43 protein-coding genes and 1 pseudogene (1 of these 44 running past the window's edge) are annotated in these 57671 nt (G+C 35.7%); 32 read left to right on the forward strand and 12 right to left on the reverse strand.

Going from position 1 to position 57671, the window contains the following annotated elements; translation table 11 throughout:
- Positions 1 to 105, reverse strand: a pseudogene (locus tag ABIQ27_RS05145) (30S ribosomal protein S12); the annotation flags it as partial.
- A gap of 183 nt (positions 106 to 288) precedes the next feature.
- Between ABIQ27_RS05145 and ABIQ27_RS05150 the strand changes: the two are divergent.
- The 4 genes from ABIQ27_RS05150 (at position 289) to rlmB (ending at position 7594) form a co-directional block, all read left to right on the forward strand.
- Positions 289 to 1956, forward strand: coding sequence for a hypothetical protein (locus tag ABIQ27_RS05150; RefSeq protein WP_348032685.1), 1668 nt, complete (start codon positions 289 to 291; stop codon positions 1954 to 1956).
- 95 nt (positions 1957 to 2051) lie between these two features.
- Complete coding sequence (locus ABIQ27_RS05155; RefSeq protein ID WP_348032687.1) at positions 2052 to 5327, forward strand: SusC/RagA family TonB-linked outer membrane protein; 3276 nt, start codon at positions 2052 to 2054, stop codon at positions 5325 to 5327.
- Positions 5328 to 5330: 3 nt separating this feature from the next.
- Entirely contained in the window at positions 5331 to 6788 is a 1458-nt protein-coding gene (locus ABIQ27_RS05160) for a SusD/RagB family nutrient-binding outer membrane lipoprotein (RefSeq protein WP_348032689.1), read from the forward strand.
- A 71-nt stretch (positions 6789 to 6859) separates the two neighbouring features.
- A complete protein-coding gene (gene rlmB / locus ABIQ27_RS05165) occupies positions 6860 to 7594 on the forward strand; it encodes a 23S rRNA (guanosine(2251)-2'-O)-methyltransferase RlmB (RefSeq protein WP_348032691.1) in 735 nt (244 codons plus the stop codon).
- On the opposite strand, the gene ABIQ27_RS05170 is transcribed toward rlmB, so the two are convergent.
- Entirely contained in the window at positions 7595 to 8338 is a 744-nt protein-coding gene (locus tag ABIQ27_RS05170; protein WP_348032693.1) for a rhomboid family intramembrane serine protease, read from the reverse strand.
- A gap of 226 nt (positions 8339 to 8564) precedes the next feature.
- On the opposite strand from ABIQ27_RS05170, the gene ABIQ27_RS05175 reads away from it, so the two are divergent.
- The gene (locus tag ABIQ27_RS05175; protein WP_348032695.1) at positions 8565 to 9842 is read left to right on the forward strand and encodes a replication-associated recombination protein A; all 1278 of its coding nucleotides are present in this window, start codon (positions 8565 to 8567) and stop codon (positions 9840 to 9842) included.
- Here ABIQ27_RS05175 and ABIQ27_RS05180 read toward each other — a convergent pair.
- The 3 genes from ABIQ27_RS05180 to radC are packed head-to-tail and all read right to left on the reverse strand — an operon-like array spanning position 9839 to position 11950.
- A complete protein-coding gene (locus ABIQ27_RS05180) occupies positions 9839 to 10579 on the reverse strand; it encodes a hypothetical protein (protein WP_348032697.1) in 741 nt (246 codons plus the stop codon). The two genes, ABIQ27_RS05175 and ABIQ27_RS05180, sit on opposite strands and share 4 nt — an antisense overlap.
- Positions 10576 to 11259, reverse strand: coding sequence for a YjjG family noncanonical pyrimidine nucleotidase (locus tag ABIQ27_RS05185; RefSeq protein ID WP_348032699.1), 684 nt, complete (start codon positions 11257 to 11259; stop codon positions 10576 to 10578). The genes ABIQ27_RS05180 and ABIQ27_RS05185 overlap by 4 nt, the downstream gene beginning before the upstream one ends.
- A 1-nt stretch (position 11260) precedes the next feature.
- Positions 11261 to 11950: a DNA repair protein RadC gene (gene radC, locus ABIQ27_RS05190; RefSeq protein ID WP_348032701.1), complete on the reverse strand. Its 690-nt coding sequence runs from the start codon at positions 11948 to 11950 to the stop codon at positions 11261 to 11263.
- Between the two features lie 52 nt (positions 11951 to 12002).
- Here radC and ABIQ27_RS05195 point away from each other — a divergent pair, with 52 nt between their 5' ends.
- Entirely contained in the window at positions 12003 to 12617 is a 615-nt protein-coding gene (locus ABIQ27_RS05195) for a DUF1287 domain-containing protein (RefSeq protein WP_348032703.1), read from the forward strand.
- Here ABIQ27_RS05195 and ABIQ27_RS05200 read toward each other — a convergent pair.
- Both ABIQ27_RS05200 and ABIQ27_RS05205 read right to left on the reverse strand, forming a co-directional pair.
- Entirely contained in the window at positions 12610 to 13965 is a 1356-nt protein-coding gene (locus ABIQ27_RS05200; RefSeq protein ID WP_348032705.1) for a Mur ligase family protein, read from the reverse strand. The genes ABIQ27_RS05195 and ABIQ27_RS05200 overlap by 8 nt on opposite strands.
- Before the next feature lie 2 nt (positions 13966 to 13967).
- Positions 13968 to 14666: a tetratricopeptide repeat protein gene (locus ABIQ27_RS05205; RefSeq protein ID WP_348032707.1), complete on the reverse strand. Its 699-nt coding sequence runs from the start codon at positions 14664 to 14666 to the stop codon at positions 13968 to 13970.
- 321 nt (positions 14667 to 14987) lie between these two features.
- Between ABIQ27_RS05205 and ABIQ27_RS05210 the strand changes: the two genes are divergently transcribed.
- The 9 genes from ABIQ27_RS05210 (at position 14988) to ABIQ27_RS05250 (ending at position 36209) form a co-directional block, all read left to right on the forward strand.
- On the forward strand, positions 14988 to 23294 hold the full coding sequence (locus tag ABIQ27_RS05210) for a PKD-like domain-containing protein (RefSeq protein WP_348032709.1): 8307 nt from the start codon (positions 14988 to 14990) through the stop codon (positions 23292 to 23294).
- A gap of 222 nt (positions 23295 to 23516) precedes the next feature.
- Complete coding sequence (locus tag ABIQ27_RS05215) at positions 23517 to 30011, forward strand: alpha-2-macroglobulin family protein (protein ID WP_348032711.1); 6495 nt, start codon at positions 23517 to 23519, stop codon at positions 30009 to 30011.
- A 71-nt stretch (positions 30012 to 30082) separates the two neighbouring features.
- Positions 30083 to 31627 (forward strand): FAD-dependent monooxygenase, encoded by a 1545-nt coding sequence (locus ABIQ27_RS05220; RefSeq protein ID WP_348032713.1) that lies wholly within the window; start codon positions 30083 to 30085, stop codon positions 31625 to 31627.
- 92 nt (positions 31628 to 31719) lie between these two features.
- A complete protein-coding gene (locus tag ABIQ27_RS05225) occupies positions 31720 to 32076 on the forward strand; it encodes a hypothetical protein (RefSeq protein WP_348032715.1) in 357 nt (118 codons plus the stop codon).
- 1 nt (position 32077) lies between these two features.
- On the forward strand, positions 32078 to 32479 hold the full coding sequence (locus tag ABIQ27_RS05230) for a hypothetical protein (RefSeq protein ID WP_348032716.1): 402 nt from the start codon (positions 32078 to 32080) through the stop codon (positions 32477 to 32479).
- Positions 32480 to 32511: 32 nt separating this feature from the next.
- Positions 32512 to 33009 carry a hypothetical protein gene (locus tag ABIQ27_RS05235; RefSeq protein WP_348032718.1) on the forward strand — a complete coding sequence of 166 codons (498 nt, stop codon included), beginning with the start codon at positions 32512 to 32514 and terminating at the stop codon, positions 33007 to 33009.
- A 161-nt stretch (positions 33010 to 33170) separates the two neighbouring features.
- Positions 33171 to 34760 carry an ATP-binding protein gene (locus tag ABIQ27_RS05240; RefSeq protein ID WP_348032720.1) on the forward strand — a complete coding sequence of 530 codons (1590 nt, stop codon included), beginning with the start codon at positions 33171 to 33173 and terminating at the stop codon, positions 34758 to 34760.
- Between the two features lie 142 nt (positions 34761 to 34902).
- Positions 34903 to 35223: a metalloregulator ArsR/SmtB family transcription factor gene (locus tag ABIQ27_RS05245; RefSeq protein ID WP_348032721.1), complete on the forward strand. Its 321-nt coding sequence runs from the start codon at positions 34903 to 34905 to the stop codon at positions 35221 to 35223.
- Positions 35220 to 36209: an SRPBCC domain-containing protein gene (locus ABIQ27_RS05250; protein WP_348032722.1), complete on the forward strand. Its 990-nt coding sequence runs from the start codon at positions 35220 to 35222 to the stop codon at positions 36207 to 36209. The genes ABIQ27_RS05245 and ABIQ27_RS05250 overlap by 4 nt, the downstream gene beginning before the upstream one ends.
- A gap of 62 nt (positions 36210 to 36271) precedes the next feature.
- On the opposite strand, the gene obgE is transcribed toward ABIQ27_RS05250, so the two are convergent.
- The 4 genes from obgE to hpt form a co-directional block, all read right to left on the reverse strand.
- The gene (gene obgE / locus ABIQ27_RS05255; protein ID WP_348032724.1) at positions 36272 to 37306 is read right to left on the reverse strand and encodes a GTPase ObgE; all 1035 of its coding nucleotides are present in this window, start codon (positions 37304 to 37306) and stop codon (positions 36272 to 36274) included.
- Positions 37307 to 37391: 85 nt separating this feature from the next.
- The gene (locus ABIQ27_RS05260) at positions 37392 to 38666 is read right to left on the reverse strand and encodes a hemolysin family protein (protein WP_348032726.1); all 1275 of its coding nucleotides are present in this window, start codon (positions 38664 to 38666) and stop codon (positions 37392 to 37394) included.
- Between the two features lie 58 nt (positions 38667 to 38724).
- Positions 38725 to 39297, reverse strand: coding sequence for an adenylate kinase (locus ABIQ27_RS05265; RefSeq protein WP_348032728.1), 573 nt, complete (start codon positions 39295 to 39297; stop codon positions 38725 to 38727).
- 88 nt (positions 39298 to 39385) lie between these two features.
- The gene (gene hpt / locus ABIQ27_RS05270; protein ID WP_348032730.1) at positions 39386 to 39916 is read right to left on the reverse strand and encodes a hypoxanthine phosphoribosyltransferase; all 531 of its coding nucleotides are present in this window, start codon (positions 39914 to 39916) and stop codon (positions 39386 to 39388) included.
- Between the two features lie 111 nt (positions 39917 to 40027).
- On the opposite strand from hpt, the gene ABIQ27_RS05275 reads away from it, so the two are divergent.
- From ABIQ27_RS05275 to ABIQ27_RS05300, 6 genes are all read left to right on the forward strand, one after another.
- A complete protein-coding gene (locus ABIQ27_RS05275; RefSeq protein ID WP_348032732.1) occupies positions 40028 to 40558 on the forward strand; it encodes a hypothetical protein in 531 nt (176 codons plus the stop codon).
- Between the two features lie 72 nt (positions 40559 to 40630).
- Positions 40631 to 41782 carry a 5-(carboxyamino)imidazole ribonucleotide synthase gene (locus ABIQ27_RS05280; RefSeq protein ID WP_348032752.1) on the forward strand — a complete coding sequence of 384 codons (1152 nt, stop codon included), beginning with the start codon at positions 40631 to 40633 and terminating at the stop codon, positions 41780 to 41782.
- 79 nt (positions 41783 to 41861) lie between these two features.
- The gene (gene purE / locus ABIQ27_RS05285) at positions 41862 to 42347 is read left to right on the forward strand and encodes a 5-(carboxyamino)imidazole ribonucleotide mutase (protein WP_348032734.1); all 486 of its coding nucleotides are present in this window, start codon (positions 41862 to 41864) and stop codon (positions 42345 to 42347) included.
- Positions 42348 to 42443: 96 nt separating this feature from the next.
- Positions 42444 to 44486, forward strand: coding sequence for a M3 family metallopeptidase (locus ABIQ27_RS05290; RefSeq protein WP_348032736.1), 2043 nt, complete (start codon positions 42444 to 42446; stop codon positions 44484 to 44486).
- Positions 44487 to 44490: 4 nt separating this feature from the next.
- Complete coding sequence (locus tag ABIQ27_RS05295) at positions 44491 to 44949, forward strand: SRPBCC family protein (RefSeq protein ID WP_348032738.1); 459 nt, start codon at positions 44491 to 44493, stop codon at positions 44947 to 44949.
- Positions 44950 to 44966: 17 nt separating this feature from the next.
- Complete coding sequence (locus ABIQ27_RS05300) at positions 44967 to 45347, forward strand: hypothetical protein (RefSeq protein ID WP_348032739.1); 381 nt, start codon at positions 44967 to 44969, stop codon at positions 45345 to 45347.
- Here ABIQ27_RS05300 and ABIQ27_RS05305 read toward each other — a convergent pair.
- A complete protein-coding gene (locus ABIQ27_RS05305; RefSeq protein WP_348032740.1) occupies positions 45344 to 46159 on the reverse strand; it encodes a hypothetical protein in 816 nt (271 codons plus the stop codon). The genes ABIQ27_RS05300 and ABIQ27_RS05305 overlap by 4 nt on opposite strands.
- Before the next feature lie 177 nt (positions 46160 to 46336).
- Between ABIQ27_RS05305 and gcvP the strand changes: the two genes are divergently transcribed.
- The 11 genes from gcvP to ABIQ27_RS05360 form a co-directional block, all read left to right on the forward strand.
- A complete protein-coding gene (gene gcvP / locus ABIQ27_RS05310) occupies positions 46337 to 49180 on the forward strand; it encodes an aminomethyl-transferring glycine dehydrogenase (protein WP_348032741.1) in 2844 nt (947 codons plus the stop codon).
- A 136-nt stretch (positions 49181 to 49316) separates the two neighbouring features.
- Entirely contained in the window at positions 49317 to 50234 is a 918-nt protein-coding gene (gene lepB / locus ABIQ27_RS05315) for a signal peptidase I (RefSeq protein WP_348032742.1), read from the forward strand.
- A 71-nt stretch (positions 50235 to 50305) separates the two neighbouring features.
- Positions 50306 to 50905: a hypothetical protein gene (locus ABIQ27_RS05320; RefSeq protein WP_348032743.1), complete on the forward strand. Its 600-nt coding sequence runs from the start codon at positions 50306 to 50308 to the stop codon at positions 50903 to 50905.
- A gap of 94 nt (positions 50906 to 50999) precedes the next feature.
- Positions 51000 to 51785, forward strand: a complete 786-nt coding sequence (locus ABIQ27_RS05325; RefSeq protein ID WP_348032744.1) for an SseB family protein — start codon at positions 51000 to 51002, stop codon at positions 51783 to 51785.
- Between the two features lie 74 nt (positions 51786 to 51859).
- Complete coding sequence (locus tag ABIQ27_RS05330) at positions 51860 to 53404, forward strand: glycosyltransferase family 39 protein (RefSeq protein WP_348032745.1); 1545 nt, start codon at positions 51860 to 51862, stop codon at positions 53402 to 53404.
- 1 nt (position 53405) lies between these two features.
- Positions 53406 to 53792, forward strand: coding sequence for a group III truncated hemoglobin (locus tag ABIQ27_RS05335; protein ID WP_348032746.1), 387 nt, complete (start codon positions 53406 to 53408; stop codon positions 53790 to 53792).
- 116 nt (positions 53793 to 53908) lie between these two features.
- Positions 53909 to 54967 carry a ketoacyl-ACP synthase III gene (locus ABIQ27_RS05340; RefSeq protein WP_348032747.1) on the forward strand — a complete coding sequence of 353 codons (1059 nt, stop codon included), beginning with the start codon at positions 53909 to 53911 and terminating at the stop codon, positions 54965 to 54967.
- Between the two features lie 67 nt (positions 54968 to 55034).
- Positions 55035 to 55565 (forward strand): methyltransferase, encoded by a 531-nt coding sequence (locus ABIQ27_RS05345; RefSeq protein WP_348032748.1) that lies wholly within the window; start codon positions 55035 to 55037, stop codon positions 55563 to 55565.
- Positions 55566 to 55582: 17 nt separating this feature from the next.
- Positions 55583 to 56431, forward strand: coding sequence for a glycosyltransferase family 2 protein (locus tag ABIQ27_RS05350; RefSeq protein WP_348032749.1), 849 nt, complete (start codon positions 55583 to 55585; stop codon positions 56429 to 56431).
- Between the two features lie 264 nt (positions 56432 to 56695).
- Positions 56696 to 57442 carry an ABC transporter permease gene (locus ABIQ27_RS05355; RefSeq protein WP_348032750.1) on the forward strand — a complete coding sequence of 249 codons (747 nt, stop codon included), beginning with the start codon at positions 56696 to 56698 and terminating at the stop codon, positions 57440 to 57442.
- The coding region annotated (locus ABIQ27_RS05360; protein WP_348032751.1) for an ATP-binding cassette domain-containing protein crosses the window boundary (this coding region is incomplete at its 3' end): on the forward strand, positions 57442 to 57671 show 230 of its 760 nt. 530 nt of the annotated region lie beyond the right edge of the window. The genes ABIQ27_RS05355 and ABIQ27_RS05360, both read left to right, overlap by 1 nt.

A 57671-nucleotide genomic window follows, 5' to 3' on the forward strand; every position in this document is an offset into this window, starting at 1 on the left:
CGTACAAACACCTCTTCTTTGAGGACAAGAATCTAAAGCAACCGATTTACTCTTCTTAGTGATCTGAGTTCTTCCTGTTCTTACTAATTGTTGAATTGTTGGCATAATTAAATACTAATTTTTCTTTTATTTATTAAATTCCCGCTTTTTTAGGGGTTGCAAATGTAGTAATTATTTTCAATGAAACAAATCGTAATTAATTAATTTTCAAACAAATTGTTATTCGCTAAGATTAACAACAATAAAAACAGATTTTTTGCGTTATTTTGAAGCAAACATTTAAAGCTTTTGAAAAAGATTTTTCTCTTTTTTTTGATAATTATCGTCAGCGGAAACATTTCTGCTCAACAATTCTATCTTAAAATTATCGGGCAAACCGAAAAAGAAACGAAAATTATCGACAGTATTGGCTATGTTATGAAACACAAAAATGCCAAATCAATCATGGACGAAAATAATTTGTTTTATGAAAGGCTTATCAAAAAAGGATATTTGGAAAATCAGCTTGCGGAAAATTTCAAGCAAAATGATTCTGCTTTTTTCTTCAAATACAGCCTTGGAAAAAAAATAAATTATGCGCGCATATATATAGGTGTAAAATCACAGGAAAATATCGCTGGAAATTACAATGTGAAAAACGATACACTAACGCTTCCTTACGAAGAAACTGAAAGCTTTTTAAATGCCACTTTAAAGAAATTGGAAACTAATGGTTTTTCGATGGCAAAAGTAAAGCTTGTCAATATTCAAAAATCAAAAGACTTTCTGACTGCAGAACTGTCAATTACAACCGAAATAAAAAGACAGGTAAACGATATTGTCATCAACGGTTATGATAAATTTCCAGAAGGGCATAAAAAAAATATCATCCGTTTATATCGGAACAAAGTTTTTAATCAAAAAAATCTAGACAAGCTTTACAATGATTTTGAAAAGTTCCGGTTTGTTAAGCAAAGCAAATATCCCGAAATTCTCTTTACAAAAGATTCCACAAAAATTTATGTTTATTTAGAAAAAACAAAACCAAACACTTTTGATGGTTATGTTGGCTTCACCAATGACGAAACCAAGAAAGTTGTTTTTAGTGGTTATCTTGATTTGGTTTTAAACAATGTTTTAAATTCAGGAGAAAAATTATCCCTATACTGGAAAAGCGACGGTCAGGACCAAAAAACATTTAATCTTGGTGTTGAGCTGCCCTACATTTTTAAAAGCCCATTGGGCCTAAAAGCAGAATTAAACATTTTCAAACAAGACAGCACTTTTCAAAATACAAAAACAGCTATAAACCTTGGTTACTATTTTAATTACAACACCCGACTGTATCTTGGCTATCAATCGACCGAATCGAGCGATATACAGAATGTGAATTCTTCAAGCCTGAGCGATTTTGAAAATTCTTATTTCACAACGGCATTAGAATATGTCGATTTCAAAAATGACGATTTTCTTTTTCCTGAGAAAACTTCTTTTGATTTAAAATTCGGCACCGGTAAAAGAGACACCAAACTGATTTCTGACACTCAGTTTTTTGGAAGTTTGTTTGTAAAACACAATATCTATCTGAATCAGAAAAACGTTGTAAACATCAAATCTCAAAATTTTTATCTTCAAAGCGGCAGCTATATCGTAAATGAGTTACAGCGATTTGGCGGAATAAATTCCATTCGGGGTTTTAATGAAAATAGTTTACAGGGAAATTTGTTTAGCTCCATACTGTCGGAATACCGATATATACTTACTTCGAACCTTTATGTTCATTCGATTATCGACTATGGATATCTTCAGGACAAAACTTCAGAAAGCAATCAAAATCTTTTCGGTTTTGGATTCGGTTTTGGGATATTATCAAAAAATGGACTTTTCAATCTCGTTTACGCCAATGGAAGCACCAATAATCAACCCATAAAACTATCCAATTCCATTGTGCACATAAGCTTTAAAGCTGTTTTTTAATTAATTGAAACTTTAACACTAAAAAACCACTTTTAATTAGGTTTTTTAAGAATTTTTTAAGAATTTTGAAACACTAATTATAACCAAATTATAAAATGAAAACAAAGTTAAATGGATTCTTGACGCTTTTCATAGCGTTGTTGGTGCAAATCTCTTTTGCACAAGAAAGGATTGTTACCGGTGTTGTCTCTGATAACAGTGGTTTACCAGTCCCTGGAGTAAATGTTCTTGTAAAAGGAACTACGTTGGGTACTCAAACCGACATTGATGGAAAATATTCCGTTAATGCAACCCCAACACAAACACTTGTCTTTAATTTTGTTGGAATGAAATCCCAAGAAATTGTGGCTTCATCAACAACAATTAATGTAAAGATGGCAGAAGATGCTGTCGAACTTGAAGGTGTAGTTGTAACTGCATTGGGTATTAAAAGAGAAAAAAAATCTCTTGGATATGCCACTCAGGAAGTTAAAGGCGCTGATTTAAAATCCGGCACAGCTGGAGGAAACTTTTTAAACGATCTGTCCGGTAAAGTTGCCGGTGTTCAGGTTAGAAGAAACAACAACTTTGGTGGTTCTACTAACCTTGTATCAAGAGGGGTTAAAAGTTTGACTGGTAACAATCAAATGCTGGTAGTAATTGATGGTGTTCCTGTAAACAACTCAAATACCAATTCAAGAGCGCAGGCTACAGGTCGAGGAACCACTTTCGACTATGGTAACACTGCTACTGACGTTAACCCAGAAGATATAGAATCTGTAAACATACTTAAAGGTGCTGCTGCGAGTGCTTTATACGGATATCAGGCTGGTAATGGTGTTTTGTTGATTACTACTAAAAAAGGCAAAGCTGGTAAAAAAGGTTTAGGAGTTACTTTCTCTACTGAAGCAGTAGTAGGAAGTATTGACAAAAGTACTTTTATCAAATACCAAAATAAATATGGTGCTGGATACGGATTGTATTACGGGCCAAACGCAGATGCTTATTTCAACGAAGATGACATTGATGGTGATGGAAATATTGATTATTTAGTTCCATTTACTGAAGATGCTTCTTTTGGAGCACCATTTGAAGGACAATTAGTTTATCAATGGGATGCTTTCACTCCGTATTCACCAAATTTTGGTCAGAAAACAGAATGGAGAGCGGCAAAAAATGGTCCAATTACATTTTTTGAAACTCCTCTTTCTTTAAACAACAGTATCTCTTTAGAAGATGGTAATGAAAAATCTAATTTTGTATTTAACTACAGTAATTTAAAACAAACTGGACTTTTACCAAATAGTGAAATCAACAAAAATAATTTTAGCATCAAATTAAACCACAACCTAACGGACAGGTTTACAATTTCTACTTTTGCTAATTATACCACTCAAAAGGCTGTTGGTAGAAACTCAACGGGTTATAATGATAACATTATGTCTAACTTCCGTCAATGGTGGCAGACAAATGTTGACATTAAAGACTTACATGATGTTTATAATGCATCAGGTGGACAAAACGTTACCTGGAATATCAAGTCTCCAACAGATTTATCACCGGCATATTGGGATAACCCATATTACCAACGATATAAAAACTATCAAAATGATAGCAGAGACAGATTCTTAGGTTATGCTAAGTTTGATTATAAAGTAAACAATTGGTTATCAGCAACAGCTAGAGTTTCGACTGATACTTACTTTGAAACACAGGAAGAAAGAAGATCTATTGGATCTATTTCAGCAGAATTTGGTGTTCCAAATGCTGACCTTGTAAGACAGGATGAAACTTCTGGATACCAAAGATTTGAAAAAAACTACCGTGAAAACAATTATGACTTAATGTTCAATTTCAAAAAAAATTGGGACAAAGTTAGTTTCACAGGTTTATTAGGTGGTACTATTAACAGAATAAACCAAAACATCTTATTTGCTTCAACAAATGGAGGACTTATTGTACCTGGTGTGTATAGTTTATTAAACTCACAACAGCCAATTAATGACCCGTATGAATTACGTCCAAAAAGCGGAATTAACAGTTACTATGGTCAGGTTTCTTTTGGCTTTGATGACTTTTTATTCATAGATGGTACAGTTAGACGTGATGCTTATTCTTCATTACCTGAAAATGATAATGTTGTAACTTATCCTTCAATTTCAGGAAGTTTAGTATTCTCAAACTTGATTAAACAAAAATGGTTGTCTTTTGGTAAAGTTAGATTAAACTGGGCTGAAGTAGGTAACGGTGCGCCTGATCAGGCTTTGGCTGACACTTATGCTAAATTCCCTGCCTTTAACGGAAATGGTTTATTCTCTGTGAATTCAATCAAAAACAATCCAAATTTGAGACCAACTGTAACATCAAGTTATGAGGCTGGTTTAGAAATGCAGATGTTTGACAGAAGATTAGGATTTGATTTTAGTTACTATCGTTCTTTGAGTGAGGATCAAATCTACCGTGTTCCATATTCTGAAGCAACAGGTATTACTTCAAGATATGTTAATGCAGGTTCTATCGAAAATAAAGGTATTGAATTGCAATTAAACGCTACACCTATTAAAACAGCAAACTTCCAATGGGATATTAATGTTAACTGGGCAAGAAACAGAAACGAAGTTGTTTCATTAGCTGACGGTATTGATAACTTACAATTAGGTAGCTTCCAGGGTGGTGTTTCTATTAATGCAACTGTTGGTCAACCTTACGGAATTATTAAAGGTTCTGATTTTACTTATCTAAATGGTCAACGTATCGTTGGAGCAAATGGTAGATATGTATTAAACAACAGCTCTAATAATAACATTGGAGATATCAATCCTGACTGGACTGGTGGTGTTAGAAATAAATTCACTTACAAAGATTTTGCTTTCAGTTTCTTAATTGACATGCAACAAGGTGGAGATATTTTCTCTTTAGACAGATCTTATGGTTTGGCAACTGGTTTACCTGATGAAACTGCGGGACTTAATGACCTTGGAAACCCAATCAGAAATCCTGTTACAGGTGGAGCTGATTCAGGAGGTATAATTCTTCCGGGTGTTCACGCAGATGGTACTCCTAACGAAACCAGAGCTCCGGGACCAGAATATTACGGAAATAGTTTTGGATATAGAAGACAACCTAACAGAGCTTTTGTTTATGATGCATCATACATTAAACTAAGAGAGGTTGCCATTTCATATAATTTACCAAAAAAATGGATAGACAATCTGCACATAGATAACATGAAATTCAGTTTAGTTGGAACTAACTTATGGATAATTAAAAAGAACTTACCAGATGCTGACCCGGAAAGTGGTTTAGGTTCAGGTAATCTATCATCTGGTTATTCAGTTGGATCATTACCAACTACAAGAAACATTGGATGTAATTTAACGCTTAAATTTTAATTTATGAAAAAGATATTTTTATTACTGTTTGTCTTTGCTGGAATATTTTCTTCTTGCACAGACGACATAACAGATCTTAATGAGGATACTGTAAACCCTACAGCGGTTCCTGCCGACTTTTTGTTTACAAACGCTCAGAAAAATATGGTTGACCAAATGGTCAGTACCAGTGTAAATCTTAATGTCTTCAGGTTGTTTATGCAACAATGGACAGAAACGGTATACGTTGATGAAAGTAACTATGATGTTACTACAAGAACAATTCCGGATAACCACTGGCAAGCAATCTACAGAGATGTATTAAGAGATTTGAAAGAAGCGAGACCAGTTTTGGCCGCTGAAGTCTATACAGGTACTGCTGATGAAATCGCAACTAAAGAAGCAGAAAGAGTAAATAAAGGTCATATTATTGATATCATGTCTGCTTATGCCTATTCTGTATTAGTTGACACTTTTGGTGATGTTCCTTATACTGAAGCATTAGATCCAATAGCTCACCCACTTCCTGCTTATGATGATGGAGAAACTATTTATAAAGATCTAATCGCGAAATTAACTACTGCTTCTCATGGATTAGACACTAGTTTTGGAAGTTTCGGATCACAAGATTTGATTTATGGTGGAGACACTGCGCAATGGCAAAAATTTGCTAACTCTTTGCGTTTGAGAATGGCTATCAATTTAGACGACATCGATCACACCTATGCTTCAACTCAGGCTATAGCCGCTGTAACTGATGGTGTAATTTTAAGCAATAGCGATAACGCCAGCCTTACTTACTTATCAGCAAAACCAAACACAAATCCTGTTTATGTTGATGTAATATCTACCGGAAGGGATGACTTTGTTCCAACCAGTACTATTATAGATCAAATGAATGGTTTGAATGACCCAAGAAGAGCTGTATATTTCACTCAGTTTGGTGGTGGTTATGTAGGTGGTACTCCTGGAGATGGTAATACCTTTGCCAATTATTCACATATTGGCACCATGCTAGTGAATCCATCATTTGAAGGTACAATATTTGATGCCGCTGAAACAGAGTTTTTATTAGCGGAAGCTGTTGAAAGAGGTATTGCCGTAGGTGGTACTGCTGCAGGTCATTATACCTCTGCAGTTACTGCATCATTGCAATATTGGGGTGTTTCAGGTGGAGACATTGCAACTTATTTAGCGAACCCATCTGTAACTTATGCAACAGCAACAGGTCCATGGCAACAAAAAATTGGAGAGCAGGCTTATCTTGCTCTTTATAACAGAGGCTTAGAAGCATGGATATCTTGGAGAAGATTGGATTATCCAGTTTTAGTAGCGCCTGCTGATGCTTCCGAAACTGAAGTTCCAACACGTTTAACTTATCCTTCAAGAGAAGAAACTCTAAATGCAACAAATGTAGAAGCTGCTTCTATAGCAATTGGAGGAAATACTCTAACAACAAGACTATTCTGGGACGTTAATTAATCTTAGAATGTTTTATAAATCTAAAACCATCTCGTTCCAAAAACGAGATGGTTTTTTTATATCTTTGCGCCATGGAAAAAGAACATCAAATCTTCGGAATCAGAGCAATTATAGAGGGAATTCAATCGGGTGCAGCTATTGATAAAGTATTTATTCAATCAGACACACAAGGTGATTTAATGAAGGAACTTATGAAAGTGATGAAACAAAAAAGCATCAATTTCTCCTATGTTCCTGTTGAAAAATTAAACCGGTTAACTTCTAATAATCATCAGGGTGCAGTAGCAACCATCTCTCCTATTGCTTTTCATGATTTGGAAACCTTGATTGAAAAAGTCCTGGAATCCGGGAAAACACCATTGTTTTTAATACTTGACCAATTAAGTGATGCCCGAAATTTTGGCGCAATCATCAGAACTGCTGAATGTACAGGTGTTGATGGAATCATTGTTCAAAAGGCAGGTTCTGCACCTGTTAATGGTGATACTGTGAAAACTTCTGCCGGAGCTGTATTTAATGTGCCAATCTGCAAAGTAGAACATATCAAGGATGCTATTTTCCACCTTCAGGGAAGCGGTATAAAAACCGTAGCTGCCACCGAAAAAACAGACCAAAATATTTACGATATTTCGCTAAACGAGCCCGTAGCCATTATCATGGGAAGTGAAGACCGAGGAATTAATCCGTCAGTGCTTAAAATCGTTGATGAAAAAGCAAAACTACCTATGTTTGGAACTATCGGCTCACTAAATGTTTCAGTAGCTTGTGGAGCGTTTCTTTATGAAGCCGTTCGTCAGAGACAGTAATTATTCTTTGGGAGTTTCCCTGAACTCATAAATATATTTCACACTATTCTCTTCCTGAATTTCAGCTTCAGATTCGGGTGTATTGACGAAATTCCCATTTTCATCAAAGTGTTTCATAAACATATCTTCTTCCGGATTGAAATCGGGTTTTTCCCAATTGTATTGTATCGCTTTTTTATAATCGGGTGTTTTAAATCGGACAGCAAAAAAGAAACCTGTCATCAAACCAGCCAAATGTCCTTCCCAGGAAATCTGTTTATCGACTTCTGGGAATACATACCAAATCAATCCGCCATAAATCATCACAACTGTTAACGACAAAGCCATTAATCGATAATATTGTGTCATCATTCCTTTGAAAAAAATAAAGGAAACCAAAACATAAATTAAACTACTGGCACCAATGTGAAAAGAGTCTCTGCCAATTATCCAGGTTATCAATCCGGAAAGTAAAATGCCATACAGCATAACTTTAAGTGAAACATCTCTGTAGAAATAAATCAGGGCTGTCGTAAGTATGAAAAGCGGAATAGAATTATTCGCAATATGATTCAGATTACCATGAAGAAACGGGCTGAAAATTATGCCCTGCAAACCTGAAACTGTTCTTGGTAGAATTCCGTGTGAAGTCAAATCTACATTGAAACTATTTTCCAGAAAAAAAACAAACCACATCAAAATAAGCAGCAATGCAGGCACTAACCAAACGGAAGGTGTAAACTTAAAATGATGGTAATCGTTCATTGCCAGAGCTAAAATTGTTTTTTGCTATTGTCAAAAATACTACCAATTATTTTTTAATGCTATTTTGTCATATCAATTTGAAAATTTGAAAATGAGATAATTTGAAAATTATTATAAAAACATCTTAATATAATTAAATTTGTAGAGTGCTTTTTTTGAATTTAAACTATATCAAAATTCATTAGCGCATTTTAAAATTTCCAAATTACCTCATTTTTAAATTAGAATGGAAGCACCACTTGCCGAACGCATCAGGCCAAAACAATTACAGGATTATATCAGCCAGCTTCACCTTGTTGGTGAAAATGGTTCATTGACCCAGCAAATTGCCCGTGGCATAATTCCGTCAATGATATTTTGGGGCTCACCAGGAACCGGAAAGACAACTTTAGCACAGATTATTGCCAAACAAAGCAATCGTCCGTTTTATGAGCTAAGTGCAATCAATAGCGGTGTAAAAGACATACGCGATGTGATTGAGAAAGCCAAATTAAGTGGCGGATTATTCACTGCAAAAAATCCAATTCTGTTTATTGATGAGATTCACCGCTTTAGCAAATCACAACAGGATTCTCTTTTGGCGGCTGTCGAAAAAGGCTGGATAACGCTGATTGGAGCCACTACCGAAAATCCAAGTTTTGAAGTTATTCCCGCACTTTTGTCACGTTGTCAGGTTTATATATTAAATCCATTTTCTAAAGAAGATTTATTGGCGTTGCTAAACCGTGCCATGACGCAGGATACTTTGATGGCCTCCAAAAAAATAAAGCTAAAAGAAACCGAAGCTTTACTCCGACTTTCGGGAGGCGATGGAAGAAAGCTATTAAATATTTTTGAACTTGTCGTGAACGCTAGCCCTGAAGGTCAAATTGTGATTACAAACGATAAGGTTATGCAGTTGGTGCAAAAAAACACCGTGCTTTATGATAAAACCGGAGAACAGCATTATGATATTGTTTCGGCTTTTATAAAATCCATTCGCGGAAGCGATCCAAATGGTGCTGTGTATTGGTTAGCGCGAATGATTGAAGGCGGCGAAGATGTAAAATTCATTGCACGCAGAATGCTGATTTTATCCAGCGAAGATATTGGCAATGCCAATCCAACTGCTTTTATTATGGCGAACAATACGTTTCAGGCAGTTTCAACAATCGGTTATCCCGAAAGCAGAATTATCCTGAGTCAGTGTGCGGTTTATTTGGCCACTTCTGCTAAAAGCAATGCTAGTTATATGGCTATCGGCGAAGCACAGCAAATGGTAAAGCAAACCGGCGATTTATCGGTGCCAATCCATTTGCGAAATGCGCCTACCAAGTTGATGAAAGAATTGGGTTATGGTGAAGAATATCAATATTCCCACAGCTATGAAAACAATTTTTCGGCGCAGGAATATTTACCTGATGAAATCAAAAACACAGCGTTCTACAAACCAGGAAACAATGCCCGTGAAAACGAATTGCGTAACTTTTTAAAGAATCGCTGGAAAGATAAATATGGATATTAATTTAAATTTACAATAGATATCAATTCGGAAACTAATTTATCTTCTTTATAATATTCCAAATGCCAACCATCAGTTTTTCGAAGCAAAACGCCATTATTGACAAGATAACAATCTGGCGATGATGTTTTATAAATTGTCATAACATACGTTGGTACATTCGTATTATTCGTTAACAATTGATATCCATTTTCCCCGTATGGTTTAGCAAAAAGTGGTTCTAGATACAGTTGAGAAATCTGAGTTGCCTCAACTGATTTTTTAAGATTGGTGTTTTCTGTTTTTGCCTCTATTACTTTAGAAGGAGTCTCACTTTTCGCAACATATTGATAATTTAGTTTATCAAACGATTTTCCGGCTTCGCGTAACGCCTGGTTGTAAGCTGCGGGATATTCTTTCTCGCGACTGCTACCAAATTGAGTTTCGAAAAGCACCTTTTCTCTGCAGTCTTTCAAAACTATTTTTGTTTTAGTAATCAGCATGCCGCTATCATCGATAACATTGGCATATAAAAAACTACATCGTTGACTCTCTAAATTTAATGGAATTTCTTCATTGCTTAAATACGCTTTAAAACCATATTTCTCCAGCAATAATTTGGTTAATGTATTCAGTCTGTATTGGTCATCTTTTTTTAAAAAATCAAACTTTACAGGAACAATCACGTATTGATAGTCATTAACGCTTTGCGAAAATGCATAACCCGAGATTAAAATAAACAACAATGCAATTTTTTTCATAATATTTTTTTTAATTCCAATAAACGATTTATAGTATGTAATCCTTCATCAGCATAAATCCCTTTTTCATCAAACAAGATGGCTTTCATTCCAAAATCAATAGCACCTCGTACATCAGCATCTATACAATCGCCAATCATGAGTGCATTTTCTTTTTTGACATTAGCCAAAGATAGTGCATATTCGAATATTGTAGCATGTGGCTTTTTCATGCCTGCCATTTCCGAATTGGTAATGGTTTTGAAATAATTTGCTAAACCCGAATTATTGATTTTCTTTCCCTGAACCTCAGCAAAACCATTAGTAATGATGTGCAGATTATACTTTGGAGTTAGATATTCCAAAACTTCAATTGCGCCTTCAAATAACTGATTATTATCGGGTAAGAACTCAATATAATCATGTGAAATTTTATTGATTTCGTCATCAGAAATTGTATAGTTCAAAGCATCAAATGATTGTCGCAGGCGATTATAACGCAATTCCTGATGCGTAATTTTATCAACCTGGTACAACTTCCAACACGCCTGATTTATCGGTGCATAAATTTCAATAAACACATTGGTATCAATAGTTGGATAATGTTCTGCAAAGATTTTATCAAATGCCAAAATAGAATTTTTATCAAAATCCCAAAGCGTGTGATCTAAATCGAAGAAAATGTCTGTTATGTTTTTCATTTTAAAAAATGCCTTCGTCCTGAAAACTGAAATAGCCAGTTTCGGTAATTATAATATGGTCGAGAACTTTGATATCTAATTGTTCACCGGCCGCTTTTAGTTTTTTGGTAATATCCTTATCGGCATCACTAGCCTGAAGTTTGCCCGAAGGATGATTGTGCGTCAAAATTATGGAAATTGCGCCTTGTTCCAAAGCAGTTTTGAAAATTAATCTCACATCGACAACCGTTCCTGTGATTCCGCCTTTTGACAATTGTGATTTGTAGATGACTTTATTGGAATTGTTGAGATACAAAACCCAAAATTCTTCATGTGGCAATTCTCCAATTATGGGTTGCATGATTTCGAAAACGGCTTTGCTCGATGTTATTTTTTGCAGTTCGACAGTTTGTTCTGCTCTGCGTCGTCTTCCCAATTCTAAAGCGGCTGCGATGGAAACAGCTTTCGCCTCGCCTATTCCTTTGAATCCCATTAATTGCTTCAGCGATAATTTCCCTAACGCATTCAGATTATTATCGACACTTGATAAAATTCGTTTGCTCAAACCAACTGCGCTTTCATTCCTGCTTCCTGAACTAATGAGAATAGCAACCAATTCGGCATCACTTAAAGAGGCTTTTCCTTTCAGCATTAGCTTTTCGCGTGGCTTATCATCTTCTGCCCAATTCTTTATGGAGAAATTTTGTTCCAAAGCAATATACTAAAATTAAGATTTTTCCGTTATAAATTTAAAACTAATAATTATGAAAATGGTATACTTTTTCCTCACTTTACTTACATTTTTTACTTGTGGTCAAAAAGAAATTGAAACTGTAACTTCGTTAAAACCAAATTCATTTGAAGAAAAACTTTCCAATGCTGCAATTTCTATCATTGACCCAACTATTGATTATGACCCTACTTATTTTGCGATAAAATATCCAAATGGTGATGTTCCAAAAGATAAAGGCGTTTGCACTGATGTTATTATTCGTAGTTATCGAAAATTAGGCATCGATTTGCAAAAAGAAGTCCATGAAGATATGCTCAAGAACTTTTCATTATATCCCAATGTTAAAAAATGGGGATTGCATAAGACCGACACCAATATTGACCACAGAAGAGTTCCGAATCTAGAGGTTTTTTTTGGCAGAAAAGGAAAAAAACTTTCTGTCACTGCTGATGCTGATGATTACAAAACGGGCGAATTGGTCACGTGGATAATTGGCAATAAATATCCGCATATTGGCATTGTCACCAATAAAAAATCACCAGACGGAAAGCGACTGATGATTGTTCATAATGTTGGAAACGGTCAGGTTCTAGAAGACTGTTTATTTGACTGGAAAATTGTTGGGCATTTTAAGTACACTAACTAATCAACTCTTTCACCTCATCAAAATTGAGTCCGCCATAATTGCCTGAACTCATTAAAAGCAAAGCGGAATTATTCAAGTCGTAATTAAAAAGGAAATCCTTAAATTCTGTTGGATTGGTATAAATAATCAAATCGTCGCGCTTGAATGATTGTGCAATCTGGTCATAACTCACTTCTTCCAATTGCTTAATCTTAACAGCATCCGGAGAATAGAAAACAACCGCTACATCTGCGGCATCAAGGGCACCTTCATATTCTTTAAGGAATTCGGCATTCAAACTGCTATATGTATGTAATTCTAAACAAGCTACTAGTTTTCTGTTGGGATATTGTGCTTTTACGGCTTTTGTCGTTGCTGAAACTTTGCTTGGTGAATGTGCAAAATCTTTATACGCCACTTTGCCATTTCCTTCTGCAATTTTTTCCAAACGTTTGGACGCGCCTTTGAAACTGGCAATCGCCTGATAGAAATCGGCTTCATCTACACCCATGCTTTGGCAAATCCATTTGGCACCAGCCAGATTGTTCAGATTGTGTGCACCAAAAACCTCAATTGGCATTGGGCCTTCGGGTGTATCTAATAATGTTGTTCCGTCTTCTACCGAATAGCTTGGTGTTGAATAAGGTAATCTTCTGATCGTATTAGTCGTTTCTTCGGCTACTTTTTTTACGGTTTCATCTTCTTCGTTATACACCAAAATTCCACCTTTAGTGATTTGGTTAACAAAGATTTCAAATTGTTCAACGTAGTTTTCAAACGTCGGAAATACATTGATATGATCCCACGCAATCCCCGAAAGCAAAGCAATGTTAGGTTGGTATAAATGAAACTTTGGTCTTCTGTCAATTGGAGATGATAAATATTCATCGCCTTCCAAAACAATAAAATCGTTTTCATGTGTTAAATGCACCATCGTATCAAAACCTTCCAATTGGGCGCCAACCATATAATCGACTTCAATATTATGGTAATGCATCACATGTAAAATCATTGAAGTTATGGTAGTTTTTCCGTGTGAACCACCAATGACAACGCGGGTTTTGTTTTTAGATTGTTCGTATAGAAATTCGGGATATGAATAAATTTTCAAACCTAATTCCTGCGCTTTCAACAATTCAGGATTATCAGCTTTTGCGTGCATTCCGAGAATGATAGCTTCGATATCGGAAGTTATTTTTTCGGGAAACCAACCAAATTCGACTGGCAATAATCCTTTCTTTTCCAAACGCGATTTGGAAGGTTCAAATATGGCATCGTCGCTTCCGGTAACCTGATATCCTTTATTGTGTAATGCTAAAGCAAGATTGTGCATGGCTGCGCCGCCAATGGCTATGAAATGTGTACGCATGTTTATGATTTGTTTTTTTCCTGATATGCTTGTAAAACCTGTATTGCCTTTTCGGGTTGATTTAATTTTTCTCTATATAATTCGGCTAATCTGTGATAAGTGTTTTTTGAGCCACCAATTCCGATTGCTTTTATATAGTTTTTTTCGGCACTTTTATATCGTTTAAAATATTCATCAATGTGTGCTTTGGAAAGATAACCATCAACAGGTGAAATTTTAAATAATTCATTCGAGTATCGTTGTGCTTTTTTTTCGCTGCCGCCAACAATTGCCGGTAATTGAAGATAATATTCAATCAAAGCCCAACGCGCTTCTATATGATTTGGGTTAAGAATCAGTGCTTTTTCAAACGATTCCCTAATATCTCCAATCAGTCCGATAGCAACCCATTTTCCGCCAGTTTGTGCTTTCATTCCCAAAGCTCCTCCATACTTGAAGTAATAATCGGCTTCATTGGGTTTTAACGTTTTTAGCTTTTCATAATAAAAAGCCGCTTTGTCCCAATCTTTTGCGTTGCTGGCAATATCACCGAGATACTCGATAGTTTTTAACTGATTTGGATTTTCCTTATAAATGCTTTCGAAGATAGGTTTTGCCGTAGTATATTTTTCCTGTTTAAATAGCTTTTCTGCTTTCTCAAAATTAGTTTGAGAGAAGAGCAGCATGGGCAAAAAAAGCAAAAATGTGACAAGAATTTTCATAATTGGAAAAAGAATTCAAGGAAACAAATATAAGTTATTAATCCCTACTTTTTTAAATAGTATTTGTTAAGATTGAACGAAATCTTAATCCGTTTTTAATTTCAAATTATCCATGAAAGTACCATTTCGTTCGTTGAAATGCTTTTTTCCAAAACTCACATAATATTGAAAAACAGAATGTTAGATTCAATATGTTAAAAAATAAATGTTAAAAAATGCATTTTAACGACTTTTAAAGTAGTGTGTCCGAAAAATTATCTGCTAGAGCAAACCTAGCATAATTTAGTATTAATATTAATAGAGTTTAAAATTCATGGCCCTATGAAGAAAAACTACTTATGTAAAAAAACAGAATTTGTACTAGAATTATTTTTTGATAAAAAATATATCCTACTTCTAGCTACGCTCACACTTTTCCTCGGAAATATTTCGATTGCTCAAACCACAATAACAATTACCACAACGGGAGCCAGTACTTGGACAGTTCCTCCAGGTGTATCTGGATCTATAACTGTCGAAGCATGGGGTGCTGGTGGATCTGGCGGCGGTGCAACAGGTAAAGACAAAGGCGGTTCTGGTGGAACTGGTGGTACTTATGTAAGTACTACATTTTCGGGAGTTACATCTGGAACTATATACAACTTATTTATAGCTCCATCAACTTCAGGAACTTCAGCAGCAAATGGTACTAACGGACAAGGAACTTGGTTTAATACTTCGGGAACATTGTTTGCAAATGGAGGATTAGGAGGATTAGTTGGAAATGGAGCTGCAAGAACTGCAGTTACTACCGGAAGTATTGGAACTTCAATAATTGCCGGAGGATCCACATCAGCTGGAACAGCTTCACTTGGTTCTGCTGGAGGTGCTGGTGGAAATGGTGGTGGAGCAGGCGGATTGTCTGTTGGAGCTGCTGGAAGTAATTCAATTATAAATGGAAATCCTGGAACTATAGCTGGCGGAGGAGGAAGCGGATCGACTGTTGGAGGTGGTAGTTGTGGTTGTTCAAGTACTGGTGGTACTGGAGCACAAGGCCAAATTAAAATTACATATACCTGTCCTATAAATGCCGGAACCTTATCTGGTACTCAAACTATTTGCTTAGGTAATACATCAACATTTAGTTCAACTGTTTTAGGAGGCAGTTGGTCAAGCAGTAATACCGGAATCGCTACAATAAATTCTTCAACTGGTGTAATAACAACGGTTACTGCAGGCGGCCCTGTAACGATGACCTACACTCTTGCCAGCGGAAGTTGCACGACAAGAACTGCTACGAGAACTCTGACGGTAAATGCACTTTCTGTTGCTCCAACAAGCATCACAGGAACTCCTTCGATTTGTATCGGTGGATCAACTACCTTGACTTTGAACGGAGGAACTGCTGGAACTGGCGCTATTGCCGAATGGTTTAGCGGCTCTTGTGGAGGAACATCAGCTGGGACAGGCAACAGTATTACTGTATCTCCATCTGGAAATACTACATATTTTGTTAGATATAATGGAACTTGTAATACGACTACTTGCGCTTCAGTTGCTGTTGCAGTTAATCCGTTACCTGTTTTAAGTGCTATTACAGGAACAACCTCCGTTTGTATAGGCTCAACTACAACATTATCAAACTCAACTCCTGGTGGTACTTGGAATAGTGCTTCTACTGGTGTGGCCACAATAAATTCAAGTGGTGTGGTTTCAGGGCTTTCTGCCGGAACTTCGCTTATTACTTATACTTATACAAATGGAAATGGATGTACTAATTCTATAAATACAACTGTTACTGTCAATTCACTTCCTGTTGTTTCATCTCCAGCTAATGTATGCATTGGAAGCACAATACAATTAACACCAAATTCAGGTGGAACATGGACTAGCAGTGATGATAATAAAGCAACAGTCGACAATACTGGTTTAGTAACTGGTATTGCTGTTGGAAGTGTGACATTTACTTATACAGATTCAACTACCACTTGCAGCAAAACAACTAATACTGTGAATGTATTAGCATTACCAGCTATAAGTTCAGATCCAACTGCTACGCAAACTATTTGTTCCGGAAGTTCTGTTAGTTTTTCTGTAAATGCTACTGGTGCAGGATTGACGTATCAATGGTATAATGGCGCTACTTCTTTAGGTAATGGTGGTTCCGTTTCTGGTGCAAATACAGCCACACTTACCATAAATCCTGTTTCTTTAACTGATGCATCAACAAATTATAATTGTGTTGTAAGCGGTACATGTTCTCCTTCAGCAACTTCAGCAAATGCTGCGTTAATCGTAATTGAAAAAATTTCTATTACTTCTCAGCCTATTGCTACACAAACTTTATGTACCGGAGACACTGCAACCTTTACTCTAGCTGCAACAGGTGCCGGAATTACTTATCAATGGTACAAAGGCGCGGGTTCTTTAGCAGATGGTGGTTCAATTTCTGGAGCAACGACAGATACTTTGACTATTTCATCTTTAGTTATTGGCGATGCTGCAGCAAATTACTATTGCGTTGTTAGCGGAACAAGTCCATGTAGTGTTATTGCTTCGACTAATTCTATATTAAATGTAAACCAAAGTGCTTCCATAACCACACAACCTCAAACTTTACAAACTGTTTGTGAAGGTAATTCGGTGAGTATTTCCATAAGTGCTATAGCGACTGGATTAACCTATCAATGGTATAACGGTGCTATTTCTTTAAATAATGGCGGTGCTATTTCTGGTGCAACTAGTGCAACTCTTGTTATAAATCCGGTTTCTTTAACCGATACATCTGCAAATTACTATTGTGTTGTGGGCGGAACCTGCGCCTCAACAGCTACTTCAATAAATGCTGAATTAATTGTAATTCAAAAGATTACCATAACAGCACAACCACTTGCTACACAAACATTATGTACAGGAGATACGGCAACAATTAGTGTTGCTGCTACAGGTGCTGGATTGACATATCAATGGTACAAAGGCGCAACTGTCTTAACTGATGGTGGTGCAATTTCTGGTGCTACAACTGACAGTTTGAGTATTTCTCCACTGGTTAGTGGTGACGCTGCCACCAATTATCATTGTTTAGTGAGCGGCACAAATCCATGTAGTGCAGTTTCTTCTTCTAATTCTAATTTAAATGTAAATCAAAGTCCAACTGTAACCGGACAACCCTTGACAACTCAGACTGTTTGTCCAAATGGAACTGTTAGTTTTTCAATAACTGGTTCTGGAGGAAGTTTAGTTTATCAATGGTATAAAGGAGCAACATTATTAAGCAATGGTGGAAATATTTCTGGTGCAACAAGCCCAACCTTGACTATTAATCCTGCAACAATAAGCGATGCAGCAACTGATTACAATTGTGTTGTAAGCAATGGTTGTGTTGGCACAGACACTTCGAATAATGCTGCTTTGGTTATTAATCCTAAAGCTGTAATTCCGGCACAAAGCCTAAGCACCTGCAGTCAAAGTGGATTTAGCTTGACTCCGGTTGACGGAATTCCAAATGCTGCTACTATAGTTCCGGCAAATACAGTATATTCATGGTCAGCACCAAGTGTAACTGGCGGAATGACTGGTGGTGCAGGTTTGAGTGGACAAACTGCTATAACTGGCACATTAAGCAACCCAACAAATACAAATCAAACAGCTACCTATACTGTTACGCCTACTTCCGGAATTTCTCCATCATGTCCGGGTTCAAGTTTTACTGTTACAGTTACAGTTACTCCAAAACCAAGCATTCAAAACGCTGTAACAACTATTTGTACTGATGGGACTTTTACAATTACTCCAGCAAATGGGAGCGGGAATTTAATTCCTTCAGGAACATTATATTCCTGGGGACTTCCATCGGTTACCGGAGGAATTACAGGCGCAACGATTGGCAGTAATCAAAATTCTATAATTCAAACATTAACAAATCCGACAACTACAGTCCAAACTGCAACCTATACTATTACGCCATTATCAGGAAGTTGTAGTGGTGCTACTTTTACATTAACTGTAACTGTTAATCCTAATCCGGTAACAGCTGTTAATCCAACAACTCAAACAGTATGCTCTGCGATTACATTTTCTCCAATAGCTGTCAGCAATACTAATAACCTCGCAACATCTTACATCTGGAGCAGAGATAATACAACTAACGTTTCAGGAACTACAAGTGGATCATCGGCAGTAATTGCTGTCGGAAATTCGTTTTCGCTTTCGCAAATTTTAACCAACAATACAACTACTTCACAGTCTGTTATCTTTACTTTCACACCTACTTCAAATGGTTGTGTTGGTAACACAATTACCTCAACTGTAGTTGTAAGTCCAAAAGCTGTAATTCCGGTTCAGAGTCTAAGCACTTGCAGTCAAAGTGGATTTAGTTTTACTCCGGTTGACGGAATTCCAAATGCAGCCACTATGGTACCTGCAAATACAGTATATTCATGGTCAGCACCAAGTGTAACCGGTGGAGTGACTGGTGGTGCAGGTTTGAGTGGACAAACTGCAATAACTGGCACATTAAGCAACCCAACAAATACAAATCAAACAGCTACTTATACTGTAACTCCAGCATCCGGAATCTCTCCATCATGTTCAGGTTCTAGTTTCACGCTTACTGTTACAGTTACTCCAAAACCAAGCATTCAAAATGCTGTAACAACTATATGTACCAATGGAACTTTTACTATTACACCAGCAAATGGAAGTGGAAATATAATCCCATCAGGAACATTATACTCATGGGGACTTCCATCGGTTACCGGAGGAATTACAGGTGCTACAATTGGTACTAATCAAAATTCTATAATTCAAACATTAACAAATCCGACAACTACTGTCCAAACTGCAACATATACTATTACGCCATTATCAGGAAGTTGTAGTGGTGCTACTTTTACATTAACTGTAACTGTTAATCCAACCCCTATAACGGCTGTTAATCCAACAACTCAAACAGTATGCTCTGCGATTACATTTTCTCCAATAGTTGTTAGCAATACAAATAATCTTGCTGCAACTTATACCTGGACGAGAGACAATACAACTAATGTTTCGGGAACTGCTAGTGGAACATCAGCAGTAATTGCTGCTGGAAATTCATTTTCGTTTTCGCAAATTTTAATTAACAATACAACCACTGCACAATCCGTTATTTATACTTTCACACCTACTTCAAATGGTTGTGTTGGAAGTCCGATTACTGCAGCTGTTATTGTTAACGTATCTTCTGTTGGAGGCACCGCTTCAAGTTCACTACCTGGAGTAACTCCAGTTGTTAGAACCATTACAGAATGTCATTTCGCTACCGGAACCGTTTATTTAAGTGATCATGTTGGCAATGTGGTTGGTTGGGAATACACTACTGACGGTGGTGTTACATGGCTTCCGATTGCAAATACAACTGCAAGTTATACTTATACCAACATTACGCAATCAACTCTTTTCAGAGCTGTAATACAAAATGGAGCTGCCTGTAGTTTAGCTTATTCGTTAGTAACAAGGGTAAATGTTATTCCTAACATCAAGCCTACACCTGTAACTGCGACACCTCAAACTATTTGTGTTGGCGACTCTTCCAACCTATTCTCTGAAAGTGGATTTGCTACTAGTGCCTATCTTGCAGAAGGTGGAACATTTAGTAATGCTAATCCTGATAACTGGGTAGTTGATGGTTGTGGGAATTGTTTAAATGCCGGAGGAAGTAATACATCCGATGGACCTTTTAGACTGAGTGCAACCAATGGTGGAACTTATGCTGGTATTAATTATACTTCTTCTGGGAAATTTGCTATTGCGAGTGGTAATTTTAACTCAGTAATGCAAACTCCAATATTCAATACTTTTGGATTACCATCAGCTAGTTTAAATTTCAACCATGCGTTTAATCTTCAGGCTGGTGCTTCCGTATCTGTACAATTATCACTTGATGGTGGTGCAACCTACACCATAGTTTTAGCTCAGTATTCTGGTCCAAGCACAAGAACTCCTTACACTGCTTTTCCACTTCAAAGTATAGATTTGAGTAATTATCTTGGACAGGCAAATTTAAGAATTCGATTTGTATATAATGGAAATGCTAATAGTTCCTGGGCTATTGACAATATTTTAATCCCGGATGCCCCATCAAATTTAACAACAGAATGGGTAGATTCTTCAACAGGCTTAATAATAAGCACAACAGCCACTGCCGTAGTATCCCCAATTGTAACAACAACGTATGCTATTACTTCACATTTGAATGGATGTACCAGTTTCGGGCCTGAAGGAACCACTTATATCACGGTTACTGTAAATCAAAGACCAACAGCGAATATCGGTCCGTCACAAACTATTTGTAATGGCGGAACAGCAACCTTTAGTGTGGCTTTGACCGGAGTTGCTCCATGGAGTGTAACCTATAGTAACGGCATAACCACAACAACTGTAAATAATGTTAATACCAATCCTTTCGTTTTCAATGTAACAGGGATGACCGTTAATAGAACCTATACAATCACTGCTTTGAGCGACTCAAAATGTACAGCTAAACCACAAGATTTAACTGGTTCCGCAGTAGTAACAGTTTTAAACGGAACAGTAGGATTATGGACAGGTTTAGTAAGCACCGATTGGTTTGACTGTAAAAACTGGGCAGGTGGATTGCCATCCGCTACTGTAAATGCACAAATTCCTACCGGAGCGGTAAGAATGCCATTAATTGATCCTTCTACATCTGGTTTTGCAGCATTGTATAGCAACATTGCCCGCGCACAAGATGTACTAATTGCAACTGGCGCCACATTGACTATGGCAACCAACTCTAATTTGTATGTGAGCCGGGATTGGAAAAACAGCGGCACTTTTACACCCGGACAAGGAACAGTTACATTCAATAGTTCGACTTTAAACCAGGTTCAAACTGTTAATTTAAGTATTAAAACGAATGAAACTTTTTATAATTTAACCTTAAACAATTCAAATAGTGCTAAAGGTGTTAGTGTTGTTGATGGATTTCAATTAACAGTGGCTAATAGCTTATCATTGTTAAGTGGTGATTTGCGATTAGTCGGAGAAGCGCAGCTTGTTCAAAATGGAACAGCAGCAAATCCTTCTTCCGGAACAGGAAAAATTTTAATTGACCAACAAGGTAACAGAAGTAGTTACCATTACAACTACTGGACTTCACCCGTTACAACAAATGGCACAAGTTATTCTCTAAGTGGTGTTTTAAGAGATGGTACTGACTCGGCTACAAATTCGTTTAGTCCAAGTGCAATAACATTTGGTGACGGAGCTTATTTTGCCGATGGCGCCATAACAACTCCTGTTAAAATTAGTAACAGATGGTTATTTAAATACACAAGTATAAGCACAGTTTACGCAGGATGGCAGGCTGTTTCAAGTACAGGAACCATAAATTCCGCCGAAGGTTTTACTATGAAAGGTGTTACCGGAATTGCTCCATTTACCGCTCCGCAGAATTATGTTTTTGTTGGCAAACCAAATAATGGGATAATACCTTTGTCTATTGCTTTAAATCAAAGCTATTTAGTTGGAAATCCTTATCCATGTGCCTTAGATGCTGACGAATTTATCAAAGACAATATAAAAGATGGTGCCGGAAGAGCTGCTACAAATATTTTTAATGGAGCGTTATATTTTTGGGATCATTTTGGAGGACAAACTCATATTTTAAACGAATATATTGGTGGTTATTCCAGCTATACATTAATGGGTGGTGTTGTAGCTATTTCAAGTGATCCATTGATAAATGCTGATGGTTCTATGGGTACAAAAGTGCCAAAAAGATATATTCCGGTAGCACAAGGATTTTTTGTAGGTACTGGTTCAAATGCAGAATTAACCGGAAACAATCCTGGTTTGAGTACGCCAGTTACCGGTGGAACTATAAACTTTAAAAACAGTCAGCGGGCTTTCAAGATAGAATCGGTTAGTAACTCTGTTTTCTTTAAATCAAATAACCAAAATCAAACAGTAAATGACACTATTGACACCAGACAAAAAATCAGATTGTTGTACCAATCGCCTTCCAATATATATAGACAGATTTTAGTAGGCGTTGATGAAAATACCACCAGTTATTTTGATGTTGGTTATGATGCTCCGATAATTGATGAAAATGCAGCAGATTTGTATTGGAAAACAATCGATGCCAAATTGACTATTCAGGCGGTTTCAAATTTTAACCTGGATCAGATATTACCTCTTGGCTTAAAAACTTCAACTGCAGGTGTATGCACAATCAAAGTAGATACGCTGGAAAATATTTCTGATGATACTCAATTATACATTCATGATGCTGAAACAGGAATTGATTATGATATCAAAAATGGTGATTTTGCCATTTCATTACCAATTGGTATTTATAATGACCGTTTTTCACTTCGCTTCACCGGAAGTAGTTTAGGGACAAATAACCCTAGTGAAATAAACACTTTTGCTACGATATCTAATCATGTAATCAGAATTGAATCAAGTGAACTTATTAAAGAAATCAGGCTTTATGACATCACAGGAAAACTTATAAATAACTATTCTTTGACAGAATTTAAAAAGCAATTTACAGATGCATTCAATTATCCTAATGGCATTTATATTGCAAAAATCACTTTAGACAACGATGTTGTAATCACCAAAAAGTTGATCCATTAATGAGTTTTTAATCCTAAAAACTAAAATAATATAATCCGTTTCGAAATAAATCGAGACGGATTTTTTTGTTTAGAAAACAATAAAACGAATTTTATAAATAGCGTTAATAAACTGAAATCAAAACACTTACAATCAAATCTTAAATTATATATCAGAAATCACACAATGCTTCCCAACTTTTTTATAAATTTCATACTCTATAGATATAGAAACACTCCTATTATGAAGCATCTTTTTACTATTGCCCTGCTAATTTTATTTTCAAGAAGTTTTGCTCAAGATTTCAAACAAGAGTGGAAAGAAGTAATTCAATTTGAATTGGATGGAAAAATAAAATCGGCGCATCAGGCTGTTGACGCAATTTACAAGAAAGCAAAAAAGAAAAAAATTGAGAATCAAATCATCAAGTGCTTTTTCTATCAATCTAAATTCATTCAGGTTAGCGATGAGAATGCTCAGAAAATAATTTTGAATAATCTCAACCATGAAATTAAAAATGCCAAAGGAAGTCAAAAGGCTTTACTGAATTATATCTATGCTACTCTTTTGGAAAAATACTATCAGAATTTCAGATATACCATAAACCAAAAAACCGCCTTGGCAGAAACCGATTCAAGTTCAAAAGATTGGAAAACATGGACTCCAAGAGACTTTGACAGAGAAATAAACAATGCTTATCAAAATTTACTAAAAGACGAAAAACAACTTCGGGCAACAAATATCAATGAATTTGCTTCTGTATTTGAAATTGCTCCTTATACAGATACCAAAAAACTTAGTATTTACGACTTCCTGCTTAAAGCTACGCTAAAGTACCGCCTTTCAAAATGGTATATTTCAGATTCAAAAAAATATGTAAAAACAAGTCGCGAACTGTTTAAAAAATCAACTGAGTTTGCACAATTCAGAACAGATACCATTACCGACGAAGGTCTGAAAGCTATTATCGAACTCTATCAAAACAATGAGAAATACTGCCTGAAAAACAACAATGACGACATTAATATTTTGCAACATAACCGAATGAAGGGATTCGAAACTTATTTTAATGACAGAGAATATTATTTTTCTAAACTTAGTGAACTCGAAGAAATAACAACAAACAATTATTTAATCCAGGATATTCGAATTGAAAAAGCACAATACTACTTTTCTCTAACTTCAAAAGGAAACGCAAAAAACTATGATTCTGAAGTTTTGGCTATTGTAGAAAACATTCTGAATACATCAGAGAATCCGAATGCAAAAGCTGAAGCTGAAACATTAAAAGAAAAAATCCTTGGCAAAAAAATAACATTGAATATCAAAGACAAACTCTATCCAAATCAAAACTTCAGAGCGTTTGTCGAGTCTAAAAATGTAGATTCTTTACAGCTTAGGTATTACAAAATTCCGATTGCTATTTTAAAAAAACTGACGCAATCAAGATACTACGGCTATGGCAGGAATAAGAAAAACAAAGCAATTGACAAAGATTCATTGGTATTTGATTATATCGAAAAACATCAGCCTGCTAAGACTTCTATAAAAGTTATCCCAACAAAAGGAGACCATTATCAATACACCTCAGAAATTCTGATGGATAATCTGGATTTAGGCAGTTATCTGTTGTTTTTTGATTTAAAAAACCCATTTGGCTATCCGGAAAAAAAAGCCTTTGCCTATCAGGTTATTCAGGTTTCTAATATCGATTTTGTTAAAGAAAGAGAAGGTGATTATGATGTTTTCCAACTTTTGAATAGAAAAACAGGACAACCAGTTGAGAATGCAGTTGCGATTAACGATGACAGCACAAGAAAATCCAATAAAAACGGAACGATACACTTCGAATTCAAGCCGAAAGGCAGCGATAACCTTTACAGCGATTTACTATTCGTTACCGAAAACGATACGCTTTATAGTAATTATTACATGTCTACAAAATATGATTTGACTAATGACTATGAAGGTTTTGAAGCCAAATCCATGGTTTTCTTTGACCGTGCCATTTATCGCCCTGGACAAAAAGTATATTTCAAAGGGTTTATGATAAAAAATAAAAAAAAGGTCAAAAGCGTTGTTCCTAATTTAACCGTTCATATAATCATAACAAATGCACAGGATGATGATGTAAAAGAGTTTGATCTTCAAACCAACGAATTTGGAAGCTTTACCGGAGAATATGAAATTCCTAAAAATGTTTTGACCGGAGATTTCAAAATTTCCATCGAAGAGCCTTTAGATAATGAAGTAGATACCAAATATTATGACAAAGAAAAAGACGAACATAGTTTTTGGGACAATGCTAATTATAACGAAAACAGTAGGTTTGGCTTTAAAGTAGAAGAATACAAACGGCCAACCTTTGAAGTTGTATTTGATAAAATCAAGGAAAATTATACGGTTGGAGATACTATTATCGTCAGTGGAAACGCCAAAACACTGGCAGGAAGCAATCTGACCAATGCTAAAGTAAGTTATACTGTTTCAAAAAACATCCTGGGCAAAGAGGCCATATACAGCTACAAACAAAACTATATCAATACCGAAACAACGACAGACGGAAATGGAAATTTCAAAATCGAATTCGAAGCCGTACAGGATAGTCTCTCTCTTGATGATATTGAAACTTTCTATTTTAACATCAAAGCCGAAATCACCGACCTAAATGGCGAAACAAGAACAGCAGTTTCGGATGTAACAGTTGGTCAAAAAATGCTGAAACTGAATTGTACAATTCCCAACTATGTCATTCAGGAAGACGCAAAATCGTTACAGGTAAACGCTACAACACTAAACAATTTTCCAATAAATGCCAAAGGAACTATTACTCTTTTTGAAAGAAATCAAAAAGAGTATCTGATAAAAAAAGAACGCCTTCCAGAACTAAATGCCATTGACCGAAAACAATTTGAAGCGTTGTTTCCGTTTGAAGCCTATGATAAAGAGGATAATGAAATTAAGGAAAACAAAATACTTACAATACCTTTTGACACTCAGAAATCCACCGATGTTGATTTGGCTTTTCTGAAAAAATACAAATTAGGATTGTACAAAATTGTGGTGGAAGCCAAAGATCAAAAAGGAAATCCAATCACATCCGAAAACTACTTTGAACTTGCTTCCAAAAACAAAAAACCATCAAACAAAACGCTTTTTACCTTCAACCAACTTGACAAAGAAAAAGAGTATTTTGTTTATGAAATCAAATCAGTTATTCCCGATTTGTATGTTACTACCCGTTTTTTTGATAATAACCGGAAGAAATCGGAAACTGTCATCCAATTAAAGAATGGTTATGGCGTAGTAAAATTTCCTAAAGCTGCAAATTATGAAAGTGACATTCAGTTTCATTTTTCTTCGGTTTGGGAGAATACATATTACAGCGAATTTACAACCATCAGCAATGAAGATATTGAAACCAAACTCGAATTTGAAATCAGAAGCATGAGAAACAAAATCGAGCCGGGAAGCAATGAAAACTGGTCTTTTATCATCAAAAATTCCAAAATGCAGGCCGAAGTTCTGGCCAGTATGTATGATGTTTCGTTAGACGAATTTGCTATTAAGAATTGGAATGTTGAGCGGTTTTACACCGGCTATTCATTTCCTGAAATATCGCATCAAACCCAAAATTGGTATGGTAACGAAACCCGGTTTAGTGGTTTGTATTTCTATTCCAAATTTTACAAAACCTATATTCGGGAGCCAGAAATCCAGTGGTTCGGATTCGACTTTAACAATAGAAGCAACTATGCAAATACAGAATACCTGAAAAAATACGGGCCGGATGCGAGCATTCCAAAAAATGCAAGAACTGTTTACGGAATAGTTTCAGACAAAACCGGACCAATACCCGGAGTTAATGTAGTTGTAAAAGGAACCAATCGCGGTACACAAACCGATTTTGACGGATATTACCAATTTGACGTAGAAAATGGAGAAGTTCTCGTTATTAGTTTTGTTGGAATGCAAGATGAAAATGTAGTAGTTGGTAAAGAAAAAAACATTGACATCAGACTCAAAGAAGGTGTTTCACTTGAGGAAGTTGTAATTCAGACAAATCTGGGTTATTACAAGAAAGAAAAAAATAGTCTTACCTCAGCCGTAACTACAGTGTCTGGAGAAGAATTTGATAAAGAAGCTCCATCCTTAGCATTTAGAAATGCAATTCAAGGTAAAGCTGCTGGAGTTCAGGTAATAATACGAGGAAATGTAAGCATTACCGGTACTTATACAGGTACTCTTTATGTTGTTGACGGTCTACTCGTTGATGAAGAAACAGCTTCTAAAATAAATCAGGGCGATATTGATAATATTAATGTTTTAAAAGATACAGCAGCCATTGCTATGTATGGTTCAAAAGCCGGAAATGGCGTTATCATAATCAATACCAAAAAAGGGATGAAAGAATTGCAACAGGTAAAAACCAGAACCAATTTTAATGAAACCGCATTTTTCTATCCTAATCTAACTACTGATGCTGAAGGAAAAATCAGTTTCAGTTTTACAACTCCCGAATCACTAACCAAATGGAGAATGCGTCTTTTTGCCCATAACAAAAAAGCTGAAACAGGTTATTTTCAGGCAGATATCGTTTCGCAAAAAGACATAATGGTAATGCCAAATATGCCTCGGTTTGTCAGAGAAAATGATACTATAAACCTGGCCCTGAAAGTGGTTAATCTGACGATGGAAACAAAAACAGGAAATGCCATATTGCTTTTATTCGATGCTGCGACCAATAACCCGATTGATGCCATTACGCTAAATAAAGACAACACAAAACCTTTCATCTGTAAAGCAAAACAAAGTGTTGTAGTAAACTGGTTGATCACAATTCCTGAAGGCGTTCAGGGATTGCGATACAAAGTCATTGCAAAATCTGGAATGCTGAGTGATGGTGAAGAAAACATTTTGCCTGTTTTAACAAACAAAATCCTGATTACTGAAAGCATTCCGATTTGGGTCAGAGGTAATACCAAGCGTGAATTTACGTTTGCCAATTTGAAGAACAATACTTCCACTACACTTCAAAATCACGCGCTGACATTTGAATATACTTCAAATCCGATTTGGATGGCACTGCAATCGCTGCCTTATTTAATGAATTATCCACATGAATGTGCTGAGCAGACTTTTGCCAAATACTACGCAAACTGCATAGCCGAAAAGATTATAACCAGTAATCCAAAAGCGGAATCACTTCTGAAAAAATGGCATGATAAAAAATTACCAGAATCGAGATTGAAACTCAACGATGAACTAAAATCCATTGTCCTGGCAGAAACGCCATGGTTGCTGGATGCTGAAAGTGATGAGCAGGCAAACCAAAGGTTAGCATTGCTGATGGATTTGAATTCACTAAAAGAAAACAATGAAAAAGCATTTAGTAAAATAGAAAACCTCATCTTGCCTTCCGGTGGATTTGCCTGGTTTAGTGGCGGAAATGAGAACAGGTATATTTCACAGCATATCCTTTCCGGAATTGGTCATTTAAACAAACTATTTCCGGCAGACAGTTTAAAATATAAAAACATTGTCTCTAAAGGAATTCCAAATCTGGACAGCAAATTTGTTGGCGATTATTTCGAAAACAAAAAAATAAGATATTATTCGACTGTCAATTTAAATTACCTGTACACCCGAAGTTTCTTTATCAAGGAATATCCGTTATCTAAAAAATGTGATTCTATAATAAAGCTTCAGCTAAATCACTGCAAAGAAGATTGGCTGGGTTATGGTTTGTATGAAAAAGGATTGTTAGCGCTAATCATGAATCGATTCAATGAAAAAGATTTTGCCAAAAAGATAATTGCCAGCCTCAGGGAAACTGTTTCAAATAATGAAGAAATTGGCATGTATTGGATTGAAAACAGAAATGGCTGCAATTGGTATCAATCCAATATCGAAACACATTGTTTGTTGATAGAAGCTTTTGCCGAAATCGACAAAAACAAGGAAACTATTGATGCCATGAAAGTATGGCTTATCAAAAATAAACAGGCAAATAACTGGCCAACAACTAAGTCTACTACCGAAGCAATATATGCTCTGCTATATCAGGGTAATGATTGGACTTCGCTAAAAGAAAACACCAAAATCAAAATTGGTGATGAAAAGATTCTGACACAAAAGTTATTAAAAAAAGACGACGAACTGGATAGCGGTTATCTTAAAATCCGATTTGATGGGAAAGAAATTGATTCCAAAATGGGAACAATCACTGTCGACAATAAAACTAAAGTCCCTGGATTTGGTGGTGTATACTGGCAGTATTTCGAAAACCTGGAAAACATCAAGGTGGATTCGACAAATACTTTGGTGATTGACAAAAAAATGTACAAAAAAGTAAAAACAACCAAAGGTGACGAGCTTGTTGCGTTGAAAAATGAAAGCGTAAAAGTCGGTGATTTGCTTACTGTAAGGCTGATAATTAAAACGGATACCGATCTTGAATTTGTTCATTTAAAAGATTTAAGAGCATCTTGTCTCGAACCCGTTGATGTTATTTCAGGTTATGTTTGGCAAAGCGGATTGGGATATTATAAAAGCACAAAAGATGTCGCTACACATTTCTTTTTTGACAATATACATAAAGGAACTTACGTGCTTGAATATGATTTGAGAGTAACAAACAAAGGAGTTTTCAATAACGGCATTTCGACTTTACAAAGCATGTATGCACCGGAATTTGGAACTCATTCCCTGAATACAAAAATCAACGTAAAAGAATAATATATCATCTAATTATATAACAAAGCTTTTCTCTAAAAACTTTATCTTTATGGAGCGCAATTGCTTCATCAATGGAAAATCCAAATCATACTAAAACACAAGTCGTCATTATCGGTGCCGGACCAACAGGTTTGAGCATGGCAGCGCAACTAATTCGCCACAAAATTGATTTTATCATTATTGAAAAAAACGATAAAACAACTAATCTGTCAAAAGCTATTGCGGTTCAGGCACGGACACTTGAAATCTTTCAGGAACTTGGCATTGTAGAGGAAGCAATGAAAAGAGGCCAGCTCACTACCGGAATGATTTTGTTTAGCAAAGGAAAACGCCGGGCATCATTAGATTTGTCCAATATGGGAAAAGGACTCAGTGATTTCCCTTTTGCACTCTCTTTGGAACAAAGCAAAACCGAACAACTTTTAGCTGAGTACCTTCAGAAAAACGGAAAACAGATAAAATGGAATGCTGAATTAAATCATTTTGAACAGGATAATAATGGAGTTAAAGTTTATTATAAAGACAAAAATGGAACCGAGCAAAAAATTGAAGCGGACTACTTAGTCGGTTGTGACGGTGCTGGTAGTTTGGTGCGTCATCAATTAGGTTTGTCGTTTGAAGGAAGTACAGAACCCAAATTGTTTTATGTTGCCGATGTCATTCTCAAAAGTTCGGTTATTAATGAAAACAGGTTGTATATGTACCTAATTCCAAAAGGGTTTGTGCTATTCTTCCCTATGGAAGGAACTGGACATTACCGCATAATTGGAGTTTTGCCCGAGCACACGGATGATAGTCATGAATACAATTTTGCTGAAGTAGAACCAATTATAAAAAAAGGAATTATTTCTCCGGTAGATTTTGGAAAAGTGCAATGGTTTTCGACCTACAAAGTACACAGCCGCAAAGCCAATTCTTTTATGGATGGACGCTGTTTTATTGCTGGTGATGCCGCTCATATTCACACACCTGCCGGCGGACAAGGCATGAATACTGGTATTCAGGATGCTTATAATCTGGCCTGGAAAATGGTGTATAGTCTAAGGGGCGAAGTTAATAATAAAGTTTTACAAAGCTATAATACCGAGCGTACTCAAAATGCCAAAAACCTTCTAAACACTACCGACAGAATGTTCGATATCATGTCGGGTGTGAATGGTTTCTGGAATTTCATCAGGAATGGTTTCTTCCCTATTTTTCTGATGGTACTTTCATCAAATAACTTCGTTAAACGAAAAATTTACCCTTTGCTTTCGCAAATCGGAATTGCTTATCCCGATAGTTTCCTAACCTCAAAAAGTTCGATTGGTAAAGCAAAAGCCGGTGACCGAATGCATTATTTTGTTTTTTCGGATGGAAAATCCATATTCAGTTATTTAGCCGAACCTGTTTTCAAATTGCTTTATTTTGGAAAAAATACCATTCAAAACCCATTGGATAATACTGGAATTGCAATGAGTTTTCATTCATTTACTGAAATACCAGATTCCGTTTTTGATAACAATACCGATTTTTATGTCTTGGTCCGCCCCGATAATCACATTTCCTATATTGGAAAAGATGTTGCCGAATGCCGAAGCTTTATAAGCAAAATCAAGGCTTCCGCCAAAAATTGATTTTCTCTATCTAAACTTTCCTAAAATTTTCTTGCATCGTTTGATTAAATTATTTTACTTTGCAATTCAAAGTACTTTATAAAATTATAATTATGAAAACAAAATTTCTAATAGCCTGCTTTATTTTATGCTGTCTATCCTGTAAAGACAATAAAGAGGAAATTTCGAAAAAAAATTTTGACACAACTCTCTGGAAAGCCAAAGACGAAGATGACAATTATAACTACCGTGACGAAATGCTTGAAGATTTGGTTTATAAGGTAAAACTAAAAGGCTTGACGAAAAAAGAAGTAATAGCTAAGCTTGGTGAACCCGACCGCATTAATGAAGATTATTTATATTACGAAGTTCTTGCCAAAGAGATAGGCGCTTTCCCTTTGCACAAGAAATTCTTAGTACTAAAACTAGCCAAAGACAATACTGTTGAATGGCGAAAAATTAAAGATTAAATTGAACGAGCTAAGTATTCCATATCATTTAATAATCCCAGCAATAATTTCTGTTATTGGGTTGGTTAGAATTGTCGTCAATCGCAAAAGTCTTTTTGCCAAAAACAAACTGCTTTGGAAAAGCATTATGCTGTTTCTAGTTTTATACCTTCTAATTACAGGCAAAGCAGCCTTTGAAGATATTTATTATCAATTTGATCTAAACCGATATGATCTTGACAAAGATGGCACTTTCGGTGGAATTGAAAGAACAAAAGAACAAGAGGAAGCAATGTTCAGATTGACAAACGATGTTGGAAGGAATTTTTCATTCATAACTGGCTTTATATTTTCAACATTAATATCGTCAATTTTCTATGGATTTGGCGTAGTGATAAGAGGCATTAAAAAAACAGCGGTTTAAAGCTCCAAAAGAGTTATAAATTTAAAAACATTATGACATCAACAATCGAAAATAAACTAAGAAAGCAGATAAGGAATTTAATCTTATTATTTATAGTATTTCTGGTATTAAGCGGTATTACAGCTTTCCCTATTGAAACTGAATTAGCAATCGTAAACGCCAACATATCTTCCTTCCCTGATTATTTTCAAAATTGGATTAATGAAGTGTACTTGGCTGTAAAAAATACCAACGAAAATTTCCCTTATTTAAGCTACGGAACTGATTGGCTCGCTTTTGCACACCTGGTAATTGCAGTTGCTTTTATCGGACCTTTGAAAGATCCGGTAAAAAACATTTGGGTACTGCAGTTCGGAATGATTGCCTGCATCATGGTTTTTCCTTTAGCATTTATTGCCGGAGCAATAAGGGGAATTCCTTTCTATTGGCAACTAATTGATTGTTCTTTTGGTGTTTTTGGTTTTGCATTACTCTACTTCTGCTATATAAGGATTTTGAGGTTAGAAAAAGTCCAGCAAAATAAAAGTTAGTGAAAATCCCCTGCAATAGCTGACTTTTTGTTATGAATTATTAGGGTTTTTTCATACTTTATTTACCTCTTGATCTGCCAGTGCCGCGTTTGCAATAAAATAATGGAACCCAATGTTATAATTGTCTGCGTCTAGACTATCTTTGAGTACACTTAAAGCATATGAGTAAAAAATCTCTTTCCGAAAATAACATTATTGCTCTTGAAATAGATGGTAAAGAAAACCATGCGGCAGAATTAATCATTGCAAACAAGCAGCTTGCTCTTCAGAGTACAGAAAAACAGAAACGTGCTGCAGAGTTAGTGATTGCCAATAAAGAACTTGCTATTCAAGTCATTGAAAAAGAAAAGCGTGCCGCTGAATTGGTAATTGCAAACAAAGAACTTGCTTATCAAGATCAGGAAAAAGAAAAACGTGCGGCAGAATTAATCATTGCAAACAAGCAACTTGCACTTCAAGTTATTGAACGGGAAAAACGCGCGGCAGAATTGATAATTGCCACTTCAGAATTACTCATTGCTAACAAAGAACTTGCGCATCAAAATCAGGAAAAAGAAAATAGAGCGGCTGAATTGGTGACTGCAAACACAGAACTCGCATTCCAAAACAAAGAGAAAGAAAAACGTGCAGCAGAATTACTCATTGCCAATAAAGAGCTTGCGCATCAAAATCAGGAAAAAGAAAATAGAGCTGCCGAACTGGTAATTGCGAACACCGAACTTGCATATCAAAATCAGGAAAAAGAAAATCGTGCTGCAGAGTTAGTGATAGCCAATAAAGAACTTGCCATCCAAATCATTGAAAAAGAAAAGCGTGCCGCAGAATTGATTATTGCCAATAAGGAACTTGCTTATCAAAACCAGGAAAAAGAAAATCGTGCTGCAGAATTGGTGATTGCCAATAAAGAACTTGCTATTCAAGTCATTGAAAAAGAAAAGCGTGCTGCTGAATTGGTAATTGCAAACAAAGAACTCGCATTCCAAAACAAAGAGAAAGAAAAACGCGCGGCCGAACTGCTAATTGTCAACAAAGAATTAGAATCCTTTACATACATTTCAAGCCATGATTTACAGGAGCCCCTCAGAAAGATCCAGGCTTTTTCCAGCCGCATTCTCGATGTGGAATACAATAATTTATCTGAAAAAGGAAAATATTATATTGAGCGCATCAGCTTTTCGGCATTGCATATGCAGACACTAATTAACGATTTGCTTGCCTATTCACGTACTACAGCGACACAGAGGAAATTTGAAAATAGAGACCTTAATAAGATTGTAAGGGAAGTTATGGCTGCATATAAAGAAGAAATACAGGAAAAAGCCGCAACTATTGAAGTCCATAACCTTTGTGACGTGAACATTATACCTTTTCAATTTCGTCAACTGTTGCAAAACCTTATTGCTAATTCTCTTAAATTCTGTAAACCGAATGTAAAACCGCATATTATAATCAAAAGCGAGTTTATAAAATACATTCCGTCAGGTACTAAAAAGGTTATTATGGATGTAGACCATTATCATATTAGCCTTAGTGACAACGGCATCGGTTTCGACCCCCAATTCAAGGATAAAATCTTTGAAATTTTTCAGCGCCTGCACGAAAGGAAAAATTATGAAGGAACTGGTATTGGCCTCACAATCGCAAGAAAGATAGTTGAAAATCATAACGGAATTATTACGGCAAGTAGCAAAATAAATGTAGGCACCACATTTGACATCTATATTCCTGCTGACCAAAAGCAAATGATATAGCCGTAATTTAACACAACCCTCCAACCCAACAAAATCCAAGAATTTTTCAGAATTTGAAAAAAAAACTCAAAAAAATTTGCGCAACCGAAAAGTTGCACATATATTTGCAACCAATTAGTTTCGCATTTAAAAAATAAAAATCATGAGAAGAGACGTTTTTCAGGCAATTTCTGATCCAACACGTAGAGCCATAATCACACTTATCGCTTTGCAGGCTATGACACCTAATGCATTGGCAGAACATTTTCATACGAGCAGACAGGCTGTTTCAAAACACATTAAGATTTTATCAGAGTGTGAACTTATAAAGCAGGAACAAGTTGGGCGTGAAATTTATTATAAACTTGAAGTAGAAAAAATGAAAGCAATTGATCAATGGCTTGAACAATTCAGAAAAATTTGGGAAACCAAATTCAGCCAACTTGATGAAATATTATTAACTATAAAAAACAAACAACCATGAGTATCAATTTAGAAATGGACTTTTCCGTAAATAAGGAAAATAACACTATCACAGTAAAAAAAGCATTTGATGCAATACTTCCATTAGTATGGCAAGCATATACAGATCCATCAATTCTGGACAAATGGTGGGCACCAAAACCATGGCGTGCCAAAACAAAATCAATGGATTTCAGAACAGGCGGACATTGGCTATATGCCATGATCGGACCTGAAGGCGAGGAACACTGGTCAATAGCAAACTATATACTTGTTGAAAATCAAAAAAGATTTACAGTTGCAGATGCGTTCACTGATTCAGATGGAAACATCAACAAAGAAATGCCTCAGTCAAACTGGGACAGCAATTTTAGTAGTATTGAAGGTGGAACCTTAGTAACTTTCCATATTACTTATCCCGATTTAGCACAATTGGAAGCAACAATTGCAATGGGTTTCAAAGAAGGATTGACAATGGCTGCACAAGGATTAGACGATTATTTTGCATCACTAAAAAGTAAAAATAATTTAGCATTTGATTTTACAGTTGACAAAGCGGCTCAAAAAGTATACATAACCAGAGAATTTGCTGCCGAGCTTCCGTTAGTTTGGGATGCTTATACCAAACAAGAAATTCTGGATCAATGGTGGGCACCTAAACCTTGGTTATCAAAAACAAAAGTTATGAATTTTGAAGTTGGTGGAAGAAGATTTTATGCAATGGTAAGTCCGGAAGGACAAGAACATTGGTCAGTTCAGAAGTATACTTCCATAACTCCAAAAACCAATTTCAAATACTTGAATGCTTTTGCAGACGCTGCTGAAAACCCTGAATTACCAGGATCTGAATGGGATTTGAGTTTCAGTGAACAAAACGGAAAAACAAAAGTCAGTATTAGTATTTATAATGAATCCCTTGAGCGCATGGAAAGGATGATTGAAATGGGTTTCAAAGAAGGATTTACTATGACATTAAATTATTTGGAAGAATTATTGGCAACTTTATAGAAACGATAATTCGCAATATTCAAGAAAACAAAAATCCCTTCTTTTCAGATGGGATTTTATATTTATAAACCATGACTATTTTCAGGTTCTTCGGTATCAACGTTGAGCATTTCCCAAAGTTTGTCTTTTAGTTCCGTCAAACCTTGCTGCGCAACAGAAGAAATAAACATAAACGGAATGCCTTTGATTTCCTTTTTCAGTTGTGTTTTTAGTTCAGCTTTTAATTCTTCATCAAGCATATCACATTTGGAAACAACTAACAATTTATCCTTGTCTAACATTTCCGGATTGTAACGACGTAATTCATCCAACAGGATTTCGTATTCTTTTTTGATATCATCGGCATCGGCAGGAACCAAAAATAATAAGGTTGAGTTTCGTTCAATATGTCTTAAGAAATAATGCCCTAACCCTTTCCCTTCGGCTGCTCCTTCAATAATTCCGGGAATATCTGCCATAATAAACGACTTAAACTCACGGTACGCTACGATTCCCAAATTGGGTTTCAAAGTCGTAAACGGATAATCGGCAATTTTTGGCTTAGCCGATGTTAATACTGAAAGTAAAGTTGATTTTCCTGCATTTGGAAAACCTACCAAACCAACATCTGCCAAAACCTTCAACTCCAAGATAACATCCACTTCTTCCGGCGGCATTCCAGGTTGGGCATAACGCGGCGTTTGATTCGTAGAACTTCTGAAATTCCAGTTCCCTAATCCACCTTTTCCGCCTTTAGCCAGAATTCTTTCTTCGCCATTTTCGGTTATTTCAAATAATATTTCGTCTGTTTCTTTATCGCGGACTACAGTTCCTAACGGCACTTCAATCGTAATATCTTCACCATCGTGACCTGTACTTCTTGAACTTCCTCCATCGCCACCATGACTAGCTTTGACATGTCGTGCAAACTTCAGGTGAAACAATGTCCAAAGACCTTTGTTTCCTTTTAAAATTACGTGTCCACCACGACCACCATCACCACCGTCCGGGCCACCTTTTTCAATAAATTTCTCTCTATGCAGATGCGAAGAACCCTTTCCTCCTTTTCCGGAAGAAACATATATTTTTACGTAATCTACAAAATTTCCCTCTGTCATAATTTCTTTTTTCAGTCTCAGTTTTCAGTCTCAGTTTTCACCCCTTACAATTACTGCAAACTGTGACTGCGACTGTCCACTAAATTTATTCCTTAATCGCTTTAACCAGCACTTTATCAATCTTCACTCCGTCCATATCAATGATTTCAAGCTCTAATTTGTTCCAAACTAACTTTTCACCGGTTGTTGGTATTTTCCCCATTTCGGTCATGATTAAACCACTAACGGTTGTGACTTCATAATCATTGGTCAAATCATCCATATCAAAATAAGTCAGGAAATCGTGTAACGAATACAATCCGTCAACCAACCAGGTTCCATCTTCGCGGGCTATTAATTGGTATTCATCTTCATCAAAATCGGAAGCATCGCCAACCAAAGCTTCTAAGATATCATTCAGTGTAATTATTCCCTGAAAAAGTCCGTATTCATCGGTAACAAAAGCATAATGCACTTTCGATTTTTTGAAAATCTCCAACGCTTTATAGGCCGAAGTATGTTCAATCATAAATACAGGATCTTTGGTAATCGATTTAAGACTGAATTTCCCTTTTTCAAAATTGGCAAACAAATCTTTCAGCAATACTATTCCTTCTACCTCGTCCATATTCTCTTTGCAAACCGGATAAACAGAATGTAACTCGTCCAGAACTTTTGCTTTAAGTTCATCAAATGTATCTTCAAGTGAAAGATAAACTATTGATTGTCGGTGCGTCATCAGCGAATTGATTTTTCTGTCACCAATATGAAAAACACGTTCCACAATATCTTGTTCTATTTCCTGAACTTCACCGCCTTCTGTTCCTTCTTTGATGATGGCTTTGATTTCTTCTTCGGTAACTTTTCCGTCAGCCGTTGGTCTGATTTTAAAGATTTTTAAAATCCCTTCAGTCGAAATTGTCAGTAACCAAATAAACGGTGCTGTCGCAATAGAAACCATTTTCATTGGAACAGCAACTGCTTTGGCAATCGTTTCCGGATAATTCAATCCGATTCTTTTTGGTAACAATTCACCCAAAACTAACGAAAAGAAAGTCAGAACCACTACTACAATTCCAACGCCAATTGAATCAGCGTAAGGCTTAAGCACAGCAAAACCAGACACAAAAGTCTGTACATCGGTTGTGATTTTTTCTCCGGAAAATATACCCGTCAGAATTCCAATAAGCGTAATCCCGATTTGAACGGTTGACAAAAATTTGTTTGGTGAATTAGCCAAGTCCAGCGCAACTTTGGCATTTCTGTTTCCTTTTTTTGCTGCAGTTTCCAAACGGTTTTTACGCGCAGAAATCAATGCGATTTCCGACATAGAGAACACGCCGTTGAGCAGGATTAAAAAAAGTATGAGGAGTATTTCCATTTTGAGTTATGAGTTATAAGTTATGAGTTATGAATATAACTTTAACCAAAAATTTCAATTATAAGTTGTCGATTACGTTACTTAATCGTTGTGTTATTTCTTCAATAGAACCGATTCCGTCAACCGAATGAAATTTACCCTGATCTTTATAATAATGCATCAATGGAGCAGTTTTTAGGTTGTATTCGTCGTAACGGTTTCTAATTTTTTCTTCGTCCTGATCGTCTGGTCTTCCTGAAGTTTTTCCTCTTTCCAACAAACGTTGCACTAAAATATTATCATCTGCTTCCAAAGCTACAGTTGCCGTAATGCTTTGATTTTTTGATTCTAAAAAAGCATCCAAAGCTGCAGCCTGCGCTAACGTTCGTGGAAAACCATCAAATAAAAACCCTGCAGATTGTGGATTTCTATCCACTTCACTTTGCAACATTTGAATGGTAACTTCATCCGGAACTAAATCTCCTTTATCCATAAAGGTTTTTGCCAGTTGACCTAATTCTGTGTTATTTTTAATATTATATCTAAAAATATCTCCCGTTGAAAGATGTGTCAGATTGTATTTTCCTTTTAAAAATTCAGCTTGTGTGCCTTTTCCTGCACCTGGTTTTCCGAAAAGAACGATATTGATCATTTTTGAAAAAAGTTTATTATGTTTATGAGTTTAAAAGGTTTATTCAGAAATAATGCTGCCTTCTGAAATCTGCTTTCTGCTTTCTTTTTTATTGTGCCAATTGATAAATGTCGGCTAAATTCCTTCCTAATCCATCGTAGTCTAATCCATAACCAACAATGAATTTATTAGGAATCCTGATTCCAACGTAATCAATCTTGATATCTTTTTTATAAGCTTCCGGTTTGAAAAACAAGGTTGCGATTTTTAAATGCTTTACTTTCTTTTGTTTGAAAATCGCTTTTAATTCTTCAACTGTATTTCCAGTATCAACAATATCTTCAACGATAACTACGGTTCTTCCTTCCAAATCCTGATTCAAACCAATCAACTGTTTTACTTCGTTCGTAGTTGAAGTTCCTTCATACGAAGCCATTTTTACAAAACTTACTTCACACATTCCACGATATTGTTTCATCAAATCGCTCATTACCATAAAAGCGCCATTCAAAACACCAACAAAAACCGGAACTTCATCAAAAAAATCATCATCCATTTGTTTCGCCATATTCTTGATTGCAAAATCAATTTCTTCAGAAGAAATAAATGGCTCGAAAGTTTTGTCGTGAAGGTGTATCATGTGGTTGTATTTTTAAAATAAGGTGCAAAGATAAGAACTTAGACCTTAGAAGTTAGACCTTAAAAGTGAAAATGTTAAATAAAATGTATTTTTTATATTTACAAAATGGATATGACTTTTTTTAACCGAATCAGCAAAAGCAGCGCAAGCACCAATTCCCGAAATGGGAATCGCGATTTTGTATTGCAAAATCCAGAATACATAAAAGATTTAGCAGCATTTGCAACCGATTTGACCAACAAAAATCACTACAAAGCAGTTTGGATTATCGAAATGCTTGCCGAAACACATCCCGAATTATTGATTCCTTTTATCGATTCCATTTGCGGTATTGCAGCGCAGTATAAACACGAATCAGCCATCAGAGGCATCTCGCGGACAATCCTTTTCTTAAGTACTTCTAAAAAAATTTCGCTGACAGAAAACCAGCAGGAAAAATTTATCGAAACCAGTTTAGACCGATTAATAGGCGTTGACAAAATAGCGCCAAAAGTGTTTGCCATGTATGCTTTGAGCCATTTTGCCAAAACTCAGGATTGGATAAAAGAAGAACTGCAGATTATCATCAATAAAGATTTTGCCAATCAATCGGCTGGATATAAAGCTGCCGCCAGAGAAGTTTTACGCAAAATAAATCGCTAATTTTTGGAATTTTAAATTTGATTTTTGGAATTTGAAATCTGTATCTTTGTGCCAACAACTACAACAATACGAATGAACTATTTTTCTTCCGATTTTAAACTGGGAATTCTCGGTGGCGGACAATTAGGCAAAATGCTATTGGCCGAAACCCGAAAATTCGATATCCAAACCTATGTTTTTGACCCAAGTATGGATGCGCCTTGTCAATTTGGAGCCACTCATTTTTTTATTGGCGATTTAATGGATTTTGATACCGTTTATGATTTTGGTAAGAAAGTCGATTTGCTAACTATTGAAATTGAAAACATCAACCTTGATGCTTTGGATAAACTGGAAAACGAAGGATTAAAAGTTTTTCCATCACCAAAAACGCTGCGACTGATTCAGAACAAAGGTGTTCAAAAAGATTTTTATGTCGAAAATCAAATCCCAACTGCCGCTTTTAAACGTTTCAATAATTTAAACAAACTGCGTTCTGAGATTGAAAATGGTTTGATTGAAATGCCTTTTGTATGGAAATGTGCCCAATTTGGTTACGACGGAAACGGTGTAAAAATAGTTCGTTCGATTTCAGATACTGAAAACCTGCCGAATGTAGAATGCATTGCTGAGCAAATGGTTCCGTTCAAAAATGAATTGGCTGTGATTGTTGCCCGAAGTGAATCTGGTGAAGTAAAAACCTATCCGGTTGTTGAAATGGAATTCCATCCCGAAGCCAATCAGGTGGAATATGTAATTTGCCCAGCGCGTATTGATTACAATATTGCCAAAAAAGCAAATGAAATCGCCCTTAAAGTTTCACAAGCTTATAACCATGTTGGTTTGTTGGCGGTAGAAATGTTCCAGACACATGACGAAGGAATATTGGTAAACGAAGTCGCACCAAGACCACACAATTCAGGGCATTACAGCATCGAAGCCAGTTATACCTCGCAATTTGAGAATCATTTGCGTGCAATTTTGAATCTGCCTTTGGGAAACACCGCTAGCAAAGTTGCCGGAATTATGGTAAATTTGGTCGGTGCCGAAGGTTATACAGGAAATGTAGTTTATGAAAACATCGAAAAAATAATGGCAATTGATGGTGTTACGCCACACATTTATGGCAAACGTGAAACACGACCTTTCCGTAAAATGGGACACGTTACAATTGTCAATGAAGATATGAACGAAGCAAGACGCATTGCAGAAGAAGTAAAGAATACGATTAGAGTAATCAGTTAAAAATTATTATAAATTATGAATTATAAATTTTGAATGAAAAGCAATTTAAAATTTAGAATTCAAAATTCAAAATAAAAATATGAGCAAAGTAGCCATCATCATGGGAAGCCAAAGCGACTTGCCGGTAATGCAGGAAGCAATTGACATCCTAAAAAGTTTTGACATCGAAACCGAAGTCGATATCGTTTCAGCACACAGAACGCCTGAAAAACTATTCGATTTTAGTAAAAAAGCACACACTCGTGGCATTTCGGTAATCATTGCCGGAGCCGGTGGTGCCGCGCATTTACCCGGAATGGTCGCCTCTATGTCGCCATTGCCTGTTATTGGTGTTCCTGTAAAATCGAGCAATTCTATCGATGGCTGGGATTCGGTTTTGTCAATTTTGCAAATGCCTGGCGGTGTTCCTGTGGCGACAGTTGCTCTTAATGGCGCTAAAAATGCCGGAATTCTGGCCGCTCAAATCATTGGAAGCCATGATAAACTCGTACTTGATAAAATTATTGTTTACAAAGAAAGCCTGAAAGATGCGGTGAATAAATCATCGGATGAAATGAAAAAATAAAAAATTACACAGAGATACACAAAGATATAAATGAGATACACAAAGAAATCTCTGTGAAACTTTGAGACTCTCTGTGAAACTCTGTGAAACAACAACATGAAAATCTTAACATCAACATTCAATACCAAACACAACACGGCGCCTTTTAGCCAAATTAAATTAGAAGATTACCAACCAGCATTCGAAGAAAATATCGCTAAAGCAAGAGCTGAAGTTGATACGATTACCAATAATCCTGAAGCGCCAACTTTTGAGAACACAATCGAAGCTTTAGATTATTCGGGTGAATCTTTAGACCGGTTATCTTCAATTTTCTTTAATATGAATTCGGCCGAAACCAGTGATGAAATGCAGAAAATCGCGCAGGATATTTCTCCGTTACTGACAGCTTTTAGCAATGACATTGCGCTGAACGAAGATTTATTCAAACGTGTAAAAGCAGTTTACGAACAAAAAGACAAACTGAATTTATCTCCGGAACAAGCCACTTTATTAGACAAAAAATTCAAAAGCTTTTCCCGAAACGGAGCCTTACTTCCAGAAGAAAAGAAAACGCGTTTGCGTGAAATTGATACGGAATTAGCCAAACTAAAACTGACTTACGGCGAAAACGTTTTGGCGGAAACCAATAATTATCAGTTGCATATAACCAATGAAAACGATTTAAAAGGTTTGCCGGAAGGAACAATAGAAGCCGCTGCATCTTTGGCAAAATCTAAAAACTTAGAAGGCTGGATTTTCACTTTGGATTATCCAAGTTATATTCCGTTTGTGACTTATGCTGACAATCGTGAACTTCGAAAAGAACTGGCAATTGCTAACGGTAAAAAAGCATTTCAAAACAACGAATTCAATAATGAAGAAATTACGTTGAAGATTGCCAAACTCAGATTCGAACGTGCCAATTTACTAGGTTATAAAACGCATTCTGATTTTGTTCTGGAAGAAAGAATGGCACAAACGCCGGAAAAAGTAAAATCGTTTTTGAATGATTTACTGGCAAAAGCCAAACCTGCATCTGAAAAGGAATTTGCCCAATTAACAGCTTTCGCCAAAGAATTGGATGGAATAGATCAACTAGAAAAATGGGATGGCGCTTATTATTCAGAGAAACTAAAACAAAATTTATTTGATTTTGATGATGAAAAATTAAAACCCTATTTCAAATTAGAAAATGTTCTGAATGGAGCATTTACAGTGGCCGAAAAGTTATTCGGAATCACATTCAAAGAAGTTTTCGATATTGATAAATACCACGAAGATGTGCAAACCTTCGAAGTGTCATTCCCGAGTAGTCGGGAATCCAAAAATGAGTTAGTTGCCATTTTTTACGCCGATTTTTTTCCAAGAAAAGGAAAACGAAATGGTGCCTGGATGACATCATTCAAACCACAATATATTAACAATGGCATTAACGAAAGACCGCATGTTTCTATAGTTTGTAACTTTACGCCACCAACAGCAAGCAAACCTTCGCTCCTAACCTTTAACGAAGTCACGACTTTGTTTCATGAATTCGGACATGCTTTACATGGCATGTTAGCCAATACGACTTATCCAAGTTTATCGGGAACATCAGTTTATTGGGACTTTGTTGAATTGCCGAGCCAGGTTATGGAAAACTGGTGTTACGAGCCGGAAGCTTTGGCTTTGTTTGCCAAACATTATCAAACGGGAGAAATCATTCCGCAGGAATATGTCAATAAAATAAAGGAAAGCGCAAGCTTTTTAGAAGGAATGGCAACTTTGCGTCAGTTGAGTTTTGGACTTTTAGATATGGCTTTCCACAGCAACAATCCAAATCAAATTACTGATGTAAAAGCATTTGAAAAAGCAGCTTTTGAAGGCACAAGTTTATATCCTGATGTGGAAGAAAACTGCATGAGCGTTTCGTTTTCGCATATTTTTCAGGGTGGTTATTCTTCGGGATATTATAGTTACAAATGGGCTGAAGTTTTGGATGCCGATGCGTTTGCGTATTTTCAGGAAAAAGGAATTTTCAATAAAGAAGTCGCGACAAAATTCAAAGAAAATGTCTTGTCAAAAGGCGGCACCGAATTGCCAATGGAATTATACAAACGATTCCGTGGCCAGGAACCAAAACCGGAAGCATTGCTGAAACGAGCGGGATTGATTTAAAAAGATGGCAACAATTAATCTTACCACAAAAATAAACGCACCGATAAATCAGGTTTTTGATTTAAACAGAAATATCGATATTCATAAATTATCTACCACAAAATCGAATGAGACTGCAATTGATGGCATAACTACAGGATTAATAAATCTGAATGAAACAGTAACGTGGCGTGGAAAACATTTTGGTATATATCAAACACATAAAAGCCTGATATCTGTAATGGAATTTCCAAATTATTTTGTGGATGAGATGCTCGAAGGTCGTTTTAAAAACTTTAAACACCAACATACTTTTACAGAAGAAAATGGCATTACCATCATGAAAGATGAAATCCAATATGAGACGCCCTTTGGAGTTTTTGGAAAACTATTCGATAAATTAATTTTGAGAAATTACTTAACCTCTTTCATTCAGGAAAGAAATGTATTCGTAAAAAATTTAGCTGAAAGGATTAATAATTGAAATTACAAAATCATAAAATGAATTGGTCTTATTTATTTAAACATTGGTTTGGAACATTATTAATTGGGCCAATAATTTTTCAAATTACAACACCCTTTTCTAGTCATATCTCTCATTTAGTTTTTAGTTTTTTTGAAGCTTATCCTTTGTTCCTACTTTTCGGTTTGCTTTTTTCAATTCCAACGTACATCTTATATGGGTGTATATATTATTATTTAGCAAGAAAAGATGCCAACCCTAACTATGCGAAAGCTATTTTGATTTTATTTTCAGTATTAGGAGTAATTGCTACAACATTAATAATGGATGGGAGTATGATGCAGGACATTACATTACCATATTTGATTTCATCAATAATAGCAGGACTGCTATTTAAACTAAACTTCAGAAAAATTTAGCTGAAAACCAAAAGTAAAATCAACCAAAAAACAGGGATGCTTTCCACCCAAAAAGAACTGTAATATTTTGATTTTCGTTCGTCGGCAAACATCAAAAAAAGAAATGCCAGAAGCACTAAAGCTAATCTTGAGAATAAAATAGCAAAGTTGAATTCAATTTGAAAGAATCCCAGTAGCATAAAAACAAACAACAAAATACTTCCGACAATTTTGGTTTTTTCTACTCCTATTTGCTGTGGCACTGTTTTCAAATTGGGATCATCAACCTGCAAATCGATGATTTCAAAAATCAAAATCAGTACAAAAATTAAAATAAAACGCTGAACTGCGACAAGCAAAACTTCACTTCCAATGGGAATTCCGGCATTAATGACTGGTAAAAACAAGGTTACTCCAACCCAGCAAAGTGCAACAATATAAATCTTTACACCAGCCCAATTCCGTGCATTTTTCCGGTTTGGAAAAAACGGCAATGTATACAGCATTGTTAATATCAGGAAAGTTAATGCAATGATTTTTGTACGATGCTCCAATTGGAAAAAGAAATATCCTGTCGCCAGAAAAGAAAGAAAACTCAAAGCCGCAATCAGTTTTAATTCGGTTCGTATTTGTAATTTATGCCTTCGGGCCAAAGCGTCGTATTTCACAAAATTATAACCGACAATGGTACCAAAAAAAGCAAACATTGCAGGCGCTTCTATGGCATCAATACTGAACAAATAGCCAGTCATTCTGACTAAAGCATAAACAGCCAGCGACACGTGAATGCTGCTGTTAATGTAAAAATCGAGAAGTCGCTTTAAAAAGGTCATTAAACAAATTTAATCAATCTGTTAATAAACCATACTTTTAGTTGAAAAATTCATGAAAATTACAATCCTTTTAACCTAAAAATTAGACTTTAATAATTACTTTTGTTGGCGTTAAAAAACAATACCAATTTTCATCGGCACAAGCACAACTAAACACACTTTAGCACTTACAATTTAATGAGAACAGACGCATTTGCATTACGCCACATAGGTCCACGTGAGAACGACCTAAACCACATGTTCAAAACCATAGGAGTTGAAAACTTTGACCAACTGATTTACGAAACTATTCCGGATGACATTCGTTTGAAAAACGACCTGAATCTGGATGCTCCAATGACCGAATATGAGTATTTGACACACATTCAGGAATTAGGCAAAAAAAATAAAGTATTCAAATCGTATATCGGTTTGGGTTATCACCCAACAATTATTCCGGCTGTAATTCAGAGAAATATTTTTGAAAATCCGGGTTGGTATACAGCTTATACGCCTTATCAAGCGGAGATTGCGCAAGGTAGATTAGAAGCGATCTTGAATTTCCAAACGACGGTTATCGAGTTGACCGGAATGGAAATTGCCAACGCTTCTTTGTTAGATGAAGGAACAGCAGCAGCTGAAGCTATGGCACTATTATTCGATGTTCGTTCACGAGATCAAAAGAAAAACAACACCAATAAATTCTTCGTTTCTGAAGAAATTTTACCTCAGACATTATCCATTTTACAAACGCGTTCTACTCCTCTGAATATTGAATTAGTTGTTGGGAATCATGAAACTTTTGATTTCTCAACTGACTTTTTCGGAGCAATTCTACAATATCCCGGGAAATATGGTCAGGTAAGTGATTATACCGGTTTTATTGCCAAAGCAAAATCCAGCGAAATTAAAGTTGCTTTTGCAGCAGATATTTTATCATTAGCCAAATTAACCTCACCAGGCGAAATGGGTGCTGCGGTTGTTGTAGGAACTACGCAACGTTTCGGAATTCCGATGGGTTATGGCGGACCACACGCAGCTTTCTTTGCTACAAAAGAAGAATACAAACGTTCGATGCCGGGTAGAATTATTGGCGTTTCTATCGATGTTAATGGAAACCGCGCCTTGCGTATGGCTTTGGGTACTCGCGAGCAGCATATCAAACGTGAAAAAGCAACTTCAAATATTTGTACGGCGCAGGTTTTACTTGCTGTTATGGCCGGAATGTATGCAGTTTATCACGGTCCAAAAGGCCTGAAATACATTGCTGATAAAGTTCATGCTTCGGCAGTGACTTTGGCTGATGCTTTGAATAAATTAGGCGTTTACCAAACGAATACAGCTTTCTTTGATACGATTTCAGTAAAAGCTGATTCAAATAAAGTAAAAGCGATTGCCGAGAAAAACGAAGTAAACTTTTATTACGCTGATGCTGAAACGATTTCGATTTCATTAAACGAAACGACTTCGATTGCCGACATCAACCAAATCATTGCAATTTTTGCGGAAGCAACAGGAAAATCCAATTTGAAAATTAGTCAATTTGAAAATTTGGAAATGATTCCTGATAATTTGATTAGAAAATCTGCTTTTTTAATGCATGATGTTTTCAACAACCATCATTCTGAATCTCAGTTGATGCGTTATATCAAAAAATTAGAGCGCAAAGATTTATCGTTAAATCATTCTATGATTTCGTTAGGTTCTTGTACAATGAAATTGAATGCAGCCGCCGAAATGCTACCATTATCGATGGCAAACTGGAACAGCATTCACCCTTTTGCACCAATTGAGCAGGCAGAAGGTTATATCACAATGCTTAAAAAATTAGAGCAGCAATTGAACGTAATAACCGGTTTCCAAGGAACAACATTACAACCAAACTCTGGAGCGCAAGGCGAATATGCAGGCTTAATGGCAATTCGTGCGTATCATTTATCACGTGGCGACAATCACAGAAATGTGTGTTTGATTCCATCTTCGGCTCACGGAACAAATCCGGCTTCGGCAGCGATGGCAGGAATGCACATTATCGTAACCAAAACCATGGAAAATGGAAACATTGATGTGGAAGATTTAAGAGCAAGAGCGATTGAAAACGCAGCCAACTTATCTTGCTTGATGGTAACTTATCCTTCAACACACGGAGTTTTTGAAAGTGCTATTTGTGAAATCACCAAAATCATTCACGACAATGGTGGTTTGGTTTATATGGATGGCGCCAACATGAATGCGCAGGTTGGACTGACAAATCCGGCAACGATTGGTGCTGATGTTTGCCACCTGAACTTACACAAAACTTTCGCTATTCCACATGGTGGCGGTGGACCTGGAGTTGGGCCAATTTGTGTCAATGAAAAATTAGTTCCTTTCCTCCCAACGAATCCTGTTATTAAAGTTGGTGGCGACCAAGCGATTACCGCAATTTCTTCTGCGCCGTATGGTTCGGCTTTGGTTTGTTTGATTTCTTATGGTTATATCACAATGCTTGGTGCTGAAGGTTTGAAAAGCTCTACGCAACATGCCATTCTGAATGCCAATTATATGAAAGCCCGTTTAGAAGAACATTATCCTGTTTTATATTCAGGAGAAATGGGACGCGCAGCACATGAAATGATTTTGGATTGTCGTTCGTTCAAACAAAACGGAATCGAAGTTACTGATATCGCGAAACGTTTGATGGATTATGGTTTCCATGCGCCTACGGTTTCTTTCCCGGTTGCCGGAACTTTAATGGTTGAGCCAACTGAATCGGAAGATTTGGCTGAATTGGATCGTTTTTGTGATGCGATGATTTCGATTAGAAAGGAAATTGATGCTGCGAATGCTGACGATGTGAACAATGTTTTGAAAAATTCACCACACACTTTGGCGATGCTGACTTCAAACGACTGGAATATGCCATACACCAGAGAACAGGCAGCTTATCCGTTGGATTATATTCACGAAAATAAATTCTGGCCAAGCGTTCGTCGTGTTGATGATGCTTATGGCGATAGAAACCTGATTTGTTCTTGTGCGCCGATTGAAGCGTATATGTAATTACGAAGTACGATATAATTTTTATTAAAAATCCCAAATGCAATAGTGTTTGGGATTTTTTGTTTTACAATAATTACTTACATTTGAAAGATACAACGCGACTTTGTAGTTGTTATATACAATTTCAAAATAAAAAATGGATAAGAAAAGTACTGAAACCAATACCGAAAAAAATAAGTCAAGAAATCCAATATTAGCTTTTTTGTCTGCTTTATTTGTACCCGGATTTGGGCAAATTTATAATGGACAAATTAAAAAAGGAATATTATTTTTTTTAATTATACTAATAGTTCCATTTATTTTTGGTTTAATAAGATTTGGTGTTTTTTTTGAAGGTTTTATTGCAATTATAATTGTTGACTTTTCTTTTAGAATTTATTTGATTTATGACGCTGTAAAAAATGCGAAAAAATTAAAAAACTATAAGCCAAAGTCTTATAATACTTGGTACTATCATCTTAGTATTGTTATCGGAATTAGCACAATAGTATGGTTTTATGATACAAATTCGATTGTAGGAGTTAAAAGTTACAAAATTTCTTCAACTTCAAGCGAACCTACTTTGAAAATTGGAGATAGAATTATTGCTGATTTAAATGCTTTCGATAACACTAAACCAAATTATGGAGATATTGTAATTTTTCAAAAAAAAGATAGTCTAAATCCCTGGGTTTATAGAATAGTTGGATTGCCAAATGACAAATTTGAAATTCAAAATAATTTTTTAATTATAAATGGCAAAAAATGCAAAACTTTATTTATTAAGGAAGCAAAAAGTCAAGAATTTAATGTTAATGAATATGAAGAAGAACTTCCAAATGGCCATAAGCATAAAATATACACTTTTAAAAAACCATTTGAAGACAACAAAAAAAATTTGCCTGAAATAACTATTCCAAAAAAAAGTTATTTTTTAATTGGCGATAATCGGGATAATTCTATGGATTCCAGATATATCGGAGTTATAAATAAAGATGAAATTATTGGAAAAGCAGTCTTCGGGTATTGGGGAAAAACTAATGAAAGAATTAATATCTCTTTTATTAATAAATAAAAACATACTATAACACCAGCCGCTGAACATTGTGCGCAAATTTTAACAACAAACTATATAACAAAAAAGCAATGAAAAAGACAATTCTCATTTTTATAGTTTTCGTATCCAATTTAGTCATCGGTCAAAGACTTCCTATTTTAAAACTCACAAATCCAATCAATACTAAATATGTGATAAAATCACCTTTAGAATTAAAGAAAGATGAAATATGTGTGACTTTGATTCAAGGCGGCGGCATGTCAGGTTATGACTATTATACACATTACATATTTACTAATAATCAGGAGGTAACAGTATTTAAAGAAGAAATACCTAAACAATATTTAAAAAATAAAAATCTAAAAAGGACATCGAAAAAAATAGACATTGATAAAGAATCAAAATTGAAGTTTTTAAGTATTCTTAATTCAAAAGCTAATTTAGAGTTTATTAATTTTTCTCAAAAGGATTTCTTCAAACCCAAAAAAACAAAAACAATTCAACCGCCTTGTATGGATGATGCGCCAGGATATTCAATTTCATATATTCAGAATAATAAACAAAATCTATATTCTTTTTATGCACCTGAATATTATTATCAGAATAAATGTAAAAATGAAAATATTAATAGGCCTGTTTTAGAAAAATTTGTAAAGCTTTTAGAACTTTGGGAAGTTATACCAAACTAAAACCAGCGCACACAACAGCAGTTTAATCCAATAGCTCACCAAGCCTCGTAACTTTAGCATTACCTTATAGAAACCCAAAAGAAAAGCACAGAAAATGAAATTATTTGACAAACTTTTTGGAAATAAATCCAAAACAACAAATCCTGAAAATTCAAGACTATTGAAACTCCTGGACATTAATCAAGAGCAAAATGGTAAAGGTGATAGCTATAAAAATGTAATTTCAGAACTTATGGACGGAAATTCATTTTTGCTTTTACCTTCTGACAATGACAATCAGAATTCAGACACGTGGATAACACTGCAAAAAGATAGAACTTTAAAACTGACTTGTATTTTTAACCTGGATGGATTAAAAGTTTTGGGAGTATTTACAGACGAAAATGCACTTTTAGAATGGGCAAAAAAACCGACACAATATACAGGTCTTTCTTCACAGGACGTTTTAAAACTTTGCGAAGAAAATTTAGTAGACCGGATTGTAATTAATAGCGATTTGCCAACAATGTTTGTTTTAGAGAGAAATCAGGAAAACATAAAAAAAGAAATAATTGAAAAAGATACGACTGTACAGGTAGGAACGCCAAACACGCCATTGGAAGATAGAATAATTCAAAAATTAATTGAGCAAGTCAAAACGATTGACACCATAGATGAAGTGTATCAATATGGACAGACAAAAAACAATGAATTTAGTATCGTTTTAGGATTTAAACTTTCTACGAACTCTGAAAATGCAAAAACTGCTACAATTAATGCAGTTCAAACGGCATTGGAAGGTGAAAAAATTGACCAACTTCTTGACTTATTTTTTATAGAAGATGAAGGTTGGCATAAGACAATCAAAAACGTTGAAAACTCTTTTATATTCAAAAAATAAAAAGTGAACTACAAACAGCGGTTTCTTTCGACAGTCGTTCCGCTTATGGTGGCAATGGTCTGTAAAAACATAAAATGAAAAAAAACTATTTATCCTTCCTACACCAACATCTTGGTTTTTTCTTATTCCTAATTATGCTTCTTATTGGGTTGCTGACGTTTGACAGCTATGGCATAAGTTGGGATGAATCTGTGTCAAGAACAAACGGCGTAATTAGCGCTACTTATGCTTTTTCTGATGACAACAGGCTTTTGACATGGAAGGATAGAGATTATGGTGTTGCCTTTGAGATTCCACTCGTTGTACTTGAAAAAACATTTAACTTAACAGACAGTCGGTCTATATACTTAATGCGGCATTTAGTTACTCATTTGTTTTTTCTGTTAAGCTGTTTTTACCTTTTCCTGCTTATTGACTATCTGTACAAAAACAAGCTTTTGGCGACTGTTGGTTTTTTTCTGCTGATACTTAATCCCGCTATCTACGCGCATTCATTTTTCAATACTAAGGACATTCCTTTTTTGTCGATGTTCATTATTTGTTTTTACTATTTTGTAAAAGCATTTGATAAAAAAACGCTGCTTAGCTTTATAAAATTGGGACTATGTGCCGGACTCTTAATCAACATAAGAATTATGGGAATACTGATTGTCTTAGCAGCTCTTCTGATATTAATTTTAGATATATTTAAGGCGCAGGAAAAACAAAAACAATTAAAATTACTCATAGTTTTTGTCATTACTACTTTTCTCACGCTTTATATATCATGGCCATTTTTATGGAATAATCCGCTAAATAATTTTGCCTATGCATTTGAAAATATGTCAAATTTTAGATGGGAATCTTCCGTGTTATTTAATGGTGAATTAATAAAAGCAACTGACCTTAGCTGGAACTATATCCCAACATGGTTCACTATAACAACTCCAATTGTGTATCTTGTTTTGGGAACTTTTGGATTTTTATTGCTGCTGTTTCATTTTTTCAAAACTCCAAGTGCTTTTTTAGAAAATTCCATACAAAGAACCAATCTAATTTTTTTGGGTTTCTTTGTTGCACCGTTAGTGGCTGTTATCTTATTTCACTCTGTGTTGTATGACGGATGGAGGCAGATGTATTTCATTTATCCATCATTTATATTACTGGCTATCTATGGCCTTTCTCATTTGTTTAGGAAGAACAACAAAACATTCATAGTATCTCTGGGTTTCTTAATTATTACATTTATGTTCACTTCAATTTATATGATTCGGAATTTCCCTTTACAGGGTGTTTATTTTAATGAAGCTTTTTCATTTAGCTCTCCCGAATACCTGCGCAAAAATTATGAAATGGATTATTGGGGCGTTTCGTATAAACAATCCCTGGAATATATATTAAAAGTTGACTCGAGTACTTCAATTGATATTGCTGTGGAAAATGATCCGGGAATTTATAATCTGCATATATTGCCGCCAAGTGAACGAAAAAGAATTAAAATCGTTCCAAGAGAAAATGCCACCTATTTCATCACTAACTACAGATGGCATCCTCAGGATTATAGCGAATATGCTGATTTTAAATTCTATTCATTTTTAGTGGGGAATAATACGGTTAGTGAAATTTTTAAATTCAAATAACATGAAAGACATTCAAAACCAAGAGGATTTATACTTACTTGTTGATGAATTTTACAAAAAATTGCTTTCGGATGATTCCATAAGTTACATCTTTACAGATGTTGTTAAGATAAAAATACTGGAACATTTACCTATTTTGGTTACGTTTTGGTCACAAGCTATTCTTGGAACTGGAGGCTATACCAAAAATCTGACTCAAATCCATTTAGACATAAATGCTAAAGAGCACCTTACTCCTGAATTATTTAAAATTTGGCTCAACCATTTTTATACAACTGTCGATGAAAACTTCAAAGGACAAAAAGCCGAACAGATAAAAACACAGGCTTTGAGCATTGCTACGATTATGCAGATAAAAATAGCGCAAGAAAAAGGCAAAAAAATGTGATTTTGATAATTAAATTAATGGATATCGAAAATATTCATAATTCATTTCTGTTTCTTTACATTTAACTAACATTTAATGGCTTTTATTTTTAATTTCGCAATGAAAGATTTAAAATAATGAACATAAAAATAACCGGTTCCGGAAGTTATATTCCAACTGAAATAGTATCCAATAAAGATTTTGCTGAACATGTTTTTCTGAACGATGATGGAACTCCTTTTCCTCATCCGAATGATATTGTTGCAGAAAAATTCCTGGAAATAACCGGCATACAGGAACGTCGTTATGTTACTGATGATTTATTAACTTCCGACATAGCTTATATTGCCGCAAAAAGAGCGATTGAAGATTCAAAAATTGACCCTGAAACTTTAGATTATATCATCTTTGCACACAACTTTGGCAACGTAAAAAAAGGAGCCATACAAACTGATTTAGTTCCAAGTTTGGCTACCAGAGTCAAATACGATTTGCGTATAAAAAACCCAAAATGCGTAGCCTATGATATGCTTTTTGGATGTCCGGGTTGGCTTGAAGGTGTTATTCAGGCACAAGCTTTTATAAAAGCCGGAATGGCAAAAAAATGTTTGGTGATTGGAGCAGAAACCCTTTCCCGTGTGGTCGATTTGCATGATAGGGATTCTATGATATATTCTGATGGTGCTGGCGCAACTATCATTGAAGCTACTGATGAAGAAGGCGGAATTTTGGCCCATGAAACAGCTAGTTTTACTTATGACGAAGCTTATTATCTTTATTTCGGAAATTCATTTAATAAGGAATATGATCCAGATATCCGTTACATCAAAATGCACGGAAGAAAGATATATGAATTCGCTTTGAGCAATGTTCCAAAAGCCATGAAGGAATGTCTCGATAATAGCGGTGTGGATATCGGTCAGGTGAAAAAAATCCTGATTCATCAGGCCAATGAGAAAATGGATGAAGCTATAGTTCAACGTTTTTATAAATTACACAACCAAACAATGCCCGACGGAATTATGCCAATGAGCATTCACAAATTGGGGAATTCAAGCGTGGCAACCATACCAACTTTATACGATTCACTTGTTAAAGGTGAAATTGAAAATCAGAGTCTGAACAAAGGCGATGTGATTCTTTTTGCTTCGGTTGGCGCCGGAATGAATGTCAATGCTATCGTTTATAAAATGTAGAAAAGTTGGATGTCAGAACTTGGATGTTGGAAGAAAAAAGTAAATTTGCAACTTAATTTCCATTTCCATGTACGAGAAGACATATCCAAGCAAACGCTTTACTTTAACTTTAGCATTTCTAAAAAAACACGTTAAAACTTCAGAAACCATTTTTGATCTTGGTGTTTCAAATCCGTTTTCAAAAATCATGGAAGATAATGGCTATACCGTTATCAATACGAAAGGTGAAGATTTAGACAACGATCAATCAGCGTTACAAAATGAAACCTATAAAGTCTTTACCGGTTTTGAAATTTTTGAACATTTATTAAATCCATATACCATTTTAGAAAACGTAAAGTGTGACAAATTATTGATTTCAATTCCGTTGCGATTATGGTTTTCTCCTGCTTACAGAAGCAAAACAGATAAATGGGACAGGCATTACCACGAATTTGAAGATTGGCAATTGGATTGGCTGTTAGAAAAAACAGGCTGGAAGATAATCGACCGTCAAAAGTTTACACATCCGGTTAAAAAACTTGGTTTCCGTCCATTATTGCGAAATTTTACGCCGCGTTATTATATGGTTTATGCCGAAAGAGTGACTATTAATTAGTAAATAGTGATTAGTCAATGAACTACTATATTGTCATACCGACTTATAACGAAGAAAAATTTGTTACTCTAACGTTACAATCGTTGGTGGAACAAACGGTTTTGCCTAAGAAAATAGTTGTGGTCAATGACAATTCGACCGATAAAACTGCTGAAATTGTTTTGACTTTCGCCAAAGATTATCCATTTATTTCATTAGTCAATAAAACTTCAGAGGCGGTTCATTTACCCGGAAGCAAAGTAATTCAGGCGTTTCAGAAAGGTTTGGGAACTTTGGATGAAAATTACGATTTCATGGTAAAAGCAGATGCAGATTTGATTTTTCCAAACAATTATTTTGAAACCATTATCAAACATTTTGAATCCGACACTAAAATCGGAATGGCAGGCGGCTTTGCCTATATCGAGAAAAATGGTGATTGGATTTTGGAAAACCTGACCGATAAAGATCATATTCGTGGTGCATTCAAAGCCTACAGAAAAGAATGCTTTAAACAAATTGGCGGATTAAAACCAGCTATGGGTTGGGACACCGTTGATGAATTGCTTTGCAAATTTTATGATTGGAAGGTTGTCACCGATGAAACTTTGAAAGTAAAACACCTAAAGCCAACTGGCGCTAATTATAATAAAACCGCGCGTTACAAACAAGGTGAAGCTTTCTACAGTTTGGGCTATGGATTTTTCATTACGTCAATTGCATCCTTAAAATTAGCGATGCGAAAAGGAAAACCATTATTATTCCTTGATTATATAAATGGCTTTTGGAAAGCAAAATCAGCAAAAAAATCACTTCTGGTAACAGACGAACAAGCCAAATTCATCCGAAACTATCGTTGGAAAAAGATGAAAGAAAAGCTGTTTTAGTTAGTTGCGTTAGATTTGATATTAAGAGGAGGACTGCCAGTGGCAGTCAGGTATAAATTAACTGCGTTAGGGATAGAAGTGAAAATCCTTTTGTGACTGTAAATAAACTTTCGGAAAGCAACGACAGCCGAACAAAAGATTGCAGCGGATAGCCTGACCCTTTACGCTGAACTAGTTTCAGTGAAAGGGAAACGCCCAAAAAAACTCACAACTCATAACTCATAACTCATAACTTATAGTTATTTTTGACATTATTTTAAACCTATGATGCTAGTCCGTTATTTATCGCAAATCGGAAGATATTTTTTGATGCTTGCTGAAATATTCAGAAAGCCCACAAAATGGTCAGTAATGCGGACATTAATCTTCAAAGAAATTGATGATTTGATTATTGGCTCACTCGGAATCGTAGCATTCATTTCTTTTTTCGTTGGCGGTGTTGTAGCGATTCAGACGGCATTGAATTTGACCAACCCATTAATTCCAAAATACCTTATTGGTTTTGCAACCAGACAGTCTATAATCCTGGAATTTGCACCAACTTTTATCTCTATAATCATGGCCGGGAAAATGGGCTCGTTTATTACGTCAAGTATTGGAACGATGCGGGTTACCGAGCAAATTGATGCGCTTGAAGTTATGGGTGTAAACTCATTGAATTATTTGGTTTTTCCCAAATTAATCGCGTTGCTACTTTATCCTTTTGTGATTGGAATTGCGATGTTTTTAGGGATTGCCGGAGGTTTTATCGCCAGTGTTTATGGCGGTTTTGGAAACAGTACTGACTTTGTAAGTGGTCTTCAAATGGAGTTTATTCCGTTTCATATTGCTTATGCTTTTATCAAAACATTTATTTTCGCTTTACTTTTGGCTACAATTCCATCATTTCACGGTTATTATATGAAAGGCGGTGCTTTGGAAGTTGGTAAGGCAAGTACAGTTTCGTTTGTTTGGACATCTGTTCTGATAATCCTGACAAATTATATATTAACGCAATTACTTTTAACCTAATGATAGAAGTAAAAAATGTTGAAAAATCTTTTGGCGACGCCAAAGTTTTAAAAGGGATTACAACCACTTTTGAAACCGGAAAAACCAATCTTATCATCGGGCAAAGTGGTTCCGGAAAAACGGTGTTGCTTAAAAGTTTACTTGGGATTCATACTCCCGATAAGGGAACTATTGCTTTTGACGGCAGAATTTATAGCGAACTTACAGATGATGAAAAAAGAAATTTACG

It is taken from the genome of Flavobacterium sp., assembly GCF_039916025.1.
In the GTDB taxonomy this organism is placed as follows: Bacteria; Bacteroidota; Bacteroidia; order Flavobacteriales; family Flavobacteriaceae; genus Flavobacterium.

Coding starts and splice junctions, on each gene's coding strand:
- ABIQ27_RS05155 (WP_348032687.1), top strand. CDS start 2,052: ATGAAAACAAAGTTAAATGGATTCTTGACGCTTTTCATAGCGTTGTTG.
- ABIQ27_RS05160 (WP_348032689.1), top strand. CDS start 5,331: ATGAAAAAGATATTTTTATTACTGTTTGTCTTTGCTGGAATATTTTCT.
- rlmB (WP_348032691.1), top strand. CDS start 6,860: ATGGAAAAAGAACATCAAATCTTCGGAATCAGAGCAATTATAGAGGGA.
- ABIQ27_RS05170 (WP_348032693.1), bottom strand. CDS start 8,338: ATGAACGATTACCATCATTTTAAGTTTACACCTTCCGTTTGGTTAGTG.
- ABIQ27_RS05175 (WP_348032695.1), top strand. CDS start 8,565: ATGGAAGCACCACTTGCCGAACGCATCAGGCCAAAACAATTACAGGAT.
- ABIQ27_RS05180 (WP_348032697.1), bottom strand. CDS start 10,579: ATGAAAAAAATTGCATTGTTGTTTATTTTAATCTCGGGTTATGCATTT.
- ABIQ27_RS05185 (WP_348032699.1), bottom strand. CDS start 11,259: ATGAAAAACATAACAGACATTTTCTTCGATTTAGATCACACGCTTTGG.
- ABIQ27_RS05195 (WP_348032703.1), top strand. CDS start 12,003: ATGAAAATGGTATACTTTTTCCTCACTTTACTTACATTTTTTACTTGT.
- ABIQ27_RS05200 (WP_348032705.1), bottom strand. CDS start 13,965: ATGCGTACACATTTCATAGCCATTGGCGGCGCAGCCATGCACAATCTT.
- ABIQ27_RS05205 (WP_348032707.1), bottom strand. CDS start 14,666: ATGAAAATTCTTGTCACATTTTTGCTTTTTTTGCCCATGCTGCTCTTC.
- ABIQ27_RS05210 (WP_348032709.1), top strand. CDS start 14,988: ATGAAGAAAAACTACTTATGTAAAAAAACAGAATTTGTACTAGAATTA.
- ABIQ27_RS05215 (WP_348032711.1), top strand. CDS start 23,517: ATGAAGCATCTTTTTACTATTGCCCTGCTAATTTTATTTTCAAGAAGT.
- ABIQ27_RS05220 (WP_348032713.1), top strand. CDS start 30,083: ATGGAAAATCCAAATCATACTAAAACACAAGTCGTCATTATCGGTGCC.
- ABIQ27_RS05225 (WP_348032715.1), top strand. CDS start 31,720: ATGAAAACAAAATTTCTAATAGCCTGCTTTATTTTATGCTGTCTATCC.
- ABIQ27_RS05235 (WP_348032718.1), top strand. CDS start 32,512: ATGACATCAACAATCGAAAATAAACTAAGAAAGCAGATAAGGAATTTA.
- ABIQ27_RS05240 (WP_348032720.1), top strand. CDS start 33,171: ATGAGTAAAAAATCTCTTTCCGAAAATAACATTATTGCTCTTGAAATA.
- ABIQ27_RS05245 (WP_348032721.1), top strand. CDS start 34,903: ATGAGAAGAGACGTTTTTCAGGCAATTTCTGATCCAACACGTAGAGCC.
- ABIQ27_RS05250 (WP_348032722.1), top strand. CDS start 35,220: ATGAGTATCAATTTAGAAATGGACTTTTCCGTAAATAAGGAAAATAAC.
- obgE (WP_348032724.1), bottom strand. CDS start 37,306: ATGACAGAGGGAAATTTTGTAGATTACGTAAAAATATATGTTTCTTCC.
- ABIQ27_RS05260 (WP_348032726.1), bottom strand. CDS start 38,666: ATGGAAATACTCCTCATACTTTTTTTAATCCTGCTCAACGGCGTGTTC.
- ABIQ27_RS05265 (WP_348032728.1), bottom strand. CDS start 39,297: ATGATCAATATCGTTCTTTTCGGAAAACCAGGTGCAGGAAAAGGCACA.
- hpt (WP_348032730.1), bottom strand. CDS start 39,916: ATGATACACCTTCACGACAAAACTTTCGAGCCATTTATTTCTTCTGAA.
- ABIQ27_RS05275 (WP_348032732.1), top strand. CDS start 40,028: ATGACTTTTTTTAACCGAATCAGCAAAAGCAGCGCAAGCACCAATTCC.
- ABIQ27_RS05280 (WP_348032752.1), top strand. CDS start 40,631: ATGAACTATTTTTCTTCCGATTTTAAACTGGGAATTCTCGGTGGCGGA.
- purE (WP_348032734.1), top strand. CDS start 41,862: ATGAGCAAAGTAGCCATCATCATGGGAAGCCAAAGCGACTTGCCGGTA.
- ABIQ27_RS05290 (WP_348032736.1), top strand. CDS start 42,444: ATGAAAATCTTAACATCAACATTCAATACCAAACACAACACGGCGCCT.
- ABIQ27_RS05295 (WP_348032738.1), top strand. CDS start 44,491: ATGGCAACAATTAATCTTACCACAAAAATAAACGCACCGATAAATCAG.
- ABIQ27_RS05300 (WP_348032739.1), top strand. CDS start 44,967: ATGAATTGGTCTTATTTATTTAAACATTGGTTTGGAACATTATTAATT.
- ABIQ27_RS05305 (WP_348032740.1), bottom strand. CDS start 46,159: ATGACCTTTTTAAAGCGACTTCTCGATTTTTACATTAACAGCAGCATT.
- gcvP (WP_348032741.1), top strand. CDS start 46,337: ATGAGAACAGACGCATTTGCATTACGCCACATAGGTCCACGTGAGAAC.
- lepB (WP_348032742.1), top strand. CDS start 49,317: ATGGATAAGAAAAGTACTGAAACCAATACCGAAAAAAATAAGTCAAGA.
- ABIQ27_RS05320 (WP_348032743.1), top strand. CDS start 50,306: ATGAAAAAGACAATTCTCATTTTTATAGTTTTCGTATCCAATTTAGTC.
- ABIQ27_RS05325 (WP_348032744.1), top strand. CDS start 51,000: ATGAAATTATTTGACAAACTTTTTGGAAATAAATCCAAAACAACAAAT.
- ABIQ27_RS05330 (WP_348032745.1), top strand. CDS start 51,860: ATGAAAAAAAACTATTTATCCTTCCTACACCAACATCTTGGTTTTTTC.
- ABIQ27_RS05335 (WP_348032746.1), top strand. CDS start 53,406: ATGAAAGACATTCAAAACCAAGAGGATTTATACTTACTTGTTGATGAA.
- ABIQ27_RS05340 (WP_348032747.1), top strand. CDS start 53,909: ATGAACATAAAAATAACCGGTTCCGGAAGTTATATTCCAACTGAAATA.
- ABIQ27_RS05345 (WP_348032748.1), top strand. CDS start 55,035: ATGTACGAGAAGACATATCCAAGCAAACGCTTTACTTTAACTTTAGCA.
- ABIQ27_RS05350 (WP_348032749.1), top strand. CDS start 55,583: ATGAACTACTATATTGTCATACCGACTTATAACGAAGAAAAATTTGTT.
- ABIQ27_RS05355 (WP_348032750.1), top strand. CDS start 56,696: ATGATGCTAGTCCGTTATTTATCGCAAATCGGAAGATATTTTTTGATG.